General features: G+C 39.7%; 53 protein-coding genes (2 of these 53 cut by a window edge). 36 read left to right on the forward strand and 17 right to left on the reverse strand.

Going from position 1 to position 57,671, the window contains the following annotated elements:
* Positions 1 to 971: the 3' portion of a catalase family peroxidase gene (locus PUND_RS17995; RefSeq protein WP_010388872.1), read on the forward strand. 37 nt of this gene lie to the left of the window's left edge; the window shows 971 of its 1,008 coding nt (coding positions 38-1,008); the start codon falls outside the window, past its left edge; its stop codon occupies positions 969 to 971.
* Positions 972 to 987: 16 nt separating this feature from the next.
* Positions 988 to 1,527 (forward strand): cytochrome b, encoded by a 540-nt coding sequence (locus PUND_RS18000; protein WP_010388871.1) that lies wholly within the window; start codon positions 988 to 990, stop codon positions 1,525 to 1,527.
* Between the two features lie 496 nt (positions 1,528 to 2,023).
* Here PUND_RS18000 and hisIE read toward each other — a convergent pair whose 3' ends face one another.
* The 8 genes from hisIE to hisG are packed head-to-tail and all read right to left on the reverse strand — an operon-like array spanning position 2,024 to position 9,086.
* Entirely contained in the window at positions 2,024 to 2,638 is a 615-nt protein-coding gene (hisIE, locus tag PUND_RS18005) for a bifunctional phosphoribosyl-AMP cyclohydrolase/phosphoribosyl-ATP diphosphatase HisIE (protein ID WP_010388870.1), read from the reverse strand.
* Entirely contained in the window at positions 2,629 to 3,408 is a 780-nt protein-coding gene (gene hisF, locus PUND_RS18010) for an imidazole glycerol phosphate synthase subunit HisF (RefSeq protein WP_010388869.1), read from the reverse strand. The genes hisIE and hisF overlap by 10 nt, the downstream gene beginning before the upstream one ends.
* Positions 3,390 to 4,124, reverse strand: a complete 735-nt coding sequence (locus PUND_RS18015) for a 1-(5-phosphoribosyl)-5-[(5-phosphoribosylamino)methylideneamino] imidazole-4-carboxamide isomerase (protein ID WP_010388868.1) — start codon at positions 4,122 to 4,124, stop codon at positions 3,390 to 3,392. The genes hisF and PUND_RS18015 overlap by 19 nt, the downstream gene beginning before the upstream one ends.
* A gap of 32 nt (positions 4,125 to 4,156) precedes the next feature.
* A complete protein-coding gene (hisH, locus tag PUND_RS18020; RefSeq protein ID WP_010388867.1) occupies positions 4,157 to 4,747 on the reverse strand; it encodes an imidazole glycerol phosphate synthase subunit HisH in 591 nt (196 codons plus the stop codon).
* The gene (gene hisB, locus PUND_RS18025) at positions 4,744 to 5,805 is read right to left on the reverse strand and encodes a bifunctional histidinol-phosphatase/imidazoleglycerol-phosphate dehydratase HisB (RefSeq protein WP_010388866.1); all 1,062 of its coding nucleotides are present in this window, start codon (positions 5,803 to 5,805) and stop codon (positions 4,744 to 4,746) included. Before hisB ends, hisH begins: the two co-directional genes overlap by 4 nt.
* On the reverse strand, positions 5,802 to 6,890 hold the full coding sequence (gene hisC, locus PUND_RS18030; RefSeq protein ID WP_010388865.1) for a histidinol-phosphate transaminase: 1,089 nt from the start codon (positions 6,888 to 6,890) through the stop codon (positions 5,802 to 5,804). The genes hisB and hisC overlap by 4 nt, the downstream gene beginning before the upstream one ends.
* Positions 6,880 to 8,181, reverse strand: coding sequence for a histidinol dehydrogenase (gene hisD, locus PUND_RS18035; RefSeq protein ID WP_010388864.1), 1,302 nt, complete (start codon positions 8,179 to 8,181; stop codon positions 6,880 to 6,882). Before hisD ends, hisC begins: the two co-directional genes overlap by 11 nt.
* A gap of 5 nt (positions 8,182 to 8,186) precedes the next feature.
* Positions 8,187 to 9,086, reverse strand: coding sequence for an ATP phosphoribosyltransferase (hisG, locus tag PUND_RS18040; RefSeq protein WP_010388863.1), 900 nt, complete (start codon positions 9,084 to 9,086; stop codon positions 8,187 to 8,189).
* Positions 9,087 to 9,483: 397 nt separating this feature from the next.
* Between hisG and PUND_RS18045 the strand changes: the two genes are divergently transcribed.
* The 6 genes from PUND_RS18045 to PUND_RS18070 all read left to right on the forward strand — a co-directional run bounded on the left by PUND_RS18045 (position 9,484) and on the right by PUND_RS18070 (position 17,391).
* Positions 9,484 to 9,717, forward strand: a complete 234-nt coding sequence (locus PUND_RS18045; protein ID WP_010388861.1) for a hypothetical protein — start codon at positions 9,484 to 9,486, stop codon at positions 9,715 to 9,717.
* Between the two features lie 433 nt (positions 9,718 to 10,150).
* Positions 10,151 to 12,334 (forward strand): M4 family metallopeptidase, encoded by a 2,184-nt coding sequence (locus PUND_RS18050; protein ID WP_010388860.1) that lies wholly within the window; start codon positions 10,151 to 10,153, stop codon positions 12,332 to 12,334.
* Between the two features lie 71 nt (positions 12,335 to 12,405).
* Entirely contained in the window at positions 12,406 to 14,262 is a 1,857-nt protein-coding gene (locus PUND_RS18055) for a M28 family metallopeptidase (RefSeq protein ID WP_010388859.1), read from the forward strand.
* Positions 14,263 to 14,362: 100 nt separating this feature from the next.
* Positions 14,363 to 16,279 carry a DNA repair helicase YoaA gene (locus PUND_RS18060; RefSeq protein WP_010388858.1) on the forward strand — a complete coding sequence of 639 codons (1,917 nt, stop codon included), beginning with the start codon at positions 14,363 to 14,365 and terminating at the stop codon, positions 16,277 to 16,279.
* A gap of 8 nt (positions 16,280 to 16,287) precedes the next feature.
* Positions 16,288 to 16,989, forward strand: a complete 702-nt coding sequence (tsaB, locus tag PUND_RS18065) for a tRNA (adenosine(37)-N6)-threonylcarbamoyltransferase complex dimerization subunit type 1 TsaB (RefSeq protein ID WP_010388857.1) — start codon at positions 16,288 to 16,290, stop codon at positions 16,987 to 16,989.
* Positions 16,990 to 17,061: 72 nt separating this feature from the next.
* The gene (locus PUND_RS18070) at positions 17,062 to 17,391 is read left to right on the forward strand and encodes a hypothetical protein (protein ID WP_010388855.1); all 330 of its coding nucleotides are present in this window, start codon (positions 17,062 to 17,064) and stop codon (positions 17,389 to 17,391) included.
* A gap of 65 nt (positions 17,392 to 17,456) precedes the next feature.
* Here the strand turns inward: PUND_RS18070 and PUND_RS18075 are convergent, their stop codons facing one another.
* Complete coding sequence (locus tag PUND_RS18075; RefSeq protein ID WP_010388854.1) at positions 17,457 to 18,746, reverse strand: alkaline phosphatase; 1,290 nt, start codon at positions 18,744 to 18,746, stop codon at positions 17,457 to 17,459.
* Positions 18,747 to 18,932: 186 nt separating this feature from the next.
* Between PUND_RS18075 and PUND_RS18080 the strand changes: the two genes are divergently transcribed.
* The 3 genes from PUND_RS18080 to rnd all read left to right on the forward strand — a co-directional run bounded on the left by PUND_RS18080 (position 18,933) and on the right by rnd (position 22,733).
* A complete protein-coding gene (locus tag PUND_RS18080; protein ID WP_010388853.1) occupies positions 18,933 to 19,784 on the forward strand; it encodes an alpha/beta fold hydrolase in 852 nt (283 codons plus the stop codon).
* Between the two features lie 115 nt (positions 19,785 to 19,899).
* Positions 19,900 to 21,552 carry a long-chain-fatty-acid--CoA ligase FadD gene (gene fadD / locus PUND_RS18085; protein WP_010388852.1) on the forward strand — a complete coding sequence of 551 codons (1,653 nt, stop codon included), beginning with the start codon at positions 19,900 to 19,902 and terminating at the stop codon, positions 21,550 to 21,552.
* 50 nt (positions 21,553 to 21,602) lie between these two features.
* Complete coding sequence (gene rnd, locus PUND_RS18090) at positions 21,603 to 22,733, forward strand: ribonuclease D (RefSeq protein ID WP_010388851.1); 1,131 nt, start codon at positions 21,603 to 21,605, stop codon at positions 22,731 to 22,733.
* 54 nt (positions 22,734 to 22,787) lie between these two features.
* On the opposite strand, the gene minE is transcribed toward rnd, so the two are convergent.
* The 3 genes from minE to minC are packed head-to-tail and all read right to left on the reverse strand — an operon-like array spanning position 22,788 to position 24,572.
* Complete coding sequence (gene minE, locus PUND_RS18095; protein WP_008111532.1) at positions 22,788 to 23,051, reverse strand: cell division topological specificity factor MinE; 264 nt, start codon at positions 23,049 to 23,051, stop codon at positions 22,788 to 22,790.
* Position 23,052: 1 nt separating this feature from the next.
* A complete protein-coding gene (gene minD / locus PUND_RS18100) occupies positions 23,053 to 23,862 on the reverse strand; it encodes a septum site-determining protein MinD (RefSeq protein WP_008111531.1) in 810 nt (269 codons plus the stop codon).
* A 5-nt stretch (positions 23,863 to 23,867) separates the two neighbouring features.
* A complete protein-coding gene (gene minC, locus PUND_RS18105; RefSeq protein WP_008111529.1) occupies positions 23,868 to 24,572 on the reverse strand; it encodes a septum site-determining protein MinC in 705 nt (234 codons plus the stop codon).
* Positions 24,573 to 24,727: 155 nt separating this feature from the next.
* Here minC and PUND_RS18110 point away from each other — a divergent pair, with 155 nt between their 5' ends.
* Together PUND_RS18110 and PUND_RS18115 are read left to right on the forward strand one after the other, a co-directional pair.
* Positions 24,728 to 25,009: a YcgL domain-containing protein gene (locus PUND_RS18110; protein ID WP_008111526.1), complete on the forward strand. Its 282-nt coding sequence runs from the start codon at positions 24,728 to 24,730 to the stop codon at positions 25,007 to 25,009.
* Positions 25,002 to 26,018, forward strand: coding sequence for a lytic murein transglycosylase (locus PUND_RS18115; RefSeq protein WP_010388850.1), 1,017 nt, complete (start codon positions 25,002 to 25,004; stop codon positions 26,016 to 26,018). Before PUND_RS18110 ends, PUND_RS18115 begins: the two co-directional genes overlap by 8 nt.
* 60 nt (positions 26,019 to 26,078) lie before the next feature.
* Here PUND_RS18115 and PUND_RS18120 read toward each other — a convergent pair whose 3' ends face one another.
* On the reverse strand, positions 26,079 to 26,627 hold the full coding sequence (locus tag PUND_RS18120; RefSeq protein WP_010388849.1) for a GbsR/MarR family transcriptional regulator: 549 nt from the start codon (positions 26,625 to 26,627) through the stop codon (positions 26,079 to 26,081).
* Between the two features lie 217 nt (positions 26,628 to 26,844).
* Between PUND_RS18120 and adhP the strand changes: the two genes are divergently transcribed.
* A complete protein-coding gene (adhP, locus tag PUND_RS18125) occupies positions 26,845 to 27,855 on the forward strand; it encodes an alcohol dehydrogenase AdhP (protein WP_010388847.1) in 1,011 nt (336 codons plus the stop codon).
* 70 nt (positions 27,856 to 27,925) lie between these two features.
* Here the strand turns inward: adhP and PUND_RS18130 are convergent, their stop codons facing one another.
* Both PUND_RS18130 and PUND_RS18135 read right to left on the reverse strand, forming a co-directional pair.
* Positions 27,926 to 30,346: a TonB-dependent receptor gene (locus PUND_RS18130; protein ID WP_041709247.1), complete on the reverse strand. Its 2,421-nt coding sequence runs from the start codon at positions 30,344 to 30,346 to the stop codon at positions 27,926 to 27,928.
* Positions 30,347 to 30,640: 294 nt separating this feature from the next.
* Positions 30,641 to 31,912: a Xaa-Pro dipeptidase gene (locus PUND_RS18135; protein ID WP_010388845.1), complete on the reverse strand. Its 1,272-nt coding sequence runs from the start codon at positions 31,910 to 31,912 to the stop codon at positions 30,641 to 30,643.
* Positions 31,913 to 32,065: 153 nt separating this feature from the next.
* Between PUND_RS18135 and PUND_RS18140 the strand changes: the two genes are divergently transcribed.
* From PUND_RS18140 to PUND_RS18220, 17 genes are all read left to right on the forward strand, one after another.
* Positions 32,066 to 33,883, forward strand: a complete 1,818-nt coding sequence (locus tag PUND_RS18140) for a DUF885 domain-containing protein (protein WP_010388844.1) — start codon at positions 32,066 to 32,068, stop codon at positions 33,881 to 33,883.
* A 96-nt stretch (positions 33,884 to 33,979) separates the two neighbouring features.
* Positions 33,980 to 34,492, forward strand: coding sequence for a YcgN family cysteine cluster protein (locus PUND_RS18145; RefSeq protein WP_008468055.1), 513 nt, complete (start codon positions 33,980 to 33,982; stop codon positions 34,490 to 34,492).
* A complete protein-coding gene (locus PUND_RS18150; protein ID WP_010388843.1) occupies positions 34,492 to 35,007 on the forward strand; it encodes an RNA methyltransferase in 516 nt (171 codons plus the stop codon). The genes PUND_RS18145 and PUND_RS18150 overlap by 1 nt, the downstream gene beginning before the upstream one ends.
* A 351-nt stretch (positions 35,008 to 35,358) precedes the next feature.
* Positions 35,359 to 37,008: a M1 family metallopeptidase gene (locus tag PUND_RS18155; protein ID WP_010388841.1), complete on the forward strand. Its 1,650-nt coding sequence runs from the start codon at positions 35,359 to 35,361 to the stop codon at positions 37,006 to 37,008.
* A gap of 191 nt (positions 37,009 to 37,199) precedes the next feature.
* Complete coding sequence (locus PUND_RS18160) at positions 37,200 to 39,089, forward strand: methyl-accepting chemotaxis protein (protein ID WP_010388839.1); 1,890 nt, start codon at positions 37,200 to 37,202, stop codon at positions 39,087 to 39,089.
* A complete protein-coding gene (locus PUND_RS18165; RefSeq protein WP_010388838.1) occupies positions 39,086 to 40,192 on the forward strand; it encodes a GGDEF domain-containing protein in 1,107 nt (368 codons plus the stop codon). The genes PUND_RS18160 and PUND_RS18165 overlap by 4 nt, the downstream gene beginning before the upstream one ends.
* Complete coding sequence (locus tag PUND_RS18170) at positions 40,179 to 40,790, forward strand: DsbA family protein (RefSeq protein WP_010388836.1); 612 nt, start codon at positions 40,179 to 40,181, stop codon at positions 40,788 to 40,790. Before PUND_RS18165 ends, PUND_RS18170 begins: the two co-directional genes overlap by 14 nt.
* A 214-nt stretch (positions 40,791 to 41,004) precedes the next feature.
* Entirely contained in the window at positions 41,005 to 41,757 is a 753-nt protein-coding gene (locus PUND_RS18175) for a DUF3450 domain-containing protein (protein WP_010388835.1), read from the forward strand.
* Positions 41,758 to 41,767: 10 nt separating this feature from the next.
* Complete coding sequence (locus PUND_RS18180) at positions 41,768 to 43,135, forward strand: MotA/TolQ/ExbB proton channel family protein (RefSeq protein ID WP_010388834.1); 1,368 nt, start codon at positions 41,768 to 41,770, stop codon at positions 43,133 to 43,135.
* A 3-nt stretch (positions 43,136 to 43,138) separates the two neighbouring features.
* Positions 43,139 to 43,666, forward strand: coding sequence for a MotA/TolQ/ExbB proton channel family protein (locus PUND_RS18185; RefSeq protein ID WP_008111501.1), 528 nt, complete (start codon positions 43,139 to 43,141; stop codon positions 43,664 to 43,666).
* 53 nt (positions 43,667 to 43,719) lie between these two features.
* A complete protein-coding gene (locus tag PUND_RS18190) occupies positions 43,720 to 44,130 on the forward strand; it encodes an ExbD/TolR family protein (protein WP_008111500.1) in 411 nt (136 codons plus the stop codon).
* A 6-nt stretch (positions 44,131 to 44,136) separates the two neighbouring features.
* Positions 44,137 to 44,742 carry an energy transducer TonB gene (locus PUND_RS18195; RefSeq protein ID WP_008111498.1) on the forward strand — a complete coding sequence of 202 codons (606 nt, stop codon included), beginning with the start codon at positions 44,137 to 44,139 and terminating at the stop codon, positions 44,740 to 44,742.
* Between the two features lie 37 nt (positions 44,743 to 44,779).
* Positions 44,780 to 46,108: a tetratricopeptide repeat protein gene (locus tag PUND_RS18200; RefSeq protein WP_010388833.1), complete on the forward strand. Its 1,329-nt coding sequence runs from the start codon at positions 44,780 to 44,782 to the stop codon at positions 46,106 to 46,108.
* 314 nt (positions 46,109 to 46,422) lie between these two features.
* Positions 46,423 to 48,030 (forward strand): hypothetical protein, encoded by a 1,608-nt coding sequence (locus PUND_RS18205; protein WP_010388832.1) that lies wholly within the window; start codon positions 46,423 to 46,425, stop codon positions 48,028 to 48,030.
* A 72-nt stretch (positions 48,031 to 48,102) separates the two neighbouring features.
* Positions 48,103 to 50,826 (forward strand): TonB-dependent receptor domain-containing protein, encoded by a 2,724-nt coding sequence (locus PUND_RS18210; protein WP_010388831.1) that lies wholly within the window; start codon positions 48,103 to 48,105, stop codon positions 50,824 to 50,826.
* 202 nt (positions 50,827 to 51,028) lie between these two features.
* Positions 51,029 to 52,168, forward strand: coding sequence for an aspartate-semialdehyde dehydrogenase (gene asd, locus PUND_RS18215; protein ID WP_041709250.1), 1,140 nt, complete (start codon positions 51,029 to 51,031; stop codon positions 52,166 to 52,168).
* 136 nt (positions 52,169 to 52,304) lie between these two features.
* Positions 52,305 to 54,263: a methyl-accepting chemotaxis protein gene (locus tag PUND_RS18220; RefSeq protein ID WP_010388828.1), complete on the forward strand. Its 1,959-nt coding sequence runs from the start codon at positions 52,305 to 52,307 to the stop codon at positions 54,261 to 54,263.
* 37 nt (positions 54,264 to 54,300) lie between these two features.
* Here the strand turns inward: PUND_RS18220 and PUND_RS18225 are convergent, their stop codons facing one another.
* Entirely contained in the window at positions 54,301 to 55,104 is an 804-nt protein-coding gene (locus PUND_RS18225) for an ion transporter (RefSeq protein WP_010388826.1), read from the reverse strand.
* Between the two features lie 100 nt (positions 55,105 to 55,204).
* Between PUND_RS18225 and PUND_RS18230 the strand changes: the two genes are divergently transcribed.
* The 5 genes from PUND_RS18230 to PUND_RS18250 all read left to right on the forward strand — a co-directional run bounded on the left by PUND_RS18230 (position 55,205) and on the right by PUND_RS18250 (position 57,452).
* Entirely contained in the window at positions 55,205 to 55,411 is a 207-nt protein-coding gene (locus tag PUND_RS18230) for a hypothetical protein (RefSeq protein WP_010388825.1), read from the forward strand.
* Positions 55,412 to 55,417: 6 nt separating this feature from the next.
* On the forward strand, positions 55,418 to 55,705 hold the full coding sequence (locus tag PUND_RS18235; protein WP_010388824.1) for a hypothetical protein: 288 nt from the start codon (positions 55,418 to 55,420) through the stop codon (positions 55,703 to 55,705).
* Positions 55,706 to 55,842: 137 nt separating this feature from the next.
* Positions 55,843 to 56,037, forward strand: coding sequence for a YwbE family protein (locus PUND_RS18240; RefSeq protein ID WP_008468098.1), 195 nt, complete (start codon positions 55,843 to 55,845; stop codon positions 56,035 to 56,037).
* Complete coding sequence (locus PUND_RS18245) at positions 56,034 to 56,552, forward strand: DUF4240 domain-containing protein (RefSeq protein ID WP_010388823.1); 519 nt, start codon at positions 56,034 to 56,036, stop codon at positions 56,550 to 56,552. The genes PUND_RS18240 and PUND_RS18245 overlap by 4 nt, the downstream gene beginning before the upstream one ends.
* Before the next feature lie 444 nt (positions 56,553 to 56,996).
* Positions 56,997 to 57,452, forward strand: coding sequence for a hypothetical protein (locus tag PUND_RS18250; protein ID WP_010388821.1), 456 nt, complete (start codon positions 56,997 to 56,999; stop codon positions 57,450 to 57,452).
* Here PUND_RS18250 and PUND_RS18255 read toward each other — a convergent pair.
* Positions 57,449 to 57,671, reverse strand: partial view of a Y-family DNA polymerase gene (locus PUND_RS18255; protein ID WP_010388820.1) — the final stretch only. 1,034 nt of this gene lie beyond the right edge of the window; the window shows 223 of its 1,257 coding nt (coding positions 1,035-1,257); its start codon lies beyond the right edge, outside the window — the gene reads right to left on this strand; the stop codon is at positions 57,449 to 57,451. The genes PUND_RS18250 and PUND_RS18255 overlap by 4 nt on opposite strands.

Here is a 57,671-nt window from a genome sequence, read left to right on the forward strand (position 1 = left end):
TATTTGCTTTAACGATTTTATATTTTACCGGCGCATTTAATCGTGACGTAGTAACTGCACAGCGTTTTGTTAATTTACAGCAAGGCGATAATGCCCATGAGGGGTTTCGTCGTGCACATGCAAAAGGTATTTGTTTAGCTGGCTCTTTTGAGTCAACGGGTGAACTTGCTAAGTATTCGCAAGCTAAGGTATTTGATTTAGGGGCCACCCCTTTTGTAGGTCGCTTTTCTATTGCGGGTAATAATCCAACTGCACCTGATTTAAAAGCACCTGTGCGTAGTTTAGCGTTTTCTATAACTACTGATGATAACCAAGAATGGCGGGTGGCAATGAATACGCCTCCGGTTATGGCTGTAGCTACGCCAGATGCGTTTTTTAAACAACTTCAAGCACTTTCACCCGATCCGGTGACTAAAAAGCGCAGCCCAGAAAAAATTAAAGCGTTTTTTGCAGCGCACCCTGAAAGTGCCGCTTTTAATAACTGGAAGGCAAGCTATACACCAACCAATAGCTTTGCCACTGAGCAGTATCACAGCATTAATGCGTTTTATTTAGTGGATAAAAATGATGAAAAGCACGCCGTACGTTGGATAGCTAAACCGCAATTAAGTGATGAAAACATCCAACCACTTAATAATGATTCACCAGATGCGTTGCAGCTACAACTTAAAGACCAAGTAGCTCAGTCTTCGGTTAAGTTCGATATGCTGTTTAGTTTTGCAACCGAAGAAGATGATGAAAACAACCCAACTGTTTTATGGCCACAATCGCGCAAAACCATCAACGCCGGTACGTTAGTAATATCACGCTTGCAAGCACAAGAGGGTGGGGTATGTGAAAACATGAACTTTGATCCGCTGGTATTACCAACAGGCATTGAGCCAAGTGCCGATCCTATTTTACGTGCCCGTGGCGCGGCCTATGCAGAGTCATTTCGTCGTCGTGCTAAAGAAGTACTTTTAAATAATTAATCACAGGAACGAGTCAATGAACACAATTACTAAATACTCAGCGTCGAGTATACTTATTCACTGGGCAATGGCATTAATTATACTTTCTATGTTATTTCTTGGTTTATCGATGGTACAAAGTTTAGCCGTATGGCAAGTAGAAGCTATACAACTACATAAATCGTTTGGCGTGTTAGCACTGATATTAGTTACAATAAGATTAATTAATAAAGTACTGTATAAAAGCCCTGCATTACCCCAAAGTGTGCCTAAAGCACAAGCTTTAGCGGCACATTTAACCCAAGTGGGCTTATATGCGTCTATGATTTTAATGCCAATTTCAGGCTGGTTAATGCAAAGTGCTGACGAACGTTCTGTGAGCTTTTTTGGTATATTTACTTTGCCTAATTTAGTTAGTAAAAATATTGAGACCTATACGTTTTTTCGTGAAGCACATGGCCTCATTGCTTATGCATTTTTACTGTTTATTTTTATGCATGTAAGCGCTGCACTTTATCATGGTTTAATAAAGCAAGATGGCGTATTGGGCTCTATGTTACCGGGTAAGCATAAATAATTTAGTCAAAGTTAATTAGGGACTGTTGACCTTTTGAGATTAAATTTGCAGCAGTCTGTTTGGTATTTAGGCAAGGAAGAGCCTAAGTAGTGTGAATATTCCACATATATAGGCGATAACGCAGCATCAATGCCAAACAGGCGCTGCCCGAAGGGTTCTGCCTAGAGGCTATTTACTCTTTGTTGCCTACATGGATGTAGCTAAGGGGCGTGAGCAGGACGCGGAAGCTTTGCTCGGTTTTTACTTATTCTTACATGGATGTAAGCCAGTAGAATAACGCAGGAGCAGTTATCGAGCCCACTAGGTTGCAAACCTCGCGCCGCGATTAAACCGCCCCTAGTTTGAACAAATATTAATCCGCAAAGGTCAGCAGACCCTAGTTAAAGGATACCTAAGGGAGGGATTAAATGCTATTGAGAGGCTGAATTAAAAAGAAAAATTATGGCTTTTTATAACGATGTGCGCCACATAATGGCGCACACAGTAATCGTTGTATTTACTTATGACGACCTTGTAGGCAAGCAACTACATCAGTGAGTTCTAACCCTTGGCGTTGTAGTAGTACAACGAGATGATACAACAAATCGGCCGATTCGTTGGTAAGTTCATTGTTGTCATGTTTCATTGCTGCAAGTGCCACTTCTACACCTTCTTCACCTACTTTTTGACAGCTACGGCTTAAGTCTTCTGCGAACAGTGACGCAGTGTAGCTTTTTGATGGGTCATCATTTTTACGCTCAACAATGACATCTTCTAATTGTGCTAAAAAGCTTAAGCTTGGTTTAGCATCATCGCCAAAGCAGCTTTGTGTGCCTAAGTGGCACGTTGGGCCCTCTGGGTTAGCCATTACTAAAATTGAGTCGTAGTCACAATCAGTATGCACCGATACCACGTTTAAAAAGTATTCTGATGACTCGCCTTTGGTCCATAAACGCGATTTAGAGCGCGAATAAAAGGTCACTTTATTGCTCTCAAGCGTAACTTTTAACGCTTCGCTGTTCATAAAGCCTTGCATTAAAATAACGCCAGAGCGGGCATCTTGAACAATAGCAGGGATCATTTCGCTTTTAGCAAAATCAACTTGGGTTTGGTTTTGTTGTGTTAATTGCATAATCTTGCTGCCACTTGGTTATCGGTTAAATATTGTTTTAATTCGCCAATGTTAATCACATTTTTGTGAAAAACGCTTGCTGCCAATGCGCCATCGACTTCGCTTTGTTGAAAGACATCAACAAAGTCTTGCATACTGCCTGCACCGCCTGAGGCGATTAAAGGAATATCACACAGCTGGCGTATTTTGCTGAGTTGCTCGTTGTCGTAACCGTTGCGAACACCATCTTGGTTCATACAATTTAAAACGATTTCGCCTGCACCTAAGTCTTGTACGCGTTTAACCCATTCTTCGGTTTTATAACGGGTGCGGCTTGATGCATTAGGATCGCCGGTTAATTGATACACTAAGTATTCGCCGGTTACTTCATCGTAAAAGCTGTCAATACCTACAACAACACATTGCTTACCAAATTCATCGTGTAGCTCTTTTATGAGTTCAGGGCGTGCAATAGCAGGGCTGTTGATACTTATTTTATCGGCACCACGCTCTAAAACCCGTGCTGCATCGGCTACCGATTTAATACCGCCAGCCACACAAAATGGAATATCAATGTGGCGGGCAATGTTTTCAACCCAGTTAACATCAAGTAGGCGCTTTTCAACACTTGCGCTGATTTCGTAAAAAACCAGTTCATCGGCACCAGCATCGCTGTATGCTTTTGCCATTGTTAAAATATCGCCCACTATTTCATGGCCTTTAAATTTAACGCCTTTTACTACTTGGCCGTCCTTTACATCTAAACACGGGATTATGCGTTTTGATAACATGCTAACGCCTCCTCAACACTAAATGCTCCATCAAGTAGTGACTTACCTAAAATTACGCCGCCCACACCAAGTTCATTGAGCTTTTTAATATCATCTAACGAGCTTACCCCACCTGAGGCTTGCACTTTAATATTTGCATTATGATTAATTAAATCTTTATAAAGCGCAAAAGAAGGGCCTGTCATGGTGCCATCTTTACTGATGTCCGTGCATAAAAAGTCAATAACACCCAGAGCAACGTAAAAATCAACAAGCTCAAGTAAACCAAACTCAGATTCATTTAGCCAACCGTGAGTAGCAGGTGCCCATCCGTTCGCAGTTTTATTAACATCAAGGGCAATTACAAAGTGCTCAGCGCCAAATTGTTCAATCCAGGCTTTTACTTGCTCACGCTTTTCAACCGCCATTGAGCCAATAACCACTTGGTTTGCACCTGCTTTTAGCCAATCGCTCACGTCTTGCTCTGAACGAATACCGCCACCTACTTGGTAAGGTACATTGAGAGCTTTTGTTGCTGCTTGAATATGTTGCCACTGTTTTTTACTTGGATCCCGTGCGCCCTCTAAATCAACTAAATGTAATTTAGTGGCACCACTGTCGGCATACTCTTTTAAGCGAGCACCAAGCTCAAAGGGGTAAAACTGTGCAGTATCGTATTTACCTTGATACAAACGTACGATTTGATTTTGTAATACATCTAATGCTGGAATAATCACTGTATTTCTCTTTTAAAAGCATGAAGAGCAACCTAAAGTTGCCAATCAACAAAATTTTGTAATAAACGCGTACCTACTTTAGCGCTGCGTTCAGGATGAAATTGCATGCCTGCATAATTGTCTTTAGCTACAATTGCAGAAAATGTTTGCCCGTATTCGCTGCTGACTAGCGTGGCGTTATTAACGGTATGGGCGAAACTATGCACATAATAAACCTGATCGTCTGCGTGCAAACCTTGAGTCAACGGGTGCGCTTGTTGAACAGATAGGTTATTCCAGCCCATATGTGGTGACGTTAAGCTACCTACATCAAGTGCTTTCACTTCGCCTGGTATTTTACCTAAGCATTGCACGTTACCTTCTTCAGTGCTTTCACACAGCAGTTGCATGCCTAAGCAAATTCCCATTAGCGGGCGCTGATATTCGTTAATTGCTTGCTGCCAACCATTATCAACCAAACGCTTCATAGCAACAGATGCATGACCAACACCGGGTAAAATAGCACGTTCATAGCCTGCTAGTTGTTCTGGCGAGGTAATCACCGTAGGGGTTTGCCCTAAACGCTCAAATGCAAACCGCACTGAGTTAATGTTGGCGCAACCGGTATTAATTATCGCAATCATAAACATCCCTTAGAGCTGGCTGTTTGTTGGCTGGTATCTTGTGCAATAGCCATACGCAAAGCACGAGAAAACGCTTTAAATAAGCCTTCCACTTGGTGGTGGCAGTTGCCATCACTTACCGATAGAATAAGGCTAATTGCGGCGTTATCGCTTAAGCTTTTGAAAAAGTGCTCAACCATTTGTACGTCTAAATCACCGGCTTTTTCACGGCTAAAGTTGGCGTTTAATACAAATGAAGCACGACCCGACAAATCAATTTGTGCCTCAGCTTTACATTCATCCATAGGTAGGGCAAAACCATAACGCGCAATTTGCGATTTGGTGCCAAGCGCCTGTTTAAGGGCAACACCTAAAGCAATACCAATGTCTTCAACAAGGTGGTGCTCGTCTATGTGTAAGTCACCTTTGGCTTTAATATTTAAGCCAATATTGGCATGAGTGCGAATTTGATCCAGCATGTGGTCAAAAAAACCAAGGCCAGTTTCAATGCTGCCATTTTTTGTTTGATCAAGGTTAACAGCAACGTCTATTTGCGTTTCTTTGGTATTACGTGTCACGCGACCTTCACGATTTGCCGTGGTCAGCTTAGTGACAATGGCAGGCCAGCTACCGTCGTATAAAATACCTTCACAACATAAGTTTTGTGCAAGGCCAATATCGGTTTGGCGATCGCCAATCACAAAAGAACGTGCTAAATCAACTTTGCCTGAGCGCATCAGTTCAGTAAGTAAGCCTGTTTTTGGTTTTCGGCAATCACAGTTTTGCTCGTCAAAGTGTGGGCAAATTAATACTGACTCAAAGCTAATGCCTTGGCTTTGCAGTATGTCCATCATTTTATCTTGAGCAATGTCAAAATCGGCAGTTGGGAAGCTGTCTGTGCCCAAGCCATCTTGATTCGATACCATTACTAAACGATAGCCTGCTGCTTGCAGTTGCAATAAGGCAGGAATAACACCTGGTAAAAACGCTAGTTTTTCAAGGCTGTCGACTTGTTTATCGGTGATTGGCTCTTCAATAATAGTGCCATCGCGGTCTATAAATAAATAGGGGTTACTCATGATACTTCCTGTTGTGCTGCGGTTTGTGGCAATTGCAGGCCATCTAACCAAATTTTTACTTGTTCTAATTCTTGTTCATTACCAATTGAAATACGTAGCCAGTCGTCTTCATTAAACAAGGTGAAGGCGCGCATTACTAAGCCTTGTTTAAGCGCTTGTTTAAAGTAATCCTTGTTCGCTAATTTTAAAGTAACGAAGTTGCCTTCACCAGTGAGTATTTTTAATACTGCAGGAGAGGCGTTTAACCAGTCAATAAGCTTTAACTTTAAGCTATTTAAAATCGTCACTTGGCGACGCATTGAGGTAATCGCATCAGGGGCAATGGCTTGTGCTGCAATGCTGGCCACCACACCCGATACCGGATACGGTGCAATGACTTTACGAATAGGCGCTAATACACTGGCCTGAGCGAGAGTAAACCCTGTTCTTAAACCCGCAAGTGCAAACGCTTTTGAGAGTGTACGAAGCACAACAATATTACTGAACTCGTTTATAAGTTGTGTTGCACTTTGCTCTGGACAAAACTCTATATAGGCTTCATCAATAATCACTAATGCTTTACCTGCAAGCGCAGTGGCAATGGCTTTTACTTTATCTAGCGGTGTTAAGCTTCCAGTTGGATTATTTGGATTACAAATAAACACTAGTTTTGAGCTACCCACAGCGGCAACTATTTCATCCACGCTGGCATTTAACAAAAGCGCTTGTGTTAGGCCATTGATTGCGACGTTGTGTGTATCGGCCGTTACTTTGTACATACCATATGTTGGTAAAAATAGTGCAATGCTGTCTTTTGACGGTTCACAGTAGGTACGTACTAATAATTCAATGCCTTCATCTGCGCCGCGAGTCATTAATACATTTTCGTTTTCAAGCTCAGCATAGGCAGCGTAGCGGTCAATAACCAATTGAGGCTGAGGATCGGGGTAACGATTCAAGTCTTCAATTGTTATTTCAAGGTTTTTAGCATACGGGCTTTCGTTGGCATTAAGCCAGGTTGTGCCGGTTAGTTTTTCACTTTTAGCTGAGCTATACGCAGCAAGCGCTGCAATATTATCAGGTAATAAGCCGCTCTCATTGCTCATTTTTTATTGCCTCTAAACGAATTGAAACCGCATTAGCGTGGGCATCTAGGCCTTCTGCATCTGCTAAGGGTAAAATAGCTTTTGAAAGCTCAGTTAAGCCTTGTTTACTGATAGTTTGTACTGTGTAAGTACGGAAAAAATCAAGTAAATTCAAGCTAGAGTAAGTTGCACTGTAACCATAAGTGGGTAACACGTGATTAGTGCCTGAGGCATAATCGCCCGCTGACTCTGGGGTGTAATCGCCAACAAATACAGAGCCTGCATTCTTTACTTTATCTAAATAAGGAGTAGCATCTGCAAGTTGTAATATTAAGTGCTCTGGCCCATATTGCGCTGATACGTCAAACGCTTGGGCTACTGAATCAACTAGAATTAGAGACGAATTTGCCAATGCCTGTTCGGCGGTATCTTTTCGACTTAAGTTGGCAAGTTGACGAGTGAGTGCATCTTGCGTTTGTTCAATAATGGTTTCACTGTTACATAATAAAATAACTTGTGAGTCAGCCCCGTGTTCTGCTTGAGAGAGTAAGTCGGCAGCAATAAACTCTGGGTTTGCACGTTCATCTGCAATCACTAACACTTCTGATGGCCCTGCTGGCATATCAATCGCCATACCTGGAATCGTTTGTGCAACTAATTGCTTTGCCATGGTGACAAAGCTGTTACCTGGACCAAAAATCTTATTCACTTTAGGAACAGACTCTGTGCCATAGGCCATAGCAGCAATCGCGCCTGCACCGCCGCTTTCAATAATTGTGGTGATACCACATAATTTAGCGGCATATAAAATAGCCGGGTTAATTGCTTTATCACCTTGTACTGGGGTGGTTAATACCACGGTTTTTGCACCGCTTAACTGCGCCAATACACCTTGCATAATAACCGATGATGGAAGAGGGGCACTCCCTCCTGGTACATAAATACCGACTGCTTCGATGGCTTGATATTTCAGTTCACAGTCAACACCGGGTTGAGTCGATAACTTAATATCTTTTGGTAGTTGCGCTTGGTGAAAACATTTCACATTGGCATAAGCGGTATCAATTGCATACTTAAGCTCTGGGCTTAGCATTTTCTCAGCGGCATTAATTTCATCAAGTGGTACACGTAAACGCGGCTTGGCTCTATTATCGAACTCTTTTGCTAATGCAAGTAGAGCGGCGTCGCCTTGTGCATTTACTTTTGCCAAAATAGTCTGGCAAATGCTTTCTACTTTTTCACTTGCTGATACAGCAGGGCGCATAAGCGCCGCTGCTTGAACTTGTGATGATTCCTCATTCCAACGAAGCATTATTGTTACTCCATCATTTTTTCAATTGGCATAACTAAAATAGAATTGGCACCAAGGGCCTTAAGTTGTTCCATGGTTTCCCAAAATAGGGTTTCACTGCTCACCATGTGTAGGGCAACATATTCATCATTACCCGCAAGAGCCAATAATGTAGGTTGGCCAGCGCCAGGTAAAATCTCACAAATTTCATCAAGCTTGTCTTTTGGTGCGTGTAACATAATGTATTTGCTTTCTTTAGCTTGCTTTACACCACGTAAACGCGGCATTAGTTTATTGATGAGCGCTAATTTTTCAGGATCTTGTAGTTGAGTGTTTTGGATTAAACAAGCATTTGACTCTAAAATTGTATCACCCTGCATTAAGCCATTTGCTTCAAGCGTTGCGCCTGTAGAGACTAAATCACAAATAGCATCGGCAAGTCCTGCTCGTGGGGCTACTTCCACTGAACCTGTTAACATTACTGTGCTGGCGTTAATGCCTTCGCGTTTTAGGTATTGGCTTAAAATTTCTGGGTAAGTGGTTGCTATGCGTTTGCCTTCAAACCAGCTCTTGTCTTGTTTACCAAGTTCTTGTGGCCATGCAAGTGCTAAACGACAGTAACCAAAGTCAAGTTTAGAAAGCTTTGTTACTTCACTCGGTACACCTTGGCGTTCTCTTTCTGCTTGTACTTCAACTAATACGTTTTCGCCAACAATACCTAAATCACATACACCATCCATAACTAAGCCTGGAATATCGTCATCGCGCACACGCAAAACGTCGATAGGCATGTTGGTTGAGTGTGCTATTAGGCGCTGCTCACGAAGATTGAGTTTTACACCCAGTTGTTTAAGCAGATCTTGACAATCTTTAGATAGGCGGCCACCTTTTTGGATGGCGATACGAAGACGATTACTATTATTCATTACTCATTTTCCTTTAATTTAAAAACTAAAAACCCCGAGGGAAACCTCAGGGCGAAAATGAATCTTGGTATGTTGATTCGCCAGAGGTTTCCTTTTAGGAACAACCTCTCAGCGAAAGACCTGACAGGTTATTCCGATGAATGATGGTGGTGATGTACAACTGTCAGTGAATTAAGCATTTTTATATCCTGTTTAGCTATTCGTTACTATGTTAACGCTTAGCTGCTGTTTGTTTAATAAATTTCGCATTTATAAAAACACATTCACTAACATCATGGCAAGAAAAATATTCTTTAATTAAAGAATATCTTATAACTGCCGATAATAATTAGAGTATTGCTTTATTTATCAACAGCTTTATAGTGATTAAATTACGTTCAATTCAATGGAGGCAAGCATGGATATAATGATCCCTTATTTAGGGCCTATTACGCGTTTAACGCTTGAATCTAAAGGGGCTTTTCATATTGCGGGGGTTCAACAAAGTGCCAGTGCCAAAAAAGTAGAGCTAGAAGAGCGTAAAAAAAGGGAGGTAGAAAAACAACATAAGCTGTCGTTTGACGAAAATAAATCGCGCAATAATACCGCTGAAGAAGATGACGACAAACCCCATCTAGATACATGGGCTTAAATAAAGTTTATTGCCTGTCAGAGTATAAAGGTAATTACAAAACCTCCTTCATTTAATTAAGCCCTCAGCTTAAATTCCGTTTAACTCTCTACAAATCACATTAGTTTAAATTTTTACAGCAAGAACACGACTTTTTAGTCATCGTTGAGTGATGAATATTTACTAGTGTAACTTATAAAACCAATCCCCTTGTTGAACTTTAGAATGTAAATATATGTATACATAATGTTACATTTTTGTTTTTACTGTAAATGGAGTTAATTGTAAGGCACTGTAAATAAAGCACTAAACTTCTTTACTAATACTTTAATTGTAAATTAAATGTTTAATTTTCGTTATGTCAGTTTGCGGTCTATGCTGATCCCTAATCGGGTACAAGATGTACCGGTTAATACAAATATACTAAAAACTTAAACTTTAACGGAGCGTAAACGTGAATTTATCTAAAATCACAATAGCAACTTTTGCTGCTTTAACCTTGGTTCAAGCAACAAATGCAGTAGCTGCGAATAAGAAGTATCTAAATCAACAACCGACAATTAATAACATGGTGCAATCAAACTCTGCTTCCTTGCTATCGGTAAGTCCAAATCAGTTGATTGGGTTAAGTGTAGGGAATGAATTAGTTGTATTAAAAGAGTTTACTAGCAATAACGGAGAAGTAACACGCCGTTACCAACAAACGTATCAAGGCATTCCTGTTATTGGTGATACAGTCAGCTTAACATTTAACAATGGGATGCTTAAAAAAGCCCATGGTGCCGCTGTTTACAACATTGATGAAGATTTAGCGGACGTTTCAGCTAAGTTGACAAAAAAAGATGCGATTTTAAAAGGGTCAAAAACAGGCATTGCAGCAAAATCAGTCGGCTTGAAAAAACATAACGAGCAATCAAGGCTCGCTATTTGGGTTGACGATCAGAATAAGGCGCATTTAGTTTATGAGGTGTCTTATGTTACTTATGGCAAGTCACCATCAAGACCATATCAGATCATTGATGCTAATACTGGTGAGGTATTACTTAGTTACGATAACTTACAACATGCCAATGCAACAGGTCCTGGCGGAAATCTAAAGACAGGCAAGTATATTTATGGAACTGATTTTGACAGTCTAGATGTTAGTCAATCGGGTAATACTTGTACCATGAATAACGCAAATGTTCGCACTATTAATTTAAATGGTGGAACGAGTGGCTCTTCCGCACATTCATTTACGTGTCCTGAGAATACGGTCAAAGAAATTAATGGCGCATATTCACCGCTAAATGATGCTCATTTTTTTGGTAACGTTATTTTTAATATGTATAACGATTGGGTAGGTACAGCACCCTTGAGTTTTCAGTTGCAAATGCGCGTTCATTATTCAAGTAATTATGAAAATGCATTTTGGGATGGCAGTGCAATGACCTTTGGCGATGGCCAAAATACGTTTTATCCATTGGTAAGTTTAGATGTATCTGCACATGAAGTTAGCCATGGCTTTACTGAACAAAATTCAGGTTTGATTTACAATGGTAAACCAGGTGGATTAAATGAAGCATTTTCGGATATGGCTGGTGAAGCTGCTGAATTTTATATGAAAGGCAGCAACGATTGGCTAGTTGGTAAGGATATTTTTAAAGGTAATGGTGCGCTGCGTTACATGAATAACCCTACCCAAGATGGCCGTTCAATAGATAACCAAAGCAACTATTATTCAGGTATGGACGTGCATTATAGTTCAGGGGTTTATAATAAGGCATTTTATAATTTAGCAACCACGCCGGGTTGGGATACGCAAAAAGCCTTTATCGTAATGGCTCGTGCCAACCAACTATATTGGAGTGCGGGTGTAGGCTGGGATTTAGCCGGTAACGGGGTGATGGATGCAGCCTGTGATTTAAATTATGACCCAAATGATGTTAAAGCTGCTTTAGCTGCCGTTGGGGTTAATTCAAATCTTAGTTCAGGTAGTGAATGTGCAACAACACAACCACCGACTGACGATGAAGCATTAACCAACGGGGTAGCGCGTACGGGTATCAGTGGCGCTGAAAAAGAGCAACTATTCTTTACTTTAGATGTTCCCGCTGGCGCGACAAATCTTCAGTTCAATACTACTGGCGGCTCAGGTGATGCAGACTTATACGTTAAATTTGCAAACCGACCGACCTTAAATAGCTACGACTGTAATAGCACAACATCTACTAGTACAGAAAGCTGTAACATAAGTAATGCACAAGCGGGAACTTATTATGTAATGGTTGAAGCATGGAATGCTATATCTGGCGTATCATTAACGGGTAGTTACTCAGGTGATAATGGTGGGGTAACGCCTATCAACAGAACTGAGTCTAATATTAATGTGACTACTAATAACTGGAGTCGCTTCACTCAAGATTTATCCGCAGGGTATAGCACTTTAAATATTAGTATTGCTGGTGGCAGTGGTGATGCTGATCTTTATGTAAACTTTGGTTCGCCTTCAAGTACGTCTTCATATTTATGTAGACCTTACAAAAATGGCAACAATGAAGAATGTACATTTGAGAACCCGCAATCGGGTACTTGGTACATTGATCTTAGAGGCTACAGCATAGCAAGCGGTGTAACACTCAATATAACTGCTAATTAGGCATAGTTATAAAAGGGGCTTAGCCCCTTTTTTTAATGCTTAAAATAAAAGTGAAATGATAAGGAATATTTATGAACTACTTTAAACAACTAGCAGTTATTACTACTTTAACTATGAGTTTTAATTGCTTAGCAAATGAAAATCCAGACAATATTTGGGTAACTATTGATTCAACTGCAGCCCAGCATTATCAACATGAACAAGGTACATTTTTACAAAAAATACCTTTTTCTCATAGAAAATCAAGCCCTATACCAGATGTTGATTTGCTCAGTGTACCTAGTAACGCGGTAAATAATTTGAGTGAGTTTATGCATCATAACTACAATCGTTGTGGTGGGTTTGTTGCTCATAGCTCGTTTGAAGAAGCGAGTGATTACGCAAAACAATTAGCGGTCGTTCAAAATAGCCAAGCATTATTAGCTTACAATTATTCTATTGATAATGCGCAGACGGTACAAAGTTTAATTAATGCACAAAGTCCGATTAACTTACAAAGCACAGTAAATTCACTGACTAACTTTAATAATCGTTATTATACCTCGCAAACCGGTGTTGATGCTTCACAATGGTTGCAAAGTTATTGGCAACAAATTGCAACTACCCGAAGTGATATAACCATTGAAAGTTATCAGCATAGTTGGGCGCAATCATCCATCATTGTAACCATTGCCGGTGCTGAAAATGCAGATGAGCTTGTAGTTATTGGAGGCCATTTAGATTCGATTAACCAAGCGAATCCTGCACAAGGACGCTCTCCTGGCGCGGATGATAACGCATCGGGTATTGCAGTGTTAACTGAAGCTTTAAAGGCGATAGTTGAAACAAATTATAAGCCGCAAAAAACCATTAAAATTATGGCATTTGCGGCAGAGGAAGTAGGTCTGAGAGGCTCTAAAGATATAGCCAGTAGTTATCGTGCGCAGGGTAAAAATGTAGTGGGTATGGTGCAATTTGATATGACCGGCAACAACGGCAGTATCGAAGATATTATTATGATGACGGATTACACAAATAATGCTCAAAACCAGTTTTTAGCGCAGCTTATAGACACATACTTACCCCAAATTAGTTATGGCTTTGACCAATGTGGTTATGGTTGCTCCGATCATGCTTCATGGTACCAACAAGGCTTTGCTGCCTCTATGCCGTTTGAATCAAAAATGAATGATATTAATCCACTCATTCATACACAAAATGACAGTAATTTCGATGCTGATCATGCAATAAAATTTGCTAACTTAGCTGTAAGCTTTGTAGCTGAATTGGCAAAAAACGCTGGTGATGTAACACCGCCAAGTAATAATGAGTTAGTAAATGGAGAGCCAATTTCTGGTATCAATGCCACTGCTAAAGAGCAGCTTATCTATACATTAAATGTACCAAAAGGAGCGCAAAATTTAAGCTTTGAAACCTCAGGTGATAATGGCGATGCCGATTTATACGTTAAGTTTAATCAGGCGCCAACATTAAGCGATTTCGATTGTAAAAGTACGTCTCCCACAAGTAATGAACGTTGTGATATTCCTACCAGCGATGATGGAACTTACTATGTAATGGTTGAGGCATATAGCGCAATTAACAATATTTCTTTGATAGGTAGTTTTGAGCAAGCTGGTGCTTTAGAGCCAATCAATCGCGTAGAAGATAACATTAGCGTAAATGCAGGTGATTGGCAGCGTTATGAACAACGTTTAGTTGCAGGCTATTCTTCGCTAAATGTTGCTATTTCAGGTGGAACTGGCGATGCTGATTTGTATTTAAATTTTGATGCGCCATCATCTAATACACAATATGTGTGTCGCCCTTATAAAAATGGCAACACAGAAACATGTACTGTCTCTGCACCCCAAGCAGGTTTATGGTACATAGATATTAAAGGTTATCGTAATGCAAATGGCATTACCTTAACTATTAATGCAGAATAATTAACAGGGGCACACGCCCCTTTATTGGTTAAATTCTCACTCACTTTGGCTTGCCCTTCCTCAACAGCTTACGTAGAATCCCGCTATTATTTTTTACATAGTGATTGGTATTATCAAACAGCTGTTTAGTGCGACCGGGCCTTTGGCTTTATCAATAGATGGATACACACCACGCCAGCCTCAAATCGATATGGCGGTGGCGGTTGAGGATGCATTAAAAACCCGGTCTCAACTTGTTGTTGAGGCAGGCACTGGCACAGGTAAAACCTTTGCTTATTTAGCCCCCGCTCTTAAATCTAAGGGCAAAACGATTATTTCAACCGGTTCTAAAGCACTGCAAGAGCAGCTTTATCACCGCGATTTACCCGTATTAGTAAAAGCCTTAGGTGCAGCTAAAAAAACGGCCTTGTTAAAAGGGCGTGCCAATTATTTGTGTACGTATCGACTAACTCAACATGTGGCACACGTACCAACAGACGACCCTGATGTAATGCATCAGCTCGCTATGGTTGCTAAATTTGCCAGTGAAACGCATACCGGCGATTTAGCCGATTGTATTGGTATTGAAGAAGATGCCAAAGTGTTGCCGTATGTAAGCTCAACTGCTGATAATTGCTTAGGCAAAGAGTGCCCAGACTTTCAAGAATGCTATATTCGCAAAGCGCGTTTAAAAGCGGGGGATGCCGATGTTGTGGTAATAAATCACCATTTGTTTTTTGCTGATATGGCGGTAAAGGAATCTGGTTTTGCAGAGCTAATGCCCAATGCCGATGCCTACATATTTGATGAAGCTCACCAATTAAGCGAAATTGCCAGTGACTATTTTGGCGAAACCATGAGCACCAAAAAGCTGGTGGATTTAATTAACGATTTGCGCGCTATTTATCGCGCTGAAATTCCAGACATGCTGCAATTAGGCAAAAGTTTAAATAAGCTTGAAACCAGTGTCGCTGATTTAAGGCTGCAGTTTGGAGTAGATGGCAGTCGAGGTGACTGGCGTGAAAAGCTCAGTAATAAGCTTATTTGCTCGGCCTTACACCGGGTTATTAGTGATTTAGAGTTTGTGTATCAGGTATTAAAGTTATGCTTAGAGCGAAGTGATAAAATAGAACATCCGTTTGAACGAGTATTGGCTTTTAAAGGTCAGTTAGAGCGCGTATTCGATACTGCTCAAACAGGTTTTAGTTACTGGTACGAAACCACGAGGCGCTATTTAACTATTAATATTACGCCTCTGAATGTATCGGCTAAATTTGCTTTAATGATGAAAGAGTCGGGTTCAGGATTTGTTTTTACCTCGGCCACGTTATCGGTCGACAATGAACTGAGCCACTTTAATGCGAGCCTTGGCTTAAAACCAAAGCAAAGTATGATGGTAGATAGCCCGTTTGATTATGAGAATCAGGCGTTGCTGTGCTTACCTCGTTATTTACCACAATCGCATGAAGATAATATGCCCCATGCGATTGTAAAATTAACCTTAGAGCTTATTAAGTCGGCTAAAGGGCGTTGTTTTGTGTTATTTACCAGTTACCGTATGATGCATTTAGTGGCTGAGGGCTTAACTACGCAAATGGACTACCCAGTTTATATGCAAGGGCAAATGTCTAAACGAATTATACTAGAAAAATTTACTCGCCATGGTAATGCGGTATTGCTGGGCACCGCGTCATTTTGGGAAGGGGTTGATGTACGAGGTAGTACCTTAAGCTGTGTTATTATAGATAAACTGCCATTTGCTGCACCTGATGACCCTTTACTACAAGCTAAAATGCAAGATTGCCAAATGCAAGGCAAAGACCCGTTTGCGCATATTCAATTACCTCAAGCGGTGATTGCCTTAAAGCAGGGGGTAGGTCGCTTAATAAGAGACAACAAAGATAAAGGCGTGCTAGTGATTTGCGATAATCGTTTAGTAACACGCCAATATGGACAAGTATTTTTAAAGAGTTTACCGCCAATGCGCCGTACACGTAGCTTAGAAGATGCCAATACATTTTTAAAACATATTAATTGAGTACAAAAATGATCAAAAGTAACATTCTCGCCCTAGATGCCTCTACTGAAGCATTATCTATTGTTTTGCATTATCAGGGTAAAACATTTCATCATTTTGAAGAGTGTCCGCAGCAGCATAGCCAAAAAGTTCTGCCACTTATTGATGAGCTACTTGGTAAAGCCGGCTGTAAATTAAAAGATTTAGACGTAATAGGATTTGGCCAAGGGCCAGGTAGCTTTACTGGCGTGCGTATAAGCGTAGCCATTGCCCAAGGTCTTGCGTATTCAACTAATTTACCATTAGTTGGGGTATCTACTTTAGCAGTCATGGCACAGCAGGCATTAGAACAGTTTGGTGCTAACGATGTTTATTCTAGTATTGACGCGCGTATGGGAGAAATCTACTTTGCTCAATACCATGCAAAAGATGGATTGATGACACTTAAAGGCGAAGAGCGAGTATTCAAACCTGAATTGTTAGATGCAACTTTGATAGATACAAACATCGATGCTGCAGCCGTAGGAACTGGGTTTAAAAGTTACCCTGAAGCATTAACGCCATTTAATAGTGTGACCATACAGCCTGAAATAACCTTACCGGATGCACAGTATATGTTGGCACTAGTAGAGGCGCAATACCTTGCAGGTAAGGGTGTAAAAGCCAGTGATGCACAACCAAAGTATGTGCGTGATACGGTAACATGGAAAAAATTACCGGGCCGTGAATAAACAAACACGGTTGTTTGCAAATTAAGCGATTTTAAATCATAATTTAGTTATGTTGTTGGTTGGAGAAGCGCTGTGTCGCTACCTATAAGTTCAGGTTTTTTTACAGGTGATATACCTGCTAAGGTGCGTTCTACTTCGGTAGTTCCGGCGCAGCCTGAACGAGTAATAGAGCAAGCCAAACCACAAAAAACTAATACCGATTATGTCAAAAGCAGCCCAGAAGGGCTTGAACTTGCAAAAGAGTTTACAAAAGCGAACAGCAAAGATACCCAATACAGCCAAACTATTTACGATCAACCCAGTGCTCAAGTAAGCAAAGCGATTTCTACTTATACTGAGTTTGCTAATTTAGAGCGAAGAGCTGAAGTTCAAAGTTTAATTGGTGTTGATATATACGCTTAGCTAAGATTAAAAAAAATAAAAAAGCCCGAATGAATTATTCGGGCTTTTTTATTAAGTTTCAAAAACTACTGCTTTATATAACCAATTAATTTTTTAGCTATATCGGTATTATTTTGAGAGCCAACAAAGTCATCGCTATTTTTGCCATAGGCAAATACTTGTACATCAGACGCTGTGTGACCGCCCGTTGTCCAACCTGTAAAGCTTAAGTCATTAATAATGCTTTTAACGGCCAAGTTTAGGGTTTTCTCGCCCATAGCTTTGGCTTGTTTAAGCTTAATTTCGTTTTCAGTTGTAAATTCAATACTGGTATTAGCTTGCCACACCGTTTTAAGGTTATCAGAACCCATTAGTAATTTGGTCAATGTGCCCGCAGTGGCTTTTACACCTTTGATGACATCTGTTTCCCATTTATATTGGCCATGTGCACCAATAGTTAAACCGCCTGTTGAGTGGTCTGCCGTGATCACTAAAATAGTGTCTGGGTTGTTATCTACATAGGCTTTAGCCGTTTCGATTGATTTAGCAAAGTCATCCATTTCAGCCATTGCACAGGCAATGTCGTTTGCGTGACCACACCAGTCAATTTGGCTGCCTTCAATCATCACAAAAAAGCCTTTATCATTTTGCCCATCAAGCAAATCAAACGCTTTAGAAGTTAATTGCTTTAATCTTGTTGGGTTTTCATCAAGAGCAAACGGTAAGCCTTTAGGTGCATATAAACCTATAGCAGGCACTTGAGTGATTTGACCAAGGTTTTGAATATCATCGCCATATTGATAACCAGCTTGTTTAAATTCGTCTACTAAGTTTCTGTCATCACGAATAAAGTATTGAGTACCACCGCCTAACATTAAATCTACCGGTAATTTACCTGCAATTTTATTGTCAATGTAGTCATTAGCGATATCATCGTAGTTTCTTCTTGATTCATTATGTGCGGCAAAACTTGCTGGTGTTGCATGGTTTATTTGTGAGGTAGCTACTAAAGCTGTTGTCATTCCTTGCTCTTTTGCAATTTCTAGCATGGTTTTAACAGGCTTTTTAGCTGTATCGACGGCAATAGCGCCATTATAACTTTTATGGCCGCTGCTAAGTGCAGTTGCACCTGCTGCGCTGTCTGTAACATAGGTATGGTCATCTGGATACGTGTGCGCCATGCCTTTTAATATGGTATCAAAAACGGTGGTTTCTATTTCTTTTGTTGTTGGGTCATCTTTGTAGTATCGATAAGCGGTTGTGAAAGCGGGACCCATGCCATCACCAATCATATAAATAACATTTTTAGGCGCTGTTTGAGCAAATGCTCCTGTTGTTGTACATAAAAGCGCTAATAAGCCGAACTGTTTTTTCATTGTGTGTACCCTTTAAGTGTACTTATTTTAATAGCGACTATTATTGTATACTGATGACCAGATAAATAAATGAATATGTTATGAAATCTCGCGATTTAAGTGTGTGCTCTTCTAGCTCGGTTCTATTATTTGTGTAATAACTCTTGTATGTTATTGCTATAACCAAATAAAAAGTAGAGGTTTGCATTGCAACCATTTTCTGTCAAAGCTAACGACTTAGATATACATGGCCTTAAATTTGGAGACGGTGAAGAGGTTGTTATTGCGCTTCACGGTTGGTTAGATAACAGTGCTAGCTTTGCACCTATGCTAACTGACGTACCGTCAAATCAAACGTGGTATTGTATTGATTTTGCAGGGCATGGACTATCATCTTGGCGAAGCCCTCAGGCACATTACTACTTTATTGATTATGTGGATGATGTGTATGCCTTAATCACAGCGCTTAAATTAAAAAAGGTACATTTGGTCGGGCATTCGATGGGGGCGATGGTCGCGGGTTTATTTGCGAGTTGTTTTAACGAGTATGTTAAATCCGTTTCTTTTATTGAAGGAATTGGCTGCGTTACCACGCAAGCAAATGAAGTCGCTTCGCAGCTAAGAAATGCCATACTTAACAGGGCACGGTTAACGATTAAAAAATCAAGGACATATACTTCTAAAGAGCAAATTTATCAAGCGCGTGCAAAAACAACTGATTTAAATGATGAAGTAATTGCGTTGCTGATGGACAGAAATATAAAACAAATGCACAGTGGGTTTGAGTTAACGACTGATCCTAAGCTTAAAAATCACTCAGGTTTTCGATTTGATGAAGCGCAATGTATTGGTGCAATAAAAGAATTAATTGCACCATGTCAATTAATATTAGGTGATAAAGGTTATCCATTTGTAAAACAAAATTTAGACAAGTATAGTAAATATTACAATAACTTGAGTGTAATAGATGTGCCCGGTGGACATCATTGCCATATGCAAAGTAGTGGGCTATGTTTTGAACACATTCACGCATTTATGGTGCAAAGTAGTGCATGTTAATTGTATATTACCGATAAATGTGGGATTATCTCTAGATTAGAGTATTTGCTCAATTGTGAAAGTGCCTTACTTAGATTAAGGTTAATAAAAATATAATTATAAACAGGGGCTAAGAGTGGAAAAAATCTGGCTTAAGCGCTACCCAGAAGGTATGCCTGAAACAATCGATCCTGAGCACTACAACTCGTTACTCGAAGTGTTTGAAAAAAGTTTTAATGAATACAAAGATTTACCTGCATTTACAAATATGGGTAAAACATTGTCATACAACGAAATAGATGCAGCAACGAAACGTGTTGCCGCCTATATTCAAAACGACTTAGGGCTAAAAAAAGGCGATAAAGTCGCTGTGATGATGCCTAACTTGTTGCAAACCCCTATTGCTATTTTAGGTATTTTACGCGCAGGGTGCGTTGTGGTTAACGTTAATCCACTTTACACCGTACGTGAGCTAGAGCATCAGTTAAAAGATTCTGAAACATCGGCAATATTTATACTAGCTAACTTTGCTGATACGCTTGAAAAAGCGCTGCCTAACACAGACGTGAAACACATTGTGGTTACCCAAGTAGGTGACATGATGGGGGGTCTTAAAAAGCATTTAGTTAATTTTGTAGTTAAGCATTTCAAAAAAATGGTGCCAAGTTACACGTTACCTAACACGATTAAATTTTGTGATTTATTAAAAGCTGATCCAAATGGTTACACACGCCCAGACGTCAATCTAAGTGACTTAGCTTTTTTACAGTACACAGGTGGAACTACCGGTGTATCTAAGGGCGCAATGTTGAGCCATGGCAATATGGTAGGCAACCTTGAACAAGTTTCTGGTTGTTTAGACAAAGTTCTTGACCGTGGTAGTGAAGTGGTTATTACCGCGCTTCCGCTTTATCATATATTTGCGCTAACAGCTAACTGTTTGGCATTTATGAAATACGGTGGTTTAAACGTTTTAATTACTAATCCACGTGATATGCCTGGATTTGTAAAAGAGCTGAGCCAGCATAAATTTACTGCTATTACAGGGGTTAATACTCTATTTAATGGTTTATTAAACACTCCTGGTTTCTCTGAACTTGATTTTAGTCACCTTAAAATGTCATTGGGTGGCGGTATGGCGGTACAACGTCCTGTTGCAGAAAAGTGGCAAAAAGTGACCAATACTAAATTAATGGAAGGCTATGGCTTAACTGAATGTGCTCCATTAGTAACAATTAGCCCATATGATTTAGAGGCATATAATGGCTCTATTGGTTTGCCTGCGCCAAGTACAGATATTAAGTTAATGCTTGATAACGGTGAAGAAGCGGCTAAAGGTGAGCCAGGCGAGCTATGGGTTAAAGGCCCTCAAGTTATGCTTGGTTACTATAATCGCCCAGACGCAACCGCTGAATGTTTAAAAGATGGTTGGTTTGCAACCGGTGACATTGCGACGTACGATGATGAAGGTTTCTTCTATATTGTTGACCGTAAAAAAGACATGATTATTGTTTCAGGCTTTAATGTTTTCCCAAATGAGATTGAAGAAGTGGTTGCAATGCACGAAGGTGTATTAGAAGTTGCTGCAATTGGTATTCCTCATGACATTAGTGGTGAACAAGTTAAAGTTTTTGTTGTGAAAAAAGACCCTTCTTTAACTGAAAAAGATATAATAAAACATTGTCGTGATAATTTAACTAATTATAAGGTTCCTAAACTCGTTGAGTTTAAGGATGAGTTACCCAAAACTAACGTGGGTAAAATTCTCAGAAGAGCCTTAAAAGATTAGCAACTATAAAAAAGCCGACATATGTCGGCTTTTTTATTGTAGGAGACTCAGTGCACTACCAATTGATCCAAACCCAAAATGAGCTAAATACGTTTGTAGAACAAATAAAAAACAAACCCATTCTTGCTATTGATACCGAGTTTATGCGCCGCCGTACTTTGTATCCCGAAGTTGCACTCATTCAAGTTTATGATGGCGAACATTTAGCACTCATCGACCCGCTTGCAGAGCTTTCCTTATTTGATTTTTGGCAGATACTTAAAGATCCAAACGTTTTAAAAGTACTTCATTCTCCTTCAGAAGATATTGAAGTTTTTCAAAAATACGCAGGTTTTGTTCCTTATCCATTGTTTGATACTCAGTTTGCACTTCAGCTATTAGGTGAGGGCAACTGTATGGGGTTTGCCTTAATGGTAAAAACCTTATTGAATATTGAAATTGATAAAAGTGAATCGCGCACCAATTGGTTACAGCGTCCTCTCACTCAAAAACAACTTGAATACGCTGCAGCTGATACATATCACTTACTGCCTTGTTTTGAGTTAATTATAGACAGCATTAAAGCAGCTGATTTATTCGACATTGTGATCAATGAAAGTGAATTAGTGGCAAACAAGCGTGCTTTTCAAACACCAGATGAGTTACTTTATAAAGAGATTAAAAATGCATGGCAGCTTAAGCCGCATGAATTAGTGGTACTTAAAGAGTTAGCTGTGTGGCGAAGAAATAAAGCAATTCGAAAAAATCTAGCGCTTAACTTTGTGCTAAAAGAGCATAACATGACTGAAATCGCTAAACGAGGTCCTTCAAGTTTAAATGCCTTGAGACAAATTCCGGGTGTTGAGCCTATTGAAGTGAATCGTTCAGGGGTTGAAATTTTAAAGTGCATTGAGCAGGCTAAAACAGTTCCACCTGAGCAGCACCCACAAGTACTAAAACGTTTAATTGATTTTCCTACGTATAAAAAAGTAGCGAAAGAAATCAAACAAAAAATTACGAAAGTTGCTAAAGAGCACAATATACCAGAAGACGTCATGGCATCTAAAAAGCAAATTAATCAGCTAATTAGTTGGAATTGGAAGCTAACAGATGAGCAAAAATTAAATCACATAAAGCCAGATTTACTCAGTTCATGGCGCTATGACTTTGTTAAAGATGCTCTAAAAGAGTGGGATAATTAAAGTCATAAAGGCGAGTGACAAACAAATAAAAAGGGCGCTTAGCGCCCTTGTTTGTTATTTCTTTTCTTCGTCAGGTAATGTGACATTGAGCTCGAGTACGGCTAAATCGTCTTCATTTTGATCAAACTGAACTTGAACCGCATCGGCGCCTACATTTACGTACTTACGAATGACATCTAATATATCTTGCTTTAATTGCGGCAAGTAATCAGGTGTACCACGCTGAGAACGTTCGTGCGCGACAATGATCTGCAATCGCTCTTTTGCTAATGACGCACTGTTTTTCTTTTCTGAGCGGAAGTAGTCAAGTAAAGACACATTAACCTCCAAATATCCGTTTGAATAAACCCTTTTTCTCAACATCTAAAAATCTAAATTCAACCGTTTCACCTAATAAACGACTGATCGCATCGGCATAAGCTTGGCCTGCGTCAGATTCGCTATCAAGGATAACGGGTTGTCCTGAGTTAGATGCACTAAGTACTGCTTGAGATTCAGGTATGACACCTAGTAAGTCGATGGCTAAAATGTCCTGGATATCTTCAACAGATAGCATTTCACCTTTTGTTACACGATCTGGATTATAGCGTGTTATTAGCAAATGCTCTTTAATGTTTTCTAAACCTTCTTCGGCGCGTTTAGATTTACTGTGTAAAATTCCAAGTATACGATCAGAATCTCGTACTGATGAAACCTCTGGATTAGTGGTTACAATTGCTTCATCAGCAAAGTACATTGCCATCATTGCACCGGCTTCAATACCTGCCGGAGAATCACAGACTATGTAGTCAAAGTCTTCTTTTAATTCATTAAGTACACGTTCAACACCTTCGCGTGTGAGTGCATCTTTATCGCGTGTTTGTGATGCAGGAAGTAAAAATAACTTCTCTACACGTTTATCTTTTATGAGTGCTTGGTTAAGGTTGGCTTCGCCATTGATTACATTAACGAAGTCATACACTACGCGACGTTCACAACCCATAATTAGGTCTAAATTACGTAAGCCGATATCAAAATCGATGATAACAGTTTTGTAGCCTTTTAGTGCTAAGCCTGTACCAATTGCTGCGCTTGATGTTGTTTTACCAACACCCCCTTTACCCGAGGTAACGACAATTATTTTTGCCATGAGATTTATCCTTTAACCAAAGCTGAAATTTCTAAAGATTCATTTTTTTGTTGTATTTGAACTGCGTTACCCCAGTGTTCACCTTGCAGTGAGTCACTGATCCAGTAATTACCATTGATTGAAACGAGTTCTGCTTCTAATTTATTACAAAATATATATGCGTTTTCTAGCCCTTTTGCACCGGCAATAGCACGGCCGCGTAGAGTTCCATAAATGTGTACATTACCATCGGCAATCACTTCTGCACCATGGCTTACTGCACCTAACACCACTAAATCACGGTCTTTGGCGTAAACTTGTTGGCCTGAGCGTACTGCACCATTAATAATTTGTGCTGGTAAATACACGGTTTTTTCAACCACTGACGTATTAGGCTCTACTCTTGCGGGTTCACTCTTAACGTCTTGTGAATAGTTTAAAACAGATAACCCTGCAGCTTTTGCTTGTTTGTGTTGCTCATCCGAACCATTACATACACCCACCGCATTAAAGCTCATGCGTTCAATAAGTGATTTTAAATGAACAAAGTCGATTGTGCTGTTTTTTACTTCAATTAAATTAACGACAATGGGGGCACCCTCAAAGAATTTTGGGGCTTGGGCTATTTTTACATACAGTTGTTCTGCTAAAAGGTTAATATCAGTACTATAAAGATGTAAAACTGATAATGTAAAAAGGTTGCCTTTTAGCTCAAAAATTTGGTCCGACATAGATGCTCAACTGGATTGTCTAGTTAGCATGTAACTTTATATAAACCTAGGCTGAACAAGGCTTTTATTAAAGTTTCCACACTAATTTTTATAACTTATTATTATTGCCATGTTATAGTGTGTAGCACTGTTAAGCAAGATTTTATAGGGCCATAATGCTAACTGCGGTATATAAAAGTAAGAAAAAAGCAGATACTTTCTTATTTATTGAAAAAAGAGACGATTTTAGTAAAGTTCCGGAACCTTTAATGGCCATGTTTGGTCAACCTCAGTACGTGATGATCATTAACTTAGCTAAGCGAACTCAATTAGGCGTAGCGGATTTAGACACTTTAAAACAGTCGCTTAGCGACCAAGGCTATTATTTACAAATTCCGCCACCAGAGGAAAACTTGCTGAGTCAATTAAGAAAACAAAATGGAGTAGATAGTGATTAAAAAATTAGCAGTTGTATTGTGTGGTGTATGTTTAAGCTCATCGGTGATGGCAAAAACCCAAGCTGAGTTTCAACAATACCTTACTAATTTAAAGCAAGAGGCAATAGCTAAAGGCTACGATACTCAGTTAATTGAGCAAGCATTTGCCACTGCATCTTATAAAGAAAAAGTGATTTCTGCAGATAAAAATCAGCCTGAAGTAAAAGAAACACTGGAAACATATTTACCAAAACGTGTGCCTCAATGGAAAATTGATCGTGCGCGTAAATTATATAAAGAAAACCAAGAAGTTTTAGAGAAGGTCGCAAAAGACTTTGGTGTTCAAGCACGCTTTATCGTGGCTATTTGGGGCTTAGAGAGTAATTTTGGTGCCATTCAAGGTGGCCACAACGTGATTTCATCGTTGGTAACACTAGCATTTGATGGACGCCGTGAAGCACTATACAAACGCCAATTATGGGCTGCACTGGATATATTAAAGTCGGGTCATATTACGCTTGATAAATTTAAAGGCTCATGGGCAGGTGCAATGGGGCAAACTCAATTTATGCCAACCTCATTTAATGCCTATGCTGTAGATTACAACAATGATGGCCGCAAAGATATTTGGACAACCAAGGAAGACGCGTTTGCCTCTATTGCTAATTACTTAAAGCAAGAGGGCTGGGATGACAACTTAACCTGGGGTCGCCAAGTTCAATTACCTGCTGATTTTGACCAGCAGTATATTTTAAAGCGCGGTACTAAAACACGTAAGCAATGGCTTGAATATTGGAACAATTCAGAGCGCTCACTCGCTGATTGGCAAGCATTAGGGGTTCGTCGTGCTGATGGCAGCGATTTACCAAATGTTGCTGTGGATGCTGCACTAGTGATGCCTGATGATGTAAATGGGCGCATGTATTTAGCATACGACAACTACAAGGTATTTATGCACTGGAATCGGTCATATTACTTTGCAACTAGCGTGGGCTATTTGTCAGATAGAATTGCTTACCCAAAGATTTAAGCTAAAGCAAATAACTAAAAAAAGCCGCAAATTGCGGCTTTTTTGTGAGTTACATATCGACTAAATTTCTTTTTTAAATATTTTATCTTTTAGGTCAATGACTTTGCCAATCCCTGAACCTAGTTTCATTAGCTTATTAAGCTGCTCAGGAGTTAAACGTTGTAATTCTGAGGACCATTTAGTTACTGTTTCAAGTAAGTTATGGATTTCGCCCATTTGTTTTTGAGCATAAATTTCATCGTCGTTACTTGCTTCGTCTAGTAAGTTATCTCGGAGTAAGCTCAGTGTAGGCTCAACTTCACGTTTTTTGCGCTCTTCGAATACGCGATTTGCCATATCCCAAATATCGCCTGCAGGGGCATAGTACTCTTTTCTATCTCCTGGGATATGCATTACTTTGATCAGCTGCCAAGATTGTAATTCTTTGATCCCCATACTCACGTTACCGCGAGAGATACTTAGCGCATCAGCGATTTGATTTGCCGTCATTGGATCTTTAGTAATAATCAATAAACCACACATTTGTCCAATGGTGCGATTAAATCCCCAGCGGCTGCCCATCTCACCACAATGCATTACAAAGGCAAAGTTTTTTTCTGATAATGTCATTGTTACAAGTTTCAAAAATAAATGAAATCTATGCTAGCACGCTGGTTAAGTATGGCAAGACTTAAGCTGGGATAAAAAACCACGTTTTACGACTAATGATTGATATAGATTAATATTTAAGCATTTATAGTGAGGTATGTTGCGGGTATGCAACATAATCTTGCCGTTTAACGCCCTTGTTAAATAGCATAAACTTTTTATAAACGATGGAATGACTATGAAAGCAGCAATAAATACAGAATATAAAGGCAAGTTAGCGATCACCGATTTACCTATTCCAGAAGTAGGCCCTGACGACGTCCTAGTAAAAATAGCCGCTTGTGGTGTGTGCCACACTGATTTACACGCATGTCATGGTGATTGGCCGGTAAAACCAAAAATGCCATTAGTACCTGGACACGAAGGTGTTGGTGTAATAGAAAAACTAGGAAGTAATATTAAGCACTTAGAAGTGGGCGATAGAGTAGGCGTACCATGGCTATACAGTGCATGTGGCCATTGTGAGTTTTGTTTAGATGGACGCGAAACCCTTTGTTTATCGCAACATAATACGGGTTACTCTATTGACGGTGGGTATGCAGAATACTGTTTAGCTCATGGTGACTACATCATCAAAATACCGGAAGGTTTAGGTTTTGCTGAAGCTGCCCCCTTATTTTGTGCCGGCGTAACAACGTATAAAGCTTTAAAAGTGTCTGGCGCTAAACCAGGTCAATGGGTCGCTATTGTCGGTGTGGGTGGTTTAGGGCACTTAGCAGTGCAATATGCAAAAGCAATGGGCTTTAATGTTATTGCGGTAGATACTGGTAAAGAGAAAATGGCGCTAGCTAAAGAGTTGGGTGCTGATATTACGCTTGATTTTAAAGAAGTGGTGCCCAGTGAGGCCATTTTTGAGCAAGTAGGTGGCGCGCATGCTGTTGTTTGTACGGCAGTATCAAAACCAGGTTTTGAACAAGCTTATAAAAGTGTTCGCCGAGGGGGGAAATGTGTATTGGTTGGATTACCGCCTGAAGACATGCCATTGCCAATTTTTGACACCGTATTAAATGGTGTTTCAGTGGTTGGCTCTATTGTAGGTACGCGCAAAGACCTGCAAGAATGTCTTGAATTTGCTGCGCAAGGCAAAGTAAAAGCCATCATTGAAGAGAAAAAACTTGAAGATATTAATGAAATTTTTGATGACATGCTTAAAGGCGAAATAAACGGCCGCATAGTTGTTACGATTTAATATTAAGTTTTTACATGAAAAAAGCACGGTATCTCAATTGAAATACCGTGCTTTTTAAATTATTAAACTATTAAAGTGTGTAACTAAAGCTTAGCTTTGCATTACGTTCTTCACCTGGCATTCCGCCTAAAAACATGGCTTTAGAATAGTATTTTTTATTAAACAGGTTATTAATGTTTAATTGCATCTGCCAGTTGTCTGCTTTATAGCTAACCGCAGCATCATATAAGGTATAAGCGGGTACGTAGCCATTATCAATACCAAATGAACTTGAGTTAGTACTACGCTTATCAACAAATGTTAAACCTGCGCTTAAATCAACTGCGTGCGGTAATTCAAACAGCGCTGCTGAGTAAGTAACCCATGAACTTGCTGTTACATAAGGCACCCCTTTTTGACGAGTATTATAACTGTCACGATTTGGGTTAGTTTTATCTCTGGCATCTTGATAAACACCGTTGATGTTAACTTTCCATTGATCGTTCAAATAGGCATTTAAATCAATCTCTACACCTTTTGTTTGTTCTTCACCATCAAAGAAGCTCTCTACTACATTAGGTGCTGACACGCCGGCTTCATAAAGAGGGTTGGCATATTCTAAATTAGTACGCGCACTTTCAAATACCACAATTGATGCCAGTAATTGGTCATCAAATGCTTTAAAACGAAATCCTAAATCATTACTCACAGATTCGGAATCGTCTCTATCGGCTTCATTACCGGCAACAGAGCCAAGAACACTGTAAGCTGTGCGCCCTTTAGAGTGATTTAAAAACAAAGCCATATCAGCGTTTACTTGATAAGTAGCACCTAGGTTATACGTTAAACCACTGTCTGAGGTATTTGCTTCTGGCGTTGGATTTGCGCGGCTTTGACTATAACGAGGGTCAACACCAAAGTGCTCGTAACTTTGTTTAATACGATTATGAGCAACACCAATACGAGTAGTGATCTTATCGTTAATGTAAGCAACATGTTGAAGGCCTACGCCCCATGCTTGTACTTTTTTATTGTAATCACTGGTTTTAAGCGGATCATAATCAGCAAATTCATCCGCAGGCCAATTTGGCTGGCGTATATCAAAAATATACGGTAGTGCACCTTGATAAATCACTTCACCGTCTTTGTTTTTAATAACCTTATCGGCATCATAAATGGAGTATTGTTTAAAACGAATATCTCGGTCTTCGTAGTTGGCATTAACCAGTAATTCGTTTTCTATATTGCCGAGCATAAAGTCATAACGTAAATCTAAAAAGTATTGCCATGATTTCTCATCTGCTTCTACTTGGCGATATTCTTGGCGTCTGGCCGCAAATGGGTGTAATACATTATCAACAACTAACGGTGCGCGTGGATCTTGGTTAATTACACCGCGTCGGTTCCAATACACATAATTATAAGCACCTGTTTGGCGGGCAAAGCTAGAAGTGTAATTACGGTACTGTAGCTGTTGATTTAAAAATAAATCATCACTAATGTAGTAATTGTGCGCTAATTTAAAACGCAGCTCTTCACCTTCGTTATCCTTTGCCATCGGTGATATTATGCCATTGGTACCAAAGTTAAAGGGTGTTAAGCCATCATTGCTTGCCAAAGAGTTAGTGAGTTCATTTCGTTGTACTTCACTCAATTGTAAGCCACTTGCTGTAGGGTCATTAACTAAATCGGCGCCTGATACTTCTCCTGCAGTTAAACCGTTAACCGATTTACTGTTAAAAATACGAATAGGGTGGCCAATAGAGTCCACTGCAATAGCATCTTTAATATATGCCCCAGACAATACAAAAGATTGTTGGTCATTAAGCACATATTTTAAAGACGAGTAAATTTCATCGCGCTGATCTTTTAAATCACGAAAGCCATCGCTAGAGGCGGTTTTGGCCATAACACGATAAGCTAAATCGTCGGTTATTGCATTGGTGCTATCAAGTGCAAGCGAATAACTATCCCACTGACCGATATCCATTTCTAGGGTATGTTGCTCGTTAAACTGTGGTTTTTTTTCAATCAGGTTGATCACACCACCGGCACTACCCATACCATACAGTCCAGTTGCAGGACCCTTTAACACTTCAATCGATTCAACATTGGTTAAAGAACGCGTAGGGTTAAATGTATTGCCTAAGCCTGCGCCGCCATACATGCCATCGTAAGTGTAATTAGCGCCCAATCCACGAATAACTAAGTTGTCACCAATGCCATAGTTATTACCCGCTTGAGTTAGGCCACTCACATTGCGGATCACATCCTGAAGACTATCAATACCTTGTGATTCAATCAGTGCTTTATCAACAATAACCACCGGTGCAGGGGTTTCCATTAGTGACATGTCTGATTTAGTCGCTAAACCTGAATTCATCACTACTCGGTTTTGTTGCTCGTAAACGCTAATTCGTTCAATATCTGAATTAACTTGTGACTCGTTAGCCATTGCTAAACTTGCGTTTAAGCACGCCAGAGTGAGGAGAGAGTATTGAAACCTTTTCATAAACTGATAACCATTCGCATTTGTTAATTTGCGCGAATGATAATGGTTATCATTTTAAAATTAAATAAAAAGTTCAATTTTTTTTACTTTAATAGGTACGTTTGCTTGATTGTTATTCAATGTGATTTAAAAGCAATCATATTTGAAAATTTCAATGGAGTATTACAGTAAATAATTGGTTTAGCGGAAAGATCTTTTGAATAAAATATTGATGGCTAAACAAGCAGCTTAGCTAAATTTGCTAAAAAACTGTTAAGGTTGAGCGCAGCTCAACCTTATAGAGGCGTTTTGGGTTTACTGTTTGTAAATCACACCCGCTTTCATAACGAATGGGATCTGCTCTAGTGTAGAAATGTTTTTTAATGGGTTAGTGTTTACCGCTATAATATCAGCTGCAAAACCAGTTTTAATTTGCCCTAGTTGTTTATCAGCTTTTAATAATTTAGCACTATTAATGGTTGCGGCTTGGATGGCTTGTAATTCACTCATACCAAATTCAACCATTCGCGAGAACTGCTTAGCGTTATCGCCATGCGGGTAAATAGCTGCGTCGGTTCCAAACACCATGTTTACACCCGCTTCAACCGCGCGTTTAAAACTATCGCGTTGTTTTTTTGATACCAGACGTTCTTTATTTAGATTTTCTTCATCCACGCCATTTTGTTCACCAAAGCTTAGCGTATATTCGGTATTATAAATATCCATAGACAGCCAAGTTCCATGCTCTTTTGCAAGCGCGATTGCTTCATCGTCTAAAAAGCTAGCGTGCTCAACACTATCTACACCGGCTTTAATTGCCGTTTTAATACCGTTAGTTCCATGTGCATGAGCGGCAACAGGTAATTCACGCATGTGCGCTTCATCAACAATGGCTTTCATTTCTTCAAAGGCGTATTGCTGTATGCCGACTTTTGTTCCTTTAGAGAATACACCGCCTGTGGCGCATAGTTTGATTGCATTAGCGCCATATTTTATATTTTCACGCACTTTAATACGCACAGCCCACGGGCCATCAGCAACGCCGGTGGCAGTATATTTCATCTCTGGAGGTAAGCGATTATTATCGCAGTGCCCACCAGTAATGCTCAAAGAAGGCCCTGCAGCCCAAATGCGTGGGCCGATAATATCACCTGCATTCACACCGTCTCGCACCGCAATAACACTGTAGCCTTCAGCACCTAAGTTCCTTACTGTAGTAAATCCAGCTTCTAAGGTTTGCTTAGCAAAATAGCTGGCTTTAATGGCCATTCGCGGAACAGATTGCCCTAAACGTTCACTTCGAGACACAGTTGGATCGCTGGTTAAATGTACGTGCATGTCCATTAACCCAGGTAACAGGGTAAGCGTTGGTAGGTTTATCAGTTCATCATTACTGCTAAGCTTGGGCTTTTTATTAAATTGGATTTGGCTAATAACACCTTTATCTATAGCAATCAGCGGATTAGCCTTAAGTTCGCCTGTTTCAACATCTAGCAAAGCTTTGGCCGATATATAGGTTGTGGCTAGTGCACTTGCACTGGTTAAGCTCATTAATACGATTGATAGAGTCAATAAATGTTTTTTCATGTTTAAGTCATTATAATTATTTTCATTCACTTGAATGTAGCAACCATGCGCTATTGAGTAAATAATGTAGCGACGAATAGCATTGACCGTAATTGCTTTATTTAAGCTATTTAAAACCGCATAATTGGCGGGTAAAAACTAACAAGGATCTTTATGAAAGTTATTAAAATAGCATTGGTTGCCAGTAGCGTTATGTTTGCCTTAAGTGGTTGTATGAGCACCAGCTCACAATTAAACACAAATCAGTCAGTCGCACCTGTAATAAGCGAATTATCAGCCGAGCAGCAATTAGATGTGCTCGTTGCTCAGTACTACGATGAATCATTAGCTTTTAATCCATTAAGCGCTACTTACAATGGCCGCCATGAATTTGATGATCAATTTTTACCTGAAATATCGCAGCTTAATCGCGATAAAAAAGCCGCATTTTACAAAAAATATCAACAACGCTTAACGCTGATTGATGAATCACAACTGACCTGTCAAGCGCTACTGAATTTTGAAGTATTATCCCGAGATTTAGCCCTCAAGCTTGAGGGGATGCAATATAAAAATTATTTGTTACCGATAAATCAAATGTCGGGTGCGCATAATACCTTCGCTGGATTTGGTTCAGGACAAAGTGCTCAGCCTTTTAATACTGTTGCCGACTACCAAAAATTTATCAAGCGTGCAGATGGTTTCGTTAAATGGCTTGCAAGTGTTGAACAATCAATGGCGCAAGGCGTTAAAAACGATGTGGTACTGCCTATGCCATTAGCAAAAAAATTACTCCCGCAATTTAAAGCGCATGTTGTTACAAGCGCAGAAGATTCTCTCTTTTATTCGCCCATTAAAGCCATGCCCGACTCTTTTTCAGCTGATGAAAAGCAACAGTTAAGATCGCAATATACAACATTGATTTTAGATAAATTAGTGCCTGCATATCAGCGAATGAGCGATTTCTTACTTAACGATTATATTCCTTATGCCCGCGATTCTGTTGGTTATGCTGATTTACCCAATGGTAAAGCATGGTACGAATACCAAATAAAGAAAAATACTACGTTAAGTTTATTAGCGGATGAAATTCATAAGATTGGTTTAAGTGAAGTGGCAAGAATCTTAAGTGAGATGGAAACGGTTAAAGAAACCGTAGGATTTGAAGGAGAATTATCAGCATTTTTTAACCACTTACGTGACTCAGATGAGTTTTATTATAAAACAGCCGATGAGTTAATTACCGCCTATGAACAAATTAAAGTAAAAATAGACGCCCGCTTACCAAAGTTATTTAATATTGAGCCTAAGGCTCCTTATATTGTTAAAGCGGTTGAAGCCTATCGTGCCCAATCGGCTGCGGGAGCGTCGTATGCAGGACCAGCTCCTGATGGTTCGCGCCCAGGTATATTTTATATCAATACATACAACTTAAAAGCACAGCCTAAGTTCTTACTCGAAACGCTGTCTATTCATGAAGCCGCTCCGGGGCATCACTTTCAAATAGCGCTGCAACAAGAGGTGCAAAGCTTGCCCGATTTTCGTAAATTCGGCGGCTACACGGTGTTTGCTGAGGGTTGGGCATTATACGCAGAAAGCTTAGGCAAAGAACTGGGTTTATTTACCGATCCGTATATGTGGTATGGGCGTCTTAACGATGAGCAGTTAAGAGCGATGCGATTAGTGCTTGATACAGGTTTTCATGCCAAAGGTTGGACACGTCAACAGGGCATTGATTACATGCTAGCAAATTCTTCAATGGCAAAAAGTGATGTTATTGCTGAAGTTGAGCGCTATATCGCATGGCCTGGGCAAGCATTATCGTACAAATTGGGTGAGTTTAAAATTAAAGAGCTCAGAGATTACGCCCACCAGCAATTAGGTGAGCAATTCGATATTAAAGCGTTTCATACGCAAATATTGATTGATGGTGCATTACCTATGCCTATCCTTGAGCAAAAAATTAAACGTTGGGTTAAATCTCAGCAGTAATAAAATCGCGCGAAGCCATGCAGATATTAGGGATTGGCTTTGCGCGCTTTGCTGCAATACGTTAGAATGCGCGCTCTTAAAAGGGGCGAGAACACCATGTTTGATCAACAATTAGCAAATACCCAATTTTGGCTTAGCAAAAGCCTGAATGAAATGAACCAACAAGAATGGGAAGCCATTTGTGATGGATGTGGAAAGTGTTGTTTAAACACCTTTATTGACAGTGAAGACGAAGATGACTTTACTGCTACCGATCAGCTAAGAGAAGGCGAGCAACTTATATTCACTAATATTGTTTGCCAATACCTTGATAACAATACCTGTGGCTGTAGTGAATACGAAAACCGCCAAACCTTAGTCCCTTCGTGCGTTAAGCTCACTAAAGAAAACCTAAAAGACATCTTTTTCATGCCCCAAAGCTGTAGCTACCGCCGACTTCATGAAGGGCGCGGTTTAGCAACGTGGCATCCGTTACTTAATAACGGCGATAAAACTAAAATGCATGAGCTAAATATTTCAGTCAAAGATAAAACAGTAAAAGATTGTGATGTAAAACTGGAAGATTTTGACTTGTATATTGCCGAGTGGCCAACCAAGGATTGCAACTAGTGAGTAAGTTACAAGCAAGTATTGGTTTAATAAATCCTAAAAGCCCAACCAACGTGGGCGCGGTGTTACGCGCTGCTGGTTGTTATGACGCCAAGCAGGTATTTTTTACCGGCAACCGTTATTTAAATGCACAAAAATTTCATACTGATACTAAAAATGTGGTGCAACGTATTCCATTAACCGCCACCGACAATTTAGCATCAGTTAAGCCACAAGACGCAAAAGTAGTGGTAATAGAGCTAATTGAAGGTGCCACTCCTTTACCCGAGTTTACTCATCCTGAGAACGCATTTTATGTGTTTGGTCCAGAAGACGGCTCTGTGCCTAAAGACGTTTTAAAATGGTGCGACGAAGTTGTGTATATCCCAACTATAGGTTGTATGAATTTAGCGGCAACTTGTAATGTTGTTCTTTATGACCGACTCGCGAAATTGGGCGGAATTCAAAGCAGCGATGAAACCATTATTTCCTCACGCGATACTAATAATAAAATGAAATGGAAAAAACAACCTTAATATACACAATATAAGCGTGAACAGGACGTGGTAGCTTTGCTCGGTTTTACTTATTCTTACATGGATGTAAGCTAATGGAATAGCGCAGGAGCAGTTATCGAGCCCACCACTAATTTACCAACCTCGCACCACGATTAAATCGCCCCCAGTTTAAAAAAATATTAATCCGCAAAGCATCAACAGATCCTAGTTAAATGTAAATAAAAGTAACTAATTAACTTAAAAAATAAGCAGTTCGTCTTTTTTTAACTCTATAAATGTAAAAGTATGTAATTATAATGAAAAAATAATAACTACAAGGTTTTACATTTTATGCATAGGCTATGTTACTTGTTTTGCTGTTGTTGGCTAATGTTACTAAGCATTCCGCTAACAGGCTGTTATTCAAAGCCTGCAGCTTTAGCTCCTCAAGTAGCAAGTACTGGTGAGTCGTTATCCACGATAGCTCAAACCACTGATGTCATTTTTTACGATTTACAGCTAGTTGTCCTGCCCAGTAAGAAAAAAATTTCCGGCATAGGTAAAACCATGTTTCGAGTGCTGAAAAAAACGCAGCAAGTCGAACTCAAGCTCGATAGTCGTTTCTCTATTGAAAATGTCACTGTTGCTAAGCAATCAGCCAATTTTAGTCACCAGCAGGGCGTTATCATTATTGATTTGTATGAAGCTAAATACCCAGGTGAAGTTGTCGAGGTTGCCATTAGCTATTCAGGACACCCTCATGAAGCTACTAATCCCCCATGGAGTGGTGGCTTTGTATTTAGCCATACTTCACAAGGTGAGCCTTGGATAGCAACAGCGGTACAAGGCGAAGGCTGTGACTTATTTTGGCCTTGCAAAGATCACTTCAGTGATAAAGCCGACAGTATGCGTATTCGTGTGACAGTACCAACGGGCTTAAGTGTTGCTAGTAATGGTGTACTTAAAAAAATCATGCCATTAAAAAATAATACAACTGAATTTGATTGGTTTTTATCTGAGCCTGCGAGTGATTACAATATTGCGTTAAACATTGGTCCCTTCGAACGTATTCAACAGCAATATAAAAGTATTAACGGCACGCAGGTACCTGTTGAATTCTGGGCATTACCTGAAAACAGCCACAAAGCCACTATGCTACTCAATGATGATGTATATCAACAGCTCGCATTTTTTGAATCTGTATTAGGGCCTTACCCTTGGGGAATGCAAAAATTAGGCTTTGTAGAAACACCGCATCTGGGTATGGAACATCAAACCATTAACGCTTATGGTAAAGGGTATACCCGCGATCCAAGTGGCTATGACTGGCTTATTCAGCACGAGTTGGCACATGAATGGTTTGGCAATTTAATGACACATGAAAAACTCAACGATGCGTGGTTACACGAAGGCTTTGGTTTCTATATGCAACCCGCTTACAGCTTATTTAAATTTGGTGAAGCTGCTTATAATCATGCTATGTACACCGCGTATTTAGGATTAAAAAATTGCCATCCTATTGTTAAACAAGGGAAAGTTACTTCTAAAGAAGCGTTTAATGCAGATATTTATGGTAAAGGTGGTTGGACGCTTCACACTCTGCGATGGTTAATTGGAGACGAGTTATTTTGGCAAGCTGCCCGAGAGTTAGTATATGGTCAAACGCAAACAGCTAATTTGAGTTATCCAATCGAGTCGCGTTATCGCAGTAGCCAAGATTTTATTGATATTGTTAACCGGATCACGGGCGATGATTATACGTGGTTATTTGATGTGTATTTAAAGCAAGCCGCGTTACCAACCTTAACAATGGAGCGAACCAACACAGTCATTTATTTAAGCTGGAGTAACAGCGAAAAAGATGGCACAGCGTTTAAAATGCCGATTCCTATTTCTATAAACGGGAAGTTGACAACTCACACTCCAGTGGATGGACTGATCACTATCAATGCCAAAAAAAGCGACATTATCGTTATCGATCCACAGATGAAGGTTCTGCGACAGTTACCTATAATTAGTCAATGCCAGCAACAAAGCTAAGCTTATATAGGTTAAATTACAACTTGTTATAAGTTTAAGATTTAACCAAATACCGTTCTTTTTGGATTTAAAATCTCATTATTTATTATTATTTTTAATTATTAACCTCGCCTGAACAATATTTGCTAAGACTTTCAGTTAAAAATTTGTTAAAAAGGCAGTGGTAATAATGATTAATTCTTAAGGTACTTATGTTTAGCTCGCTAAAATTCACCTCCAAAATCACCATCGCTGCGTCATTAGTGTTAGTTTTAGTGTTAGGTGTTTTCACTATAAATAACTATTTTTCAATGCGTCATCAAACTCAAGAGCAGTTGTCGCTGGTGCTAGAGCAAAACTCAGAATCGGTTTCTAAAAACATTGCAAGTTGGCTCAATAATAAATTGGCGATTGTGATCTCTATCGCAAAAACATATCAAGATAACGATACGAAGTCTTTAACGCTTTCGCAATTAAATACCGCTGAGCTTGCCGGGGATTTTAAAAATACCTACATAGGTAAATCATCGGGGACATTTATTTTAAATGATCAAAGTGTTGTGCTCCCCAGCGATTTTGATGCTACAAGTCGCCCTTGGTATAAATTAGTAGAAAATAAAACAACAACGGCTTTTACAACCCCTTATATTGATGTGACCACCAACGAACTGACAATTTCAGCCGTTGCGCCTATTAATAGTAATGGTCAATTTAAAGGGGTAGCGGGAGCAGATATTGATATGCAAACCATCGCTGAAATTATTGGCGATATTGATTTTTTGGGACTCGGTTATGGCTTCTTACTTGATAATAAAGGGCAAATATTAAGTCACCCTGATAGTAAATTAAATTCAAAAAAAGTCGCAGATTTGATTGGTAAAAATGCACTGTTAGCAAGAGAGTTTACAGAGTATCAAGTAGCGGGTGAAACCTCGCTGGTATCCTTTACTAAGATTCGTGGTATTGAAAATGTTGATTGGTATCTGGGTGTAGTAGTCAATAAAGATAAAGCGTATTCAAGTGTTTCTTCGTTTGGTCAAAAGGCAATTGTCTTTTTAATTATTGGTATTTTAGTGATTGTTGCATCACTGGAGTTTTTACTGCGTTATTTAATGCGACCTTTGTATCGTCTTAATGATGCTATTAGAGATATAGCACAAGGTGAAGGCGATTTAACTTGTCGACTCAGTGTTGAGAACGATGACGAGTTTGGTCAGTTAAGTAATTCATTTAATATTTTTATAGAAAAAATTCAAAATTCAATTGTTCAAGTTAAGTCTTCAACACAGTTGCTAGAAACCGCGGTTGCTAAACTGGTTACCCAAACAGATTCTACATTAACTATGTACGACGACCAAAGTGAACGTACCAACAGTGTGGCATCGGCAATTAACCAGTTTTCAGCCACTGCAACTGAAATTTCAACTAGTGCAAGTAATGCCTCAACACTTGCTAAAGATGCTGATCAATATTGCGCTAAAAATCAGCAAACACTAACGAATAACGTTTCGAGCATTCATCAACTTTCGCAAAATATAGAGCAAGCACAAGAAACAATTAATAGTTTAGATTCACATACTGCTAATATCGGTAATGTACTTGCGGTAATCAAAGGCGTGAGTGAACAAACTAACTTGCTTGCTTTAAATGCGGCAATAGAAGCGGCACGTGCAGGTGAAGCGGGAAGAGGGTTTGCCGTTGTTGCTGATGAAGTCAGGCAATTAGCACAACGTACTCAGCAATCAACGCAAGAAATTGAAAATACGGTAATTGAACTACAAAAAGGCTCAAGCTCTGCCGTTGAGCTGATGAAAACCAGTTTAGAAGAAAGTGAAAAAAGTGTTCAGCAAGCTGATGCAGTTGGCGATGTAATGAAACAAATAATTAGTGCGATAAAGCAAATAACCGACGCTAATCATAGTGTGGCTAATGCTACTGATGAGCAAAATCAAGTTGTTAAATCATTACACTCAGATATCCATGTTATTAGCGACCTATCGATTCAAGGTCAATCTAACCTTAACCTCACTTTAGAAGAGTGTACTAAGCTCAAACATCAATTCAGTGACTTAGAGCGCATGGTTAAAAAATTCAAAGTATGAGCAGTAAAACAAAAATAAATAAACCAAACTGGCTCAGTTTAATCAATATTGATAGTGTTTATAGCTTTGATAGACAACGCCAAGCGTTTTCTTTATTTACCATGATAGCGATTGCCTTGGTGTTAATTACTTATTTGGTGATTGCAAACCATCGCGTTTATGCACCTATATTAACTGCCGCATTAATTTCAGTTAACTTAACGATTGTAGGATGCATTGTTTATTTTATAAAAACTAAACAGCTTAATGCTATCGCGTTAATTACCTTGATGATTGTATTTGTGATGTGCTTAGCTTTAGTATCCACTGGGGGTAAAGAAAACACCGCGTTATATTGGCTAATGTTTTATCCTGTAGCTGTATTTGCCATACTGGGTGTTAAACTTGGCGCATGGTTAAGTAGTGCCATGTTATTGAGTTGTATTGTTATGTTGTATGGCCCCGATATGGGGCAGGTTATGTATGGTGAGGTAGAAAAGACCCGTTTTGTTGCTGCATTTTCATTAGTGCTGGTGTTTTCTTTTATCGGTGAGTATTTTCGTCACAGAAGCCACCTTGCCATTGCAGATATCACCTTAGAACAAAAACAACACGCCTATACAGATCAGCTTACAGGCGCACCCAACCGCCGTTTTATTACTTCACATTTTTTAAAGCTTGCTGCTTCACGGCCAGCGCATTATTTGCCGCTGTCTATTTTGCTCATTGATTTAGATAACTTTAAACAATTAAATGATACCTACGGCCATGATTTTGGCGATACCGTATTAATAGAGTTTACTAAATTATTAGAGTCGCAATTTTCTGCAACCGCCCTTAAAGCTCGTTATGGTGGCGAAGAGTTTGTGGTTATTTTACCGCAAATGACCACCATAGAAGCCAGTATTTTGGCTAATCGTTTTAGAGAATGCGTGCAACATCATGTAATATTAACTGATAAACAACAACGAGTATCGTTAACTTGTAGCATTGGCATTGCACAAGCTAATCATATTGATGACTACGACAGTGCATTAAAACTAGCCGATGAGTATTTATATCAGGCAAAATCACAAGGGCGCAATAAAGTCATATTTGCGCATGGCGAGTATGTCAGTCAATAAGCTTATTTATGTGCATGATCCTATGTGTAGCTGGTGCTGGGGATATAAGCCTACGTGGCAAAAACTTGAATCGGCTCTAGCAAATATTCTGCCTATAGAATATAGAATCGGAGGTTTAGCTGCTGATAGCGACCAGCCAATGAGTGCCGATATGCAGTTGCAACTACAAGGCATATGGAAAAACATTAGCAACCAATTAGGCACTGAGTTTAATTTTAATTTTTGGCGAGAATGCCAACCGCGCCGTTCTACTTATCCCTCCTGCAGAGCGGCTTTAATTGCTCGTAGCTTTAACAAAGAGCCACAGATGATTGACGCTATTCAACAAGCGTATTATTTAAAGGCGCAAAATCCATCGGATGAAGACGTACTTATTAAACTATGCGAAAAAATTGGTTTAGATCCCTGTTTATTTACTCAGCAGTTACACTCTAAGGAACTTAAGCGTCGCTTTGATGATGAGCTTAACTTTGTTCGCAGTTTACCTATTCAAGGTTTTCCGTCGTTAGTATTAATAAAAAACAATAGCGCATACCCCATTGCTATTAACTACACAGATTGGCGGCAAACCCTAAGTGAAATACAATCTTACTTATAAAATTTACACTTCAAACATTACCCCTGCAGTTTAAATTCGGCCAATAAGGCTAATTTATTACCGCTGTCATAAAAGCGACTTTTTTACGCAACACGCTTGTCATTTTTAATCTATACACTTTCGCTCATTGAAACTATCTCGCTTTAAATTGTTTTTTAATAAACAGGCTAAAGCGACTAGCAAATCCGATAATTAACGAGCAAAGGTGTATACGATGAAAGGCGTTAAACCATTAATTTTAGCTGGTATTGTAGCCGCAAGTGCAGCAGTCCACGCCAATGATTTAAACACGGTAATTGATAAAAGCAGCGAAATTAATAATTTAGCTGCGCAATCACAAACGAAAATAGACAAGATTGCAGATTCAATGCAAGGGCGTTTACAGCAATTCAAAACCCTAAATAAAGAAATAGATGGTTTAGCCGTTTATAACGCACAGCTTACAAAACAGTTAAATAATCAAATAGAAGAGATGGAATCGCTTAATTTATCGATGGATCAAGTATCGATTATTGAGCGCCAAATAACCCCTTTAATGCTTCGTATGATCACTGGGCTTGAACAGTTTGTTGCCTTAGACGTGCCGTTTTTAAAGCAAGAGCGAAAGCAGCGTCTTGAATCATTAAGTGCAATGATGGAACGCGCTGATATTACATCAAGTGAAAAATTTCGTCGTGTCTTAGAGGCTTATCAAGTTGAGGTTGACTACGGACGCACTATTGAAGCGTATACTGCATTGCTTGATGTGGACAATAAAGAACGTGAAGTCGACTTTCTGCGCATTGGTCGTTTAGAGCTAATTTACCTTACCCGCGATGGCAAACAAGCAGGTAGTTGGGATCAACAGTCACAGTCGTTTGTTGCACTGCCTGATTCAACCATTAGTCAAATTAATAAAGGGCTTCGCATTGCTCGCAAACAACTAGCCCCCGATATGTTAACACTGCCAATTCATGCTGCAGAATAAGAGGTTTACCATGAAATTATTAACGAAAATGACAAAAATGGCCGTGTTTGCAGCCAGCTTAGGTTTTTCAGGTGCGATGTGTGCCGCTGAACCAATGAATTTGGATGCTCTATTAAAAACGTTAGAGCAGGGTAAATCAGCGCAATCAGAACAAAATAAACAACGCGAACAAGAATTTGCAGCACGTCAAAATGAACAAGTGCAAATGCTTAAAAACACCCAAGCTAAACGAAATCAGATGCTTAGCGAGTCAGAGCGTTTAGAAACGCAGTTTGAAGAAAACGAAATTAAATTGGCTAATCTGACCGATACTTTATCAAAGCGTATGGGTTCATTAAAAGAGCTATTTGGTGTGCTACAACAAGTTGCTGGAGATTCTAGCAACAAGTTTGCAACCTCGGTGGTATCGGCTCAGTTACCTGGGCGTAGTACTTTTATGGACGAATTGGCGCAAAAAATGGGTTCTACCTCAAAGCTTGCGTCTATTGAAGATATCGAAAAGGTTTGGTTTGAGCTACAACGCGAAATGACCGAACAAGGAAAAGTAAGCCGCTTCAATACTGATGTAATTGTTGACGGTGGCAATAAAGTACAAAAAGAAGTGGTACGTGTGGGTGCATTTAACCTTATTAGTGACGGTCAGTACCTAGAGTATACGCCTTCTACCAATACCATTAGCCAGCTTACTCGCCAACCAAGTAGCCGCTTTACTGCGACTGCGGCTGATTTGCAGCAAGCAAACACCGGTGTGGTGCCGTTTGCGCTTGACCCAACGGGTGGTTCAATTTTAGGTTTGTTAGTACAAGCCCCTGATACCAGCGAGCAAGTTCATCAAGGTGGTGCAGTTGGTTACGTTATTTTAGGCGTTGGCTTATTAGCGTTATTAATTGCGTTAGAGCGTTTTGTATCGCTCCTGCTGATGGGTGGAAAAATCCGTCGTCAATTAAAAGACGATACAGCCCGTGATGATAACCCGCTAGGGCGCGTCATGAAAGTGAAAGACCAATATCCTAATGTGGCGTACGACACGCTTGAACTTAAGTTAAGCGAAGCCATTTTACGCGAAATGCCAAAAATCACCCGTAATTTAACGCTTATTAAAATTATCTCTGTGGTAGCGCCATTGCTGGGCTTACTCGGTACGGTAACTGGGATGATCAATACCTTCCAAGCAATTACTTTATTCGGCACTGGCGACCCTAAACTAATGGCAGGCGGTATTTCGCAAGCCCTGGTTACTACGGTATTAGGCCTTGTTGTTGCTATCCCTACGGTGTTTTTATACACCTTATTGAATACTCGCTCAAAAAGCTTACTGCTTATTTTACAAGAACAAAGTGCAGGTATTATTGCCGAGCGAAGCGAGAAAGGAGCTTAAACCATGGTGCTATTGATTGATTCAATCAATGCTATCCGTGATTTTCTCGACACGGGTGGCCAAGTTCTCTTGGTCATTGCCGTGTTAATTTTCGCGATGTGGTTATTGATACTCGAGCGATTTATGTACTTTTTTAATGGCTATCGACACTACAAAAAAGACGTTAAAAATACGTGGAAAACTCGTAGTGAACGCAACAGCTGGAATGCAGAGCAAATACGCCAGGCCATGGTGTCACGAGCCAGTATGCGATTAAACGCAAACTTACCACTGATTAATGTGATGGTGGCGCTGTGTCCACTATTAGGTTTACTCGGCACAGTTACAGGGATGATAGAAGTCTTCGATGTAATGGCTATTACAGGTACAGGCAGCGCACGCTCTATGGCGTCGGGTGTGTCAAAAGCAACCATACCCACTATGGCAGGTATGGTCGGTGCGTTATCTGGGGTGTTTGCCTCAACCTATTTACAGCGTAAAGCAAAGCGTGAAGTTGAATTGTTGCAAGACACTATGGTGTTGGACCACTAAATAATTATTGAATAGCGGTGAACATAATCACCGCTTATTCTAGGAGAAGTAAAATGAGAGCCCCATTAGGTAATTTATTCCAAGAAGATGAAGCAGAAGAAATAAACATGACTCCTATGCTGGATGTTGTATTTATTATGCTTATTTTCTTTATTGTTACAGCCTCGTTTGTAAAAGAAGCCGGTATTGATGTAAACCGCCCTGAAGCGGCAACTGCTGTAAAAAAAGAACGCGCTAACATATTAGTGGCTATTTCAGATCAAGGCGAAATTTGGATCAATAAACGTCAAATTGATGTACGTGCTGTACAAGCTAACATTGAACGCTTAAAAGCTGAAAATCCACAAGGCAGTGTGGTTATTCAGGCCGATAAAAAAGCCACTACAGAAACCTTGATAAAAGTGATGGATGCCTCGCGTGCAGCGGGTGTATTTGATGTTTCAATAGCGGCTCAAGAAGGGTAACGAGTGATGCGTTATGTACTTGCGTTAATTATAGCGGGTGTGGTGACCTTTATGCTGTTTTTAGGTATGCAGGCATTGATCACCGGCGGAGAAGGCGCCATGACGGAGCCTGCAAAAGGGAATGTATTAGATTTTGTCCGTTTGAAAAAAGAAGAAACGGTACAAAAAAAGGAGCGTAAACCACAAAAGCCACCAACACCTAAAGAGCCACCACCGCCAATGGAGTCGCCACAAATGCAAAGTAGCGATAACAACGCTGCTAGCAACAACTTTGATTTTGCTGCAAATGTCGATGCTGATGTAAATCTAGCGGGTGGATTAGCATTAGAAACCAGTGATGGTGAGTATTTGCCGATAGTAAAAGTGGCACCGGTATACCCAAGGCGTGCTTTGTCGCGTGGTATTGAAGGGTATGTCATTGTTGAGTTTACAGTGACCAAGCAAGGCACAGTGAAAGAGCCACAAGTTATTAAAGCCGAGCCAGAGTCATTGTTTGACAGAGCAGCGATGGATGCGGCCCTTAAGTTTAAATATAAACCGCGCGTTGTTAATGGCGAAGCTGTTGAAGTAGCCGGTGTGCAAAATAAAATTTCTTTCCAAATTAATGGTTAATTCTATTAAGTAAGTAAAGAGTGAACGTGAGGCAATTATGAAATTAAAACTAACAACCAAGCTATTAAAGCTTAGCATGTTGTGCACTGTTGCAATCAGTGCCAGCGTTGTTACACCAAGTGCATTGAGTGTACTTCCGGGTGTAAATTTGGCGTCAGTACAGGCTGCTGAAAAGCAGAAAACAACACGAGTTCCCGCACTGCGTGAAAAGGTATACAGCCAATTAGCTCGCGCCCAAAAACTTGCGGATGATGGCGACAGTAAAGCAGGTTTAGACGCGCTTGACAGCATACAAACGCGCTCATCAAGTATGAACTCTTATGAAATTGCGATGATGCATAACTTTTATGGGTTTATTTATTACAATGAAAACGACCTAGTTAAAGCGATTGCCTCATTTGAAAAAGTGATTGCAGAAGATGGCATTCCAGAAACACTACGCCTGAGCACAACATTCAGCTTAGCGCAGCTTGCTATGGCTAACAGCGACTATGAAAAGGTTATCGCATTTTTAGATAAATGGGATGCCATTAATACAAAGCCTAAAACTGATGCATATTATTTATTAAGAGCGCAAACCTACTATCAATTAAAAGACTATGAGCAAGGCTTGAGTTACATTACCCAAGCCATTAACTTAAGTGATAGCGAAGGCAAAGTACCAAAAGAAAACTGGCTGGTACTGCAACGTGCTATGTATTACTCACTTAACCAAACGGATAAAGTAGTCAGCGTACTTGAGCGTATGGTAAAGCTATACAACAAACCTGAGTATTGGGTGCAATTAGCCGGTATGTACGGTGAAACTGGGCAAGAAAAACAGCAGCTTAGTGTTTTAGAAGCGGCTTACCAGCAAGGATTTTTAACCTCTAAATCTGACCTAAGACAGCTTGCACAGGTATATTTATATAATCAGCTTGCTTACAAAGCCGCCAGTGTAATGAGTAAGGCAATAGAGCAGGGCATTGCTGAACCAACAGCTAAAAATTATGCCTTTGTAGCCGAGGCCATGGTACAAGCTAAAGAAGATGCTAAGTCGATTAGTTACTTTACCAAAGCTGCAGAGCGCTCAGAGCATGGTAAATACGATCAGCGCTTGGCTGAAGTGTATGTAAATACAGAGCAGTATGACGAAGCTGCCGATGCAGCGCGAATGGCGCTGGATAAAGGCGGCCTTGATTTTGAATCAAATGCGTTTGTTGCTTTGGGAATGGCACAATACAATTTACAAAATTTTGATGCATCTATCCTTGCGTTTGAACAAGCTGAAAAGCACAAAAAGTCGCAACGTTTAGCCCAGCAATGGATCAAATATGTAAAACGCGAAAAAGTGCATGCGCAAACATTAAAAACAGCACTGCTTTAATTTTTATAGTGCGATTATTAGTTCTTAATTGACGCACTAAAAACCATTTCATAATTGCACTACTCAAACCACACTAACATTTAGTTTGTGTGGTTTTTTTGCTTGCCTTTTTAAAGCAACTAATTGATTTTTAATTAATTAACATTGTCATTTTATGTTTATTAAAGTGTAACTTCACTGTCATAACACTCCCGTATTGTACTTCGTATTCGATAACTCAAGTGACATTAATGCATGAGTATCGTGCCTTAAAGTGACTTAAGTTATTACTTAAAGCGCTAACACAATAATTAAATACTTTTACGGAGTGAACAATGAAATTATCTGGCTTATTCAAAATCAGCTTAGTGGCTACAGCAATGACACTTGCTGGTTGTGGTGGTGGAGATATTAACGTTACACCTACGACAGTTGATAACAGTGTAGACAATTCAGTGACTAACCCAGGTGGTGATAATGGTGGCGATACATTAAGTTGCGCCACATACACATTAGATGGAGCTACATTTACAGGTGAAGCAGAAGGCGTAAACTGTTTATACAGCCAAGCATTTGCAAGTAATGCAAAAGAAATTACTAGCTCTTTTGTTATCCCTGCGCTAGATGATGGCGGTGCCCATGTATTTGAAGGTGCTTTATTTATAGGTGACGATGTAGACACATCTACAGGCGCTACTATTGATGTTAATGGCCCAACATTGTCTATTGAAGCAGGCGCTACCATTGCGTTTACCAAGCCTGAGAGTTTTATTCGTATTGCTCGCGGTGCAAATATTGAAGCAATTGGTGAAGTAGATAAGCCAATTATTTTCACAAGTATTAAAGAAGTTGATGGTGATGATTCAACAACCGCTCAAATTGGTGATTGGGGTGGCGTTCAGGTAAATGGACGTGGCCATTCTATTCGTTGTACAGCGACTGCTGCGGCACAAGATATGTGTAATCACTCAGCTGAAGGTATTGTATCTTATTACGGTGGTAATGACCCGCAAGATAGTAGCGGTATATTAAAGCACATTGTTATTAAGTATGCAGGATTTGGCGTTGAAGGTGATGAGCTAAATGGTTTAACACTAAATGCTGTTGGCTCAGGCACAACCATTGATTATGTTCATGTACATAATGGTTTTGATGATGGTATAGAGCTCTTTGGTGGTAGCGTTAACCTTAAACACATCGTTGTTACTGATACAGGCGATGATGGTATTGACTGGGATGAGGGTTGGAAAGGTTACGGACAGTACATTCTTGTACGTTCAAATGAATATGGAAATCATGGATTTGAAACAGATGGCGCAAAAGTAGATCCATTATCTGCAGACGCACAAGATTTAGTAACGACTGTTTCTAACCCAACTATTGCTAATGCAACCGTTGTTACTACTGGTGATCAAGGTGCTGAAGGGCGTCGTACTGGTGCCGGTATGGAAATGAAAGAATGGGGTAAAGCGCAATTAGCTAATATGTTGTTTGTAAACTCATCATCTGTAGATGGTGCTGGCTGTTTTGATTTATATAATGAAAAAGATAAATCAGGAGATGCCGGTGTGCATGCCAATGCAAACAACGGTGATATTGCATTTGTGAGTTCAATATTTGCGTGTGGTAAGAATTTTGAAGACGTAAACACTCCTTTAACAGGTGCGTTAGCAGGTTTTGATATCAATACCTGGTTTACTGGTGGCGAAAATAATCAGCTGATTGGTTTTGCTGATTTTGCAAATGTACTTGGTGCTGATGGTGTTTCAACTGCAGCAACTATTACAGATTCACAAGGTACTGCGGTAGCTACAACGGCGAAAGACATGAGTGAAGTTGACTCTTTCTTTACTAACGCAGGTTATATTGGTGCACTTAAAGAAGGTGAATCAAGTGAATGGGCTGATTTTGTAGCCGCATCTTTACAACGCGCTAGTAATTAATCTAGACCGGCTCTAATTATAAGGCGCTATGGCGCCTTTTTTAAGGGAATTTTAGGTTTAGAGGATATAAATATGAAACATCAAAAGCAGTTTAAAACTAATCTAATAACGTTATCTCTGCTCTCCCTTTTTTCTTCATTTAATTCTTTCGCTGAACAGGCACAAGAAATAATCAATGAAGAAGCGATAGAAGAAGTTGTTGCAACAGGTACACGCCTTAAAGGCAGTGCTAGTGCCGTAATTGATGAACGTAAAAATCAGGCATTTGTTGCTGATATAATGGGTTCAGAGCAAATATCTAGAACGGGTGATAGCGATGCCGCTTCAGCACTTCGCCGTGTTACAGGCTTATCTTTAGTTAACGATAAGTTTATTTATGTACGCGGTTTAGGTGAGCGTTACTCAAGCGTGCGTTTAAATGGCGCAGTTGTTCCAAGCCCAGATCTGACCAGAAATGTAATACCACTTGATATTTTCCCATCAAGTATTATTGAGTCTTTAGCTGTTCAAAAAGCCTATTCACCTAATATGCCTGCGGCTTTTGGTGGTGGTGACGTTAATATCAGGACGAAAAGCATTCCAAGTGATACTTTATTTAAAGTTGAGATTGGTGCTAGCTATAAAGATACAAACGATGAAGGCTATACATACAATGGCGGCAGTGATGATTGGTTAGGTAAAGACGATGGTACACGCGCCTTACCAGGAGCCGTTAAAACGGCGCTAAATACCTATATCAATGGCTTGTCTGATATCTCATACAGAAATATAAGAGATGTGGAGTCAAGACGTCAGGGGGCTGATATTGGTCAAGCAGCTGCAATAGACTTAAATAAAAGTTTATCAAAAGCACTACCAAGAGATTTTGGCTTAGAAAAAGAAAGCTTAAACCCTGATGCAGGCATTAAGGCTGTTTATGGCGACCGATTTGATAACTTATTTGGCCTAGACGGATCTTTTGGTTTCTTAGCATCAGTTGCTTATGAAAATGAATGGTCTAATGCAGAGAAGTTTAGCGCAGTACTTTCTTCTGTTGACGCATCTGAATCTGAATGTTCAAAAGATGACTTTACTTGTTACTCTGCCACAGAGAAAGAAGTATCAACAAAGCATAATATAAAATTAAATAGCTCTCTAAATTTAGGTTATAAAATTGGCGGCCATGATTTAACAGCCACCTATATGATGCTACGGGATACTGAAGATGAAGCTTCTGTTGCGCTTTATCAAGAGCCTTCAAAGTCATTAAGCATTGATGCTGGGCAATTACAGCGAAGCCACCTAACCTCTTTTGAGGAACGTGAACTTGAAATACTTCAACTTCGTGGAATGCACAATTTAGAGTGGAGTTTTCTTGAAGGTGTTGGTGTAGATTGGCAATACACTGATTCAACAGCGACGACGAGTATACCTGGCGAGCTTGAAGTAACGGTGCGTGATGAGTACGCCGATGGCGAATATCAACGTACTTTTTATAATGGCAGTTTAGGTGGCAATCCTTATTTGTATCGATTTGTTGAGCTAGAAGACGATGTAGAAAACTGGGGCGTTAATGTTAACAAAGTTTTTTACTTTGATAACGCCGAAGTTGAAATCGCGGGCGGCGGCTATTTTGTTGAAAAAACGCGTGATTACCGCACAGACTTTTTTAACTATCGCTTCAGCCAAACACAGTCTTTAGACTTAGCACAAAGTGAAGAAGAAGCACTGTCAATTGGTAGCTTCTTTGCTAATGATGCTGTGATCGATTCAACGGATGTAGAGTTATTGTTTCAAGAACCTACAGCCGATGATTACCTAGCAGCGCAAATGATTGATGCTTATTACGGCTCTTTTGATATCACTTTTGCTCAAGATTGGCGTTTAAGTGGTGGTGTGCGTTACGAGGACTTCCGCCAAGTTGCTCTCGCTTTTTCTCGCTCAGCATTCGATCCTGCTTTATTGGCAGATAAATTAAGTGCAGATGCGATAAAACAAGCAAGTGTGATGGAAGATGAGTATTTTACTTCATTATCTATGACATATAGTCAGCAGTCGTACCAAGTTCGTTTTGGCTATGGCAGCACGGTTGTTCGTCCTGATTTGCGTGAGCTAAGCCCTGTTCAATTCCAAGATCCGTTGACTGGTTATCGAACGCTTGGTAATCCATTTTTAGAATCTAGTTACCTAGATAACTTTGATGCACGTATCGAATTTTATATGGACAATGGTGATAACTACTCAGTTGGCGCATTCTATAAAGATATAGATAACCCAATCGAAGCATTATTAACCGAAAGTGACGGTCGTTTTACTCTGCAGTTTGATAATGCAGATACAGCTTATGTTTACGGTATAGAAGCTGAATGGTTAACTGAGTTGCATAGTGATTTACTAGGAGGTGCTTTTTTTACTTCTGGTAATTTAACGGTTAGTGATTCAGAAGTTGAAATTGCAGAAGAACAGCGCGCCGACCTTACAAATCTAAAGCGACGTATGACTGGCCACTCAAAGTATGTTGCCAACCTACAATTGAATTACGATTCGCATGATGGCATGCATCAAGCTTCATTTATTTATAACGTATTTGGTGACCGTATTTTAGCTGCGGGTGTTAACAACTTTGATGACGCTTACGAACAACCTTTAAACTCGTTAGACATGGTTTATAGTTACTACCCAACGTTTAATACCACATTAACACTTAAAGTGAAGAATATGTTGGGACAAAACTTTGAAGTAGAACAAAATGATGTGTTAATTCGTTCTCAAGAAACGCCTAGAGAACTGAGCGTCAGCTTTAGCTACGAGTTTTAAGTAAAAGCCCAAGGATAGGATTTATAACAACGCCTAACTACTTATTAGCCCTGTATTTTGTACAGGGCTTTTTTATGTGTATGAAAAATATTTAAGTTACAGTTTATTGACTAGTTTTAGTGTGCTGGTGGTGTTAGCTTAAGGCTGTAAAAATTAAATCTCACGCAATGAATTTTTAATTTTTAATGTATAGGCTCCTTTTATGAATCAAACAGTGGAACAAATAATGAAAAAAGTAGGATTAGTCGGATGGCGCGGCATGGTAGGCTCAGTATTACTAGAGCGAATGAAACAACAACATGATTTTGCACATATCGACACCACCTTTTTCACCACCTCACAAGCAGGTCAGCTTGGCCCTGAGTTAGCAGGTCCAGCTAAACCGCTTTTAGATGCTAGTGATATTTCTGAACTTGCAAAAATGGACATTATTGTGACCTGTCAGGGTGGCGATTATACCAATGCGGTGTACCCCAAATTACGTGAATCGGGTTGGGATGGCTATTGGATAGATGCAGCCTCTGCGCTGCGTATGAGCGACGACAGTATTATCGTACTTGACCCTGTTAACAAAGATGTCATTGAACAAGGGCTTGAGCAAGGCGTTAAAACCTTTGTAGGTGGTAACTGCACTGTTTCACTTATGCTACTAGCACTGGGCGGTTTATTTGAGCACGACCTAATTGAATGGGTAAGCCCAATGACTTACCAAGCTGCGTCGGGCGCCGGTGCGCGAAATATGAAAGAGCTTATTGCCCAAATGGGGGCTATTCATGCAAGTGTCGCACAGCAATTAGATAATCCAAGTTCAGCTATTTTAGAAATTGATAAAATAGTCAGCGAAAAAATGGCATCGAGTGATTTGCCACAAGACCAATTTGGTGTGCCACTGGCAGGTAGCTTAATCCCATGGATTGATGTGCCTATGCCAAGCGGTCAATCAAAAGAAGAATGGAAAGCGCAAGTAGAAGCCAACAAAATTTTAGGCTCATCTAAACAGCCTGTGCCTATAGATGGTTTATGTGTACGTATTGGTGCAATGCGCTGTCATAGCCAAGCGATGACCATTAAACTACGTGAAGATATTAGTGTAGAAAAAATAGAAGAAATTTTAGCCTCGCACAATGAGTGGGTTAAAGTTATTCCTAATCAGCGCGACATTACCAGTACCGACTTAACTCCAGTTAAAGTAACCGGTACGCTGAGTATTCCTGTTGGCCGTATTCGTAAACTCGCTATGGGGCCAAAATACATTAGCGCCTTTACCGTGGGCGATCAGCTTTTATGGGGTGCAGCGGAGCCACTTCGCCGGATGTTACGAATTATTGTAGACGGTGAGTAATTTTCTAGTTCATCAAGTTAAAGGGTTAGCTAATTGCTAACCTTTTTATTGCCTCTTCGAAACATTCTCATATTATTTCTTGCTCAACCCCCTTAGCCACACTATATTCTTAAGAGTGTTTTTAGAGGTTAACTTCATGAATATATCAAAAAAATTAAAGCTCTCCTTTGCATCTGCAATTGCCTTGCCGTTATTAATTATAGCTGCTTTAGTTATTTCCCAAACCAGAGAGCAAGCACTTGATAATTTTTCTCAGTTAAGTGAACGTGAAGCCCGCCAAGTTGATAATGCAATTACTATGTTTTTTGCTGAAATTGCTAAAAATGTGGACTACTTAGCCTCCCACCAAACGATTAAAAATGCCCGTGAAAACATAAAAACGCATATGAATGTTGGCACTAAGGTAATGCTTGATCACCCTAACCAAAGTCCTACGGAGCAAGCTGCTTACAGTTTATTTAATCATTTTGGTGAGACTCACCCTGGGCTTGCTTATATTTACATGGGGAATGAACAAGGTGGTTATATTCAATGGCCAATGGGAAACGTAAACGCCAATTATGATCCTCGTCAGCGCCCATGGTACAAAACAGCCAAACAAGCGAACGGTAAAACAACCCGTACTAATGCGTATTACTGGGCTGCTGATGATTTAGTGATTGTGTCCACGGTTAAAGCTATTATTGATAACGGTGAATTAATTGGTGCTCAAGGGATGGATGTTTCATTGGGCGGGCTTACCGATATTATTGCCGATATTAAATTAGGCGAAACAGGTTACTTAATGTTGATTGAAGACAGCGGCAGTGTGCTGGTGGATGTGAAACACCCAGATTACCGATTCAAAAACCTAGCAGATATTGAGGGGGCTAAATACGCCGATTTAGCTAAAAATAGCAAAGGCCTGTTTGATGTAGATATTGATGGAAAACAGTATATGGCCAATATTTATACGTCTCCCATTTTAGGTTGGAAGTTTATTGGGGTGGTAGAAAAGTCTGAGGTAATGAGTGCGGCCAATGCGATGGCGTACACCATTTTAATTATTAGCGCGATATTAATTGCCGTATTTGTTGCGATAGCGAGTTATATTTCTAAACTTATTTCTGCTCCAATTGTTGAGGTGAGCGATGGTTTAACTGAAATATCGCAAGGCGGCGGTGATTTAACCCAGCGCTTAACAATAAAAACCAAAGATGAAACCGCTAAACTAGCCACCAGCTTTAACTTATTTTTAAATTTAATCAGTGAGCTGGTGAAGCAAATCAATGAATGCGCACAAAATGTTAGTAAAACCTCATCGCAAACATCATCACAAGCAGCTCAACTAACAAGCTCTACTAGCCAACAACAACAAGCTTTAGAAATGGCGGCAACGGCTATTAATGAAATGGCTGCCACTGCTAATGAAGTGTCGAGTAGTTGTGCGAATGCGGCCGATTTAGCGGTTCAAACACAACAAGCATCAGATTTAGGGCAATCGGTTATTACTCAAACCGTAGAAAGTGTGGTGCAGCTCTGTGATGTAATAAATAATGCCTCAGCAGACATTACTCAACTCGATACTGAAAGTGAAAATATTATGTCGATTTTGAGTGTTATTCGTGGCATTTCAGAGCAAACCAATTTATTAGCATTGAATGCTGCAATTGAAGCTGCGCGAGCTGGTGAGCATGGGCGTGGTTTTGCAGTGGTTGCTGATGAAGTTCGTGCGTTATCGCAACGTACTGCAGAGTCGACCGAAGAAGTAGCATCGCAGCTTGATAAGTTACGCACGATGTCTTCTAAAGTCTCTAAAGACATGGAACGCAGCATAGAAACCACCAATAGAACTGTAGAACTTGCGCATTCTGCGCAACAACAGTTTAGTGAGATCACGGCATCTATTGTTAATATTAGTGATTTAAATACGCAAATAGCCACCGCTGCTGAAGAGCAGCAACACGTCGCTGAAGACATCAATCGAAATGTGACAGAAATTAAAAACTCGGCTGATGAGGTGAGTGATATTGCTGTTAGCACCAGTGAGAATGGCAATGAAATGAGTCGTCTTTCATCGATATTAACTGATTTAGTAGGTAAGTTTAAAGTATAAACAATAGGGCAAGTGCATACTTGCCCTATTCAATCTGCTACTTATTTTTGAGTAATTGTTTTAACTCTGCCAGTTGCGCCTTCAATTCGTTTACTTGGCCTTGGGTTGCGGGCAGTGAGTCTGTATCGGCTTGCTCTTCTCGTGCATTGCGATGCTCTTCACTCATTACTTCTAAAATAGCCCCCACCATCATATTTAAGAATACAAATGCAGTTAAAAAGATAAAGGTTAAGTAAAAAATCCAACTTAATTTGTATACCGCCATGGTTTCGTACATCACGTCGGTCCAATCTTCGAAGGTGGCGATTCTAAACAAGGTAAGCATAGAAATAGAGACATCGCCCCACAGTACTGGGTTTATTTCAGCAAACAACATGCTACCTGTGGCAGCATAAATATAAAAAATCACAAACATTAGCAGCGCGATATAGCCCATTTGCGGGATGGCTTTTATTAGTGAGTTCACTAATAAGCGCAGCTCTGGGATCATAGACACTAAACGTAGTACGCGGAAAATGCGTAGTAGTCGAGCAATAAAAATAGTCGAGCCTGCCGCAGGGTATAAACTACCTATCACTATAATGAAGTCAAATATGTTCCAGCCCTTGGAGAAAAAATCTTTGATCCCTTTACTGGCAATATAACGAATAACCAATTCGATCAAGAAAAACACTGTGATGCCTATATCCATCCAATGTAGAAATAGCTCAGCAGTAGGGTGTAATGAATAGGTATGTGCACCCACGGTCAGTGCAGAAACCACAATAACTGCAATAACAAATGATTGAAATAATTTACTTTTATCGATACGCTGGAACAGCTCTTGTAACTGCGACAACATCATAACGTGCCCTTAACGGTTATAAATATAAAACCAGTGCAATATACAGCAAAAGTAACGAAAATTAGTAGTTTTCCGGTGAAAATATAAGGAATTTTGAATGTTAAATAATAACTTAAAGTATCTACTTTCGTTATCTGTAATCGTAGTGTTAGCAGGGTGTAGCAGCGATAGCCGCTATCATGAAATTCAATCAGCCCGATTAGGTGAGTGCAGTCATATGGCCGACAAGGAATACCATGAATGTGTTAAACAACAACAAGACAGCTACAAAGAATTTAAAAAACAACAAATCGCCGAGCAGTAATAAACCATGACCAAAACCCAAAAGCAGCTAGATAAACGTATTCGTCAACAATTAACAATTGCTTGCGAGCAAATAAAAGATAACGTTGAGGGCTTTAGCTTTCTTACTCACTCGGTTGATTTAAACAATTTACCTTCTAAGTTTACTGTAAGTTGTCATTTTATTGATGATATTGCACTAGAGCAGGCTAAACAAAATAACCAGCTAGATTACATTGTGCAGCTTATTTGTAATGCATTAGCTAGTTTAAATATTCATATAAAAAACAATGCTATTTCATTTCTTAAGCAGTAAAAATCGGTACTGTGTTTTTGTTTAATTATCTCTCATTTTAAGCTGTATTTGGCATTTATGGTCTTAGTAAAAGCTTTAATATGGAGAGATTCTATTAAGCAGGCTATAATCGCAAAAAATTGTAATAGAGATTAAATATGGCCGTTCCAACACGCTCGCAAATAACGCCAGGCACAGAGGTTAATATTGTGCTTAAACAAGATCAACGCAGTGGTACTTTAACCAATGGTATTGTGTCGCGTTTATTGACCAAGTCACCTAATCACCCGCACGGAATAAAAGTACAATTAGAAGACGGCCAAGTGGGTCGGGTAAAAGAGATCATTGCATGAGTGAGTTAACCTTAACTGATTTTTGGCGACTGGTTACAGTGGAAGATAAAACCGCAGAGCCTGACTCAGTCTGCCAATCGCTTAAGTCGACACTGAGTGACTTATCAGATGAGCAATTAATTGAATTTGATAAGCAGTTTAGTATTTGTATGCGTCAAAGTTATACCTGGGATTTATTTGGTGCCGCGTTTGTTATGGCGGGCTGTAATGATGAATATGGTTTTTCAGAATTTCGTTGTTGGTTAATTTCTCGTGGTGAAGCCGTATTTAAAGCTGCACTAGAAAACCCAGATAGCCTCGCTCAGTGCACGCCGCTTTATTTTTTAAACGAGCAACCTTATCCGTATTTAGATGAGTATGACCTAATTGCAGGTTTGTTATATGAAGAGCGTAACGACGATGAGTTACCCTTTATCCCATCAGGGCTTGACCAACCTAAAGGTAAGCGCTTTAAAGACAAACCTAAGTTTTTAAAACAAAATTACCCGCAATTATTTGCTAAGTATTGGCAATAACTCAGCTTGTTATTAATGCATTACTTAATTAACCTGAACTCCGGATAATAAATCCATCTCAAGCAGCTATTTTCAGCGCTAACTGCGTTGAATTTACTTGCAATAGGCTAGCTATTGACGCGTAATTTCGCCTTATTTTCACTAAAAATTTCTAGCTAGAGAAAAGTAGGTAAAAATATTTTTTGATTCAACATGTTAGTAAATCTCTTAACCAGAGTTCAGGTTAATCACAAGTAATGCATTTTCTTCCCCCTTTATGTAATAAAGCTTACGTCTAGTTTAATCTTATTTGTTGTTAGCTACGTATTTTAATTTAGTTTTTGCGCAGCTGCTCATAGTAATACGACTTCGCATCTTTTATAGTAAATCTCTGTTATAGTTAGAAATAGCTAAGGCATTGTCACATTGCTTGATCATGGTTGATACACGAGGATAGAGCTTATAATGAAATGTTTCACACTGGTTTTACTTACCATAAGCCTTTTTAGCTGTTATGCAGTGGCAGGCCCAAGTAATAAAACTCGCTTTATTCCACTATTAAAAACTAAGCTAGGTAATTACGAAGTTACCTCAAGTAACTCGGGTTTATGCACTAATAGTCGATTGCAATTTAATAACCCTGAAGATCCTGAGCAAGGTTTTAGCTTAGGTAAAGAGATCTTGTTTAACTCATTACACAATGGCACTCGTACTATTCAAAAGCCTAATTATTGTTTTATTACCAGCTCACTTAAATACAAAACTAATGGCCTCGAAAATGGTTTACGTATGAGCCGATGTGATAATCCAATTCACGAAAGAACCATTAAACAAACTATTACTTTTTTAACCGATAACACCCTTAAATACACCTTAGATAACCCAAGTGTAGAATGCGAATTTATTAAAGTTGCTGACTAACACTGTATTTTAGGAATATCGCGCCAACGTGTTGTGTATTGCGGCGATAAAAAAGCTCTATTCATATGCCAGCGTTCATTTAGTTGGCTGCTTGCTACGCTAAGCATTCCTTTCCCAAAGCGATGATTTATCGCATCTAGGCAGCCCATTAACTGCGGGTTATCGGTTTGTTTCTCAAATAAAGTATGTTGTTGAAACTGCTGTGGGCTAAGCTCTAAT

Origin of the sequence: Pseudoalteromonas undina (genome assembly GCF_000238275.3) — a bacterium.
Lineage (GTDB): Bacteria > Pseudomonadota > Gammaproteobacteria > Enterobacterales > Alteromonadaceae > Pseudoalteromonas > Pseudoalteromonas undina.

Bases quoted from the DNA above. Each gene is read 5' to 3' on its own strand.
- PUND_RS18180 (WP_010388834.1), top strand. From the start codon at position 41,768: ATGAAATTATTAACGAAAATGACAAAAATGGCCGTGTTTGCAGCCAGC.
- PUND_RS18220 (WP_010388828.1), top strand. From the start codon at position 52,305: ATGAATATATCAAAAAAATTAAAGCTCTCCTTTGCATCTGCAATTGCC.
- asd (WP_041709250.1), top strand. From the start codon at position 51,029: ATGAATCAAACAGTGGAACAAATAATGAAAAAAGTAGGATTAGTCGGA.
- hisD (WP_010388864.1), bottom strand. From the start codon at position 8,181: ATGCTTCGTTGGAATGAGGAATCATCACAAGTTCAAGCAGCGGCGCTT.
- hisF (WP_010388869.1), bottom strand. From the start codon at position 3,408: ATGTTATCAAAACGCATAATCCCGTGTTTAGATGTAAAGGACGGCCAA.
- PUND_RS18190 (WP_008111500.1), top strand. From the start codon at position 43,720: ATGAGAGCCCCATTAGGTAATTTATTCCAAGAAGATGAAGCAGAAGAA.
- minD (WP_008111531.1), bottom strand. From the start codon at position 23,862: ATGGCAAAAATAATTGTCGTTACCTCGGGTAAAGGGGGTGTTGGTAAA.
- PUND_RS18250 (WP_010388821.1), top strand. From the start codon at position 56,997: ATGAAATGTTTCACACTGGTTTTACTTACCATAAGCCTTTTTAGCTGT.
- PUND_RS18135 (WP_010388845.1), bottom strand. From the start codon at position 31,912: ATGAAAAAACATTTATTGACTCTATCAATCGTATTAATGAGCTTAACC.
- PUND_RS18170 (WP_010388836.1), top strand. From the start codon at position 40,179: ATGTCAGTCAATAAGCTTATTTATGTGCATGATCCTATGTGTAGCTGG.
- PUND_RS18140 (WP_010388844.1), top strand. From the start codon at position 32,066: ATGAAAGTTATTAAAATAGCATTGGTTGCCAGTAGCGTTATGTTTGCC.
- PUND_RS18145 (WP_008468055.1), top strand. From the start codon at position 33,980: ATGTTTGATCAACAATTAGCAAATACCCAATTTTGGCTTAGCAAAAGC.
- PUND_RS18130 (WP_041709247.1), bottom strand. From the start codon at position 30,346: ATGAAAAGGTTTCAATACTCTCTCCTCACTCTGGCGTGCTTAAACGCA.
- hisB (WP_010388866.1), bottom strand. From the start codon at position 5,805: ATGAGTAACCCCTATTTATTTATAGACCGCGATGGCACTATTATTGAA.
- PUND_RS18225 (WP_010388826.1), bottom strand. From the start codon at position 55,104: ATGTTGTCGCAGTTACAAGAGCTGTTCCAGCGTATCGATAAAAGTAAA.
- PUND_RS18120 (WP_010388849.1), bottom strand. From the start codon at position 26,627: ATGACATTATCAGAAAAAAACTTTGCCTTTGTAATGCATTGTGGTGAG.
- hisIE (WP_010388870.1), bottom strand. From the start codon at position 2,638: ATGCAATTAACACAACAAAACCAAACCCAAGTTGATTTTGCTAAAAGC.
- minC (WP_008111529.1), bottom strand. From the start codon at position 24,572: ATGTCGGACCAAATTTTTGAGCTAAAAGGCAACCTTTTTACATTATCA.
- PUND_RS18175 (WP_010388835.1), top strand. From the start codon at position 41,005: ATGAAAGGCGTTAAACCATTAATTTTAGCTGGTATTGTAGCCGCAAGT.
- PUND_RS18230 (WP_010388825.1), top strand. From the start codon at position 55,205: ATGTTAAATAATAACTTAAAGTATCTACTTTCGTTATCTGTAATCGTA.
- PUND_RS18165 (WP_010388838.1), top strand. From the start codon at position 39,086: ATGAGCAGTAAAACAAAAATAAATAAACCAAACTGGCTCAGTTTAATC.
- hisH (WP_010388867.1), bottom strand. From the start codon at position 4,747: ATGATTGCGATAATTAATACCGGTTGCGCCAACATTAACTCAGTGCGG.
- PUND_RS18045 (WP_010388861.1), top strand. From the start codon at position 9,484: ATGGATATAATGATCCCTTATTTAGGGCCTATTACGCGTTTAACGCTT.
- PUND_RS18075 (WP_010388854.1), bottom strand. From the start codon at position 18,746: ATGAAAAAACAGTTCGGCTTATTAGCGCTTTTATGTACAACAACAGGA.
- PUND_RS18110 (WP_008111526.1), top strand. From the start codon at position 24,728: ATGCTAACTGCGGTATATAAAAGTAAGAAAAAAGCAGATACTTTCTTA.
- PUND_RS18155 (WP_010388841.1), top strand. From the start codon at position 35,359: ATGTTACTAAGCATTCCGCTAACAGGCTGTTATTCAAAGCCTGCAGCT.
- PUND_RS18235 (WP_010388824.1), top strand. From the start codon at position 55,418: ATGACCAAAACCCAAAAGCAGCTAGATAAACGTATTCGTCAACAATTA.
- PUND_RS18245 (WP_010388823.1), top strand. From the start codon at position 56,034: ATGAGTGAGTTAACCTTAACTGATTTTTGGCGACTGGTTACAGTGGAA.
- hisG (WP_010388863.1), bottom strand. From the start codon at position 9,086: ATGAATAATAGTAATCGTCTTCGTATCGCCATCCAAAAAGGTGGCCGC.
- PUND_RS18210 (WP_010388831.1), top strand. From the start codon at position 48,103: ATGAAACATCAAAAGCAGTTTAAAACTAATCTAATAACGTTATCTCTG.
- PUND_RS18185 (WP_008111501.1), top strand. From the start codon at position 43,139: ATGGTGCTATTGATTGATTCAATCAATGCTATCCGTGATTTTCTCGAC.
- PUND_RS18160 (WP_010388839.1), top strand. From the start codon at position 37,200: ATGTTTAGCTCGCTAAAATTCACCTCCAAAATCACCATCGCTGCGTCA.
- hisC (WP_010388865.1), bottom strand. From the start codon at position 6,890: ATGAGCAATGAGAGCGGCTTATTACCTGATAATATTGCAGCGCTTGCT.
- PUND_RS18000 (WP_010388871.1), top strand. From the start codon at position 988: ATGAACACAATTACTAAATACTCAGCGTCGAGTATACTTATTCACTGG.
- PUND_RS18195 (WP_008111498.1), top strand. From the start codon at position 44,137: ATGCGTTATGTACTTGCGTTAATTATAGCGGGTGTGGTGACCTTTATG.
- PUND_RS18055 (WP_010388859.1), top strand. From the start codon at position 12,406: ATGAACTACTTTAAACAACTAGCAGTTATTACTACTTTAACTATGAGT.
- adhP (WP_010388847.1), top strand. From the start codon at position 26,845: ATGAAAGCAGCAATAAATACAGAATATAAAGGCAAGTTAGCGATCACC.
- PUND_RS18240 (WP_008468098.1), top strand. From the start codon at position 55,843: ATGGCCGTTCCAACACGCTCGCAAATAACGCCAGGCACAGAGGTTAAT.
- tsaB (WP_010388857.1), top strand. From the start codon at position 16,288: ATGATCAAAAGTAACATTCTCGCCCTAGATGCCTCTACTGAAGCATTA.
- PUND_RS18200 (WP_010388833.1), top strand. From the start codon at position 44,780: ATGAAATTAAAACTAACAACCAAGCTATTAAAGCTTAGCATGTTGTGC.
- PUND_RS18205 (WP_010388832.1), top strand. From the start codon at position 46,423: ATGAAATTATCTGGCTTATTCAAAATCAGCTTAGTGGCTACAGCAATG.